The following is a 57,671-nucleotide window of genomic DNA, read 5'->3' on the forward strand; positions in this document are numbered from 1 at the left end:
TAGCCACTTGCAACCGACGCAGATAACTCACATGCGCACCGCAACCTAACAATTCACCCAAGTCATCAATGATGGTGCGAATATAAGTGCCTTTGGAACAGTGGATTTCCAGCTCAAGAAAGTTGCCTTCCCAGCGGATAAAGAGCAACTCGTACACTGTGATACTGCGGGCTTCACGCTCGACTTCAATCCCCTGGCGGGCATATTCATACAGCGGTTTACCTTGGTGCTTTAGCGCAGAATACATCGACGGAATTTGCTGGCTATCACCACGAAAACTCTCCAGAGCAGCATCCATCTGAGCCTGAGTCACCTTGACCTCCCGCTCGCTGATTAATGCGCCTTCAGCATCCGAAGTATCAGTACGTTGCCCTAAGCGAGCAACGACGCGGTAGCGTTTATCTGAATCCAGCAAAAATTGGGAAAACTTAGTCGCTTCTCCCAGGCATATAGGCAGCATACCGCTCGCCAGTGGATCAAGCGCCCCTGTATGCCCTGCGCGGTTAGCGCTAAAGAGGCGTTTTACTTTTTGTAAAACGTCATTAGAGGAGAGGCCCAGCGGCTTATCCAATAACAGAATGCCGTTAATGTCACGGCCGCGACGACGTGGACGACCCATTACTTCTCCTCGTCGCTACCTGGATTAACCTGACGTTCTACATCATTTTTGATGACGTTAGTCACCAGGTTAGACATCCGCATCCCTTCAATCAAAGAGTTATCATAAGCGAAAGTCAGTTCTGGCACGATACGCAGACGCATCGCTTTACCCAGCAAAGTGCGGATATAACCGGAGGCATCTTGTAGTGCTTTAATGCCATTTTTTACCGTATCCGGATCTGCGTTATCGGTTAATACGTTCAAAAAGGTCACAAAAACTTTAGCGTAAGCCAAATCACGGGACAGCTCGATGCCTGATACGGTAGCCATGCCAACACGCGGGTCTTTGATTTCACGCTGTAAGATGAGTGCGATCTCTTTCTGCATTTCCTGCGAAACACGCTGAGAACGGCTGAATTCTTTTGCCATTTGGATTCTCCAGACAAGTTGGGGGGCCAAGGCCCCCCAACTGGATATAAGCAGATCTGAGGCGATTAATCGATAGTACGTTTGATTTCGATAATTTCGAAGACTTCGATTACATCACCAGTACGGACGTCGTTGTAGTTCTTAACGCCGATACCACACTCCATGCCGTTACGGACTTCGTTAACGTCATCTTTGAAGCGGCGCAGAGATTCCAGCTCACCTTCATAGATAACCACGTTGTCACGCAGAACACGAATTGGATTATTACGCTTAATCACACCTTCAGTAACCATACAACCTGCAATGGCGCCAAATTTCGGTGATTTAAACACATCACGTACTTCAGCCAAGCCAATGATTTGCTGTTTGTACTCAGGCGCCAACATACCACTCATCGCCTGCTTAACTTCGTCGATCAAGCTATAGATTACTGAGTAGTAACGCAGATCCAGACCTTCGGTTTCTACCACACGACGCGCTGAAGCATCAGCACGAACGTTAAAGCCAAGGATGATCGCGCCAGAAGCAGCAGCCAGTGTTGCATCAGTTTCGGTGATACCACCAACGCCTGAACCCACAATGCGGACTTTCACTTCATCGGTAGACAGTTTTTCCAGTGAATCGCAGATAGCTTCACAAGAACCCTGAACGTCAGACTTGATGACAATGTTCAGTTCAGAAACTTCGCCTTCGGTCATGTTAGCAAACATGTTTTCCAGCTTGGATTTCTGCTGACGAGCCAGCTTAACTTCACGGAATTTGCCCTGACGATACAGTGCAACTTCACGGGCTTTTTTCTCGTCACGAACAACGGTAACTTCATCACCGGCAGCAGGAACACTGGACAGACCCAGAATTTCAACCGGAATAGATGGACCAGCAGACGTGATATCACGGCCTAACTCGTCACGCATCGCACGCACACGGCCATACTCAAAGCCACACAGTACGATATCACCTTTGTTCAAGGTTCCTTGCTGAACCAGCACGGTAGCGACAGGGCCACGGCCTTTATCCAAGAAGGATTCGATAACAACACCACTTGCCATGCCAGTACGAACTGCTTTCAGTTCCAGTACTTCAGCTTGCAGCAGGATGGCGTTCAGCAACTCATCAATACCGATACCGGCTTTCGCAGATACGTTGATGAACTGGGAATCACCGCCCCACTCTTCAGGCTGGATACCGTACTGAGACAGCTCGGTTTTAACGCGATCTGGATCAGCTTCTGGCTTATCGATTTTGTTCACTGCAACCACAACCGGCACGTTCGCCGCTTTGGCATGCTGAATAGCTTCGATAGTCTGTGGCATCACGCCATCATCAGCAGCAACAACCAGTACCACGATGTCTGTTGCCTGAGCACCACGGGCACGCATTGAAGTAAACGCGGCGTGTCCTGGGGTATCCAGGAAGGTGATCATGCCGTTTTCAGTTTCAACGTGATAAGCACCGATATGCTGAGTAATGCCGCCAGCTTCACCTGACGCCACTTTCGTGGAGCGGATGTAGTCCAGCAGAGAGGTTTTACCGTGGTCAACGTGACCCATAATGGTCACAACGGGTGCACGGTGCTCAGCAGCAGCTTCAGCGCCAGTATCACGGTCACTCATCAGCGCTTCTTCCAGTTCGTTTTCACGACGCAGGATGACTTTGTGGCCCATCTCTTCAGCAACCATCTGTGCTGTTTCTTGGTCGATAACCTGGTTAATGGTTGCCATTGCGCCCAGTTTCATCATTGCTTTGATGACCTGAGAGCCTTTAACCGCCATTTTGTTCGCCAATTCAGCGACAGTTACCGTCTCGCCAATGACTACATCGCGGTTAACCGCAACAACAGGCTTGTTGAAGCTCTGCTGCAATGTGCTTGGTTTACGTTTGCCTTTACGGCCAACAGCACGTGCTTCTTCGCGATCAGCTTTAGACTCAGAGAGTTTATTGCCTTTCTTCTGCTTGGTTGCCTTTCCACCACGAGTGCGGCTACGGCGATCACCTTCAACTTTGGCGTCGTTTTCATCTTCCGCGGCGCGTGCATGTTGTGAAGTGGTGACATGGTAGTCAGCAGATTCGGTTTGTTCTGCCACAGGTTCTGGCCATTTACCTTCGTTTTCGGCTGCCATCTTACGGGCTTCCTCAGCAACGCGTTTAGCGTCTTCCTCGACCTTACGGCGTGTCTCTTCTTCTACTGAGCGTTTCAGCTCGGCAGCTTCAGCTTCACGGCGTGCTTTATCAGTCTGAGCTGGCTTGGTTTTTTCGTCGGTTTGTTGATTCGTCACTTTTTCTTTTTCCGCTGCTTGGCGTTTAGCTTTTTCAGCGGCCTCACGTTTGGCTTGTTCTTCGGCCGCACGTTTAGCTTTTTCTTCAGCGATTTTCTGCGCTGCTGCTTCCGCTTCACGTTGTGCCTGCTCTTCCGCTTCACGCTGTGCCTGCTCTTCCGCTTTCGCTTGTTCAGCTTCCGGCGTATTTACATAAGTGCGTTTCTTGCGGACCTCGATTTGCACCGATTTACTTTTTCCGCCGGTGCTCGGAATATTCAAGGTGCTACGCGTTTTGCGTTGCAACGTGAGTTTATTAGGCGCGCTACCGTGTTCACGGTTTAAGTGCGCCAGCAATGTTTCTTTTTCTTGCTGGGTAACTGAGTCTACTTCAGATTTGTTGATCCCTGCATCAGCAAATTGCTGTACCAGGCGATCAACTGGTGTCTGAATCTCAGCGGCCAGTGATTTTACGGTTACATCTGTCATGCTGTTCCTTCCTGCTACAGTTTATTACGCGTTATCGCCAAACCAACAGATATTACGTGCGGCCATAATCAGCTCGCCGGCCTGCTCATCGCTAAGCCCTTCAATATCTGCCAGATCGTCGATACCCTGCTCGGCAAGATCTTCCAGCGTACACACACCGCGCGCAGCCAATTTGAATGCCATGCTACGTTCCAGACCCGCTAGGTTCAGCAGGTCATCAGCGGGTTTTTGGTCGCCAAGACTCTCTTCTTGTGCCAGGGCCAGCGTGGTCAATGCAGCTTTGGCGCGATCACGCAGCGCTTCAACCGTATCTTCGTCAAGACCATCGATTTCCAGAAGTTCTTTCATCGGCACGTAAGCCAACTCTTCCAGAGAAGAGAAACCTTCCTCTACCAATACAGTGGCAAAGTCCTCATCGATATCAAGATATTTGGTGAAGGTATCAATAGCGGCATGAGCCTCGGCCTGATGCTTCGCCTGAAGATCGTCCGCCGTCATTACGTTCAGTTCCCAGCCACTCAATTGTGCTGCTAAACGTACGTTCTGACCGTTACGGCCAATTGCCTGTGCCAGATTACTGGCTTCAACGGCAACATCCATCGTGTGTCTGTCTTCATCAACCACAATAGACGCAACATCAGCTGGCGCCATGGCGTTAATAACAAACTGGGCTGGATTATCATCCCACAATACAATATCAATGCGCTCGCCACCAAGTTCGCTGGAAACAGCCTGAACACGGGCACCACGCATCCCGACGCAAGCACCGACTGGGTCGATACGTTTGTCGTTGGTTTTGACCGCAATTTTAGCACGCGAACCCGGATCACGGGCAGCTGCTTTAATTTCGATCAATTCTTCGCCGATTTCCGGTACTTCAATACGGAACAGTTCAATCAGCATTTCAGGACGTGAACGGCTGACAAACAGCTGCGCACCGCGAGCTTCTGGGCGCACATCATACAGAACGCCACGGATACGGTCGCCTGGACGGAAGTTTTCACGCGGTAGCATGTCTTCACGACCAATAACAGCTTCAGCGTTGTTGCCCAGGTCCAGCGCAATACTGTCACGGTTAACTTTTTTCACTATACCAGTGACAATTTCGCCCAAATACTGGCGGAACTGCTCAACAACCATGGCCCGCTCAGCTTCACGCACTTTTTGTACGATAACTTGTTTGGCCGTTTGAGTCGTAATGCGGTCAAAAGTAACAGATTCAATCTGGTCTTCGACATAATCACCCAACTGGAGCGAAGGGTCTTCATATTGAGCGGCTTCTAACGTGATTTCACGTGTTGGCATCGTGACTTCATTAACAGCGACCCAACGGCGGAAAGTGTCAAAATCACCGGTTTTACGGTCGATACTGACGCGAACTTCAATTTCTTGTTCGTATTTTTTCTTGGTCGCTGTCGCTAGAGCTGTTTCCAACGCCTCAAAAATCTTCTCGCGCGGAAGGGATTTCTCATTGGAAACTGCTTCTACAACAGCCAGAATCTCTTTGTTCATCCTAGTTGCCTCATCCAAACTTTAAAAGTGGGGTACCAGATTCGCTTTCTGGATGTTGCTCAGTGCGAACACTTCATCTTTTCCATCCACAGTAACAGTGATCATTTCACCATCAACCGCTTTGATAATGCCCTGCCATTTACGGCGGTTCTGCATTGCCATACGCAAAACCAGAGTGACTTCTTCACCGAGGTAACGAGTATAGTGTTCAGCGGTGAACATGGGACGATCAAGGCCCGGAGAGGAAACTTCTAAGTTGTAAGCTACCGTAATTGGATCTTCTACGTCCAATACAGCGCTGACCTGGTGGCTGACATCAGCACAAGCATCAACAGTGATTCCGTCGTCACTATCAATATAGATTCGTAGCGTCGATTGGCGCCCCCGGATGAACTCGATGCCGACTAATTCGTAGCCTAAGGCCTCAACCGGTGCTGAAATTATCTCTGTTAACTTTTGTTCTAATGTGGACAAGCCCACCCCCAAGACATAAAAAAAGGGCCTAATAGCCCAGTGATTCTGCTGTCAAATAACAAAAAACCCCGAAATTCGGGGCTTTATGCAACTGGACCCTGTTTGCCGCAAAGCGGCTTCGGTACAACTTTCTGACAAGTATTTTTTTCAAATTGAAATCGAAAGTATCTGAGGTCTACCGAATACAACATTTGAAAAAAACACTTTAGGAAAGTGGTTGCGGGGGCCGGATTTGAACCGACGACCTTCGGGTTATGAGCCCGACGAGCTACCAGGCTGCTCCACCCCGCGTCCGAAAACGTGGCAAATATTACGTTGATCAAGACAAAAAAGCAAGTTATCTGACTTATTTGGTACCGAGGACGGGACTTGAACCCGTAAGCCCAATCGGGCACTACCACCTCAAGGTAGCGTGTCTACCAATTCCACCACCCCGGCACTGATTTAAATGGTTGTTTTTACTGTGTAAGTCGTTGCAACCATCTTAAAACTCTCTTTTTGTCTTTTACTACTGACTGCTTTTAAAACATTATTTCGGGATATCACTACTCGGCGTTACTGGCGCTGCCGGAGCTGTAGTCTGCTCAGTTTTTGCTGGCTGACCCAGGTTTTCCCACTCGCTGCCTTTATGGCCCTGGTTGGTGCTCATATTGCCCAAAATTAAGCTAATGACGAAGAACAGCGCCGCCAATACAGCCGTCATACGGGTCATAAAGTTACCGGAACCATTCGAACCGAACAGAGTTGCAGATGCACCTGCTCCGAATGAGGCTCCCATATCCGCGCCTTTACCTTGCTGCAACATGATCAGAGCAACTAGCCCAATCGAAATCAGCAAGAAAAATACCAGAAGAGCTTCGTACATAGTTGTACCTGTATCCTTGCGGGGTCACCGCATGCTAAATGCTTCTCACCCATCAGCGGGGACTTATTCACCCACTTAAGCGGGTGTGAATACTAACCAAAGCGTCTGATACACGCAAGGGCAATTTCATTACACCGTTCTATTTGCAGAAAAAAGCGCCAACTCATCCAACCTCGGCGCATTTTTCAGGGGAAGTGGCCCCTCCCTCACAAATTTGATTAACCTGCTGCCTTTACTGCATCAGCAATTCGGTTAGCCATTTCGGCAATCAGTGACTCTTCTGCATCACCTTCAACCATGACTCGGATTAGTGGCTCGGTCCCTGATTTGCGCAGCAGCACCCGGCCACGATCACCCAGTTCTTTTTCAACTTGGCGAGTAACTTCTTCAACGCTATCTGATTTTAGTGGATTATGCTCACCAGAGAAGCGCACATTCACCAAGATTTGCGGTAATAACTTCATGCCACTGCACAGATCATGCAGACTCATATGGTTGCGTACCATCGCGGTGAGCACTTGCAAACCTGCCACAATACCGTCACCCGTAGTCGTTTTATCCAATAAGATCACATGGCCTGAGTTTTCAGCACCAATGCGCCAGCCTTTTTCCTGCATCGCTTCCAATACATAGCGGTCACCCACTTTGGCACGAACAAAAGGAATACCTAGCTCTTTCAGCGCCAGTTGCAGGCCCATATTGCTCATCAGCGTGCCAACAGCACCACCTTTAAGCTGCCCTTGGCGTAAACCTTCACGGGCAATGATATAAAGAATTTGGTCGCCATCGACTTTGTTACCCAAGTGATCGACCATCATCAACCGGTCACCGTCACCGTCAAATGCCAGACCAACATGTGCGCCTTCGGCAAGTACCCGCTCTTGTAGCAAGCGGACATCCGTGGCACCACACTCTTCATTGATATTCATCCCATCCGGCTCACAGCCGATGGTGATCACTGTTGCGCCGAGTTCACGCAAGACACTTGGCGCGATATGGTAAGTTGCCCCATTAGCGCAATCGACCACAATTTTCAGCTCATTCAAACTGAGTTCACTCGGGAATGTTCCCTTACAAAACTCGATGTAACGGCCAGCAGCATCAACAATACGATTTGCTTTACCCAATTCAGCGGATTCTACGCAGGTTAATGGTTTTTCCATCTCTGCTTCAATCGCCTCTTCAACATCATCAGGCAGTTTGGTGCCATCAATTGAGAAGAATTTGATGCCATTGTCATAGAAGGGGTTGTGGGACGCTGAAATGACGATCCCCGCCTCAGCACGGAAGGTTCGGGTCAGATAAGCAACAGCCGGGGTTGGCATCGGGCCAGTGAATGATGCTGATAGCCCAGCGGCTGCCAGACCAGCTTCGAGCGCTGACTCCAGCATATAACCTGAAATACGCGTATCTTTACCGATAATAATCTTACGAGAACCATGTCGCGCCAGTACCTTACCGGCAGCCCAGCCGAGCTTTAATACAAAATCAGGCGTAATCGGACTCTCACCCACTTTGCCGCGAATGCCATCTGTACCAAAGTATTTACGGTCGCTCATAATTTATCTCTATCCCTTCGCTGAAAGTGTTGCCTCGACGATACGCATCGCCTCGACGGTTTCTTTGACATCATGCACTCTGACAATCTGCGCGCCTTGCATTGCTGCAATGACAGCGCAAGCGACACTGCCGATAACCCGCTGTTGTGGCGGAACATTTAGTAGCTGACCAACCATCGTTTTTCGCGACATCCCCACCAATAGTGGCAATTCAAAATGGTGAAGTTCGGCCAAACGTGCCAAGAGCTGGTAATTATGCGCCAGATTTTTACCGAAACCGAAGCCTGGGTCGAGTAACAATTTGTTTTTTGCGATACCGGCCGCAACACAACGTTCAATATGATGCTTAAAGAACTGGCTTATATCGGCCAGTAGGTCGTCGTAATGAGGTGATTGCTGCATACTTTGCGGTTGCCCTTGCATATGCATTAGGCATACTGGCAACTCACTCTGGGCGGCCGCTTCAAGTGCGCCAGGTTCTTGCAATGAACGAATATCATTGATCAAGTGGGCACCAGCACGAGCCGATTCTGCGATTACCGCCGCTTTCGATGTATCAACAGAGAGCCAAACATCAAAGCGGTTTGCCAGCGCTTCGACGACAGGTACCACCCGATCAAGCTCTTCTTGCTCGCTGACTTCCAAAGCACCAGGGCGCGTGGATTCACCACCAATATCAATCAGAGTAGCACCTGCGGATAACATCAGTTGAGCATGTTGCAATGCTTTATCGAGATTGTTGTGATGTCCACCATCCGAAAATGAATCTGGAGTGACATTCAAAATACCCATCACTTGTGGGTGAGAGAGATCCAAAACCCGGCCTCTGGCAGTTAAATGCATGTGTTCACGCCTTAAAAGTGGCAATTCACTTTGATGCTATATCAATAAAAAAAGAGAAATCGATAGAAGAAAAAGAAAAACCCCGAGCAAGCCCGAGGTTTATATTAATCACAACGCTTTTAGATGCCAACTGTTGACTTACTTATCACCCAACTGCTCTGGCATGCTATTTGTGTTGCCTGGCGTTGTGTTGCCTGGCGTTGTATTGCCCGAGCTTGGCGTACGTGGTTCTTCAACCGCCGTAGGTGCCTTTGGCGTACTGTCATTGTCAGATGATTTAGCTTTGCTCGCATCATCCCAACCGGCTGGCGGTCGAACTTCTTTGCGATTCATCAAGTCATCAATCTGCGGCGCATCAATCGTTTCATACTTCATCAGCGCATCTTTCATGGAGTGTAAAACATCCATGTTTTCTAACAGCAATTTACGTGCACGCTGATAGTTACGCTCGATGAGCAATTTAACTTCCTGATCGATAATACGCGCTGTTTCATCGGACATATGTTTGGCTTTTGCGACGGAACGACCGAGGAATACTTCCCCCTCTTCTTCAGCATACAGCAATGGCCCCAACTTCTCGGAGAAGCCCCACTGTGTCACCATGTTACGCGCGATAGACGTAGCAACCTTGATATCATTTGATGCACCGGTAGAGACTTTTTCCGGGCCATAAATGATCTCTTCAGCAAGACGACCACCATACAAGGTAGAGATCTGGCTTTCCAGTTTCTGACGGCTAGCACTGATCGCATCACCTTCTGGTAAGAAGAAGGTCACACCCAGCGCACGACCACGTGGAATGATCGTCACTTTATGTACTGGGTCATGCTCAGGCACCAGGCGACCAATGATCGCGTGCCCTGCTTCATGGTATGCCGTAGATTCTTTCTGTGCTTCTGTCATTACCATGGAGCGACGTTCCGCACCCATCATAATTTTGTCTTTCGCTTTCTCAAACTCAACCATTGAAACGACGCGTTTGTTACCGCGAGCGGCAAACAGTGCGGCTTCATTGACCAGGTTCGCCAGGTCAGCACCAGAGAAACCTGGTGTACCACGAGCTATCACGGAAGCATCAATATCAGTATCTAATGGCACACGGCGCATATGGACTTTCAGAATCTGTTCACGACCACGGACATCCGGTAAACCAACCACAACCTGACGGTCAAAACGACCTGGGCGCAGCAAAGCTGGGTCAAGAACGTCTGGACGGTTAGTTGCTGCAATGACAATGATGCCTTCGTTACCTTCAAAGCCATCCATCTCGACCAGCATTTGGTTCAGGGTTTGTTCACGTTCGTCATGACCACCACCCAATCCAGCGCCACGCTGACGGCCTACCGCATCAATTTCATCAATAAAGATGATACAAGGCGCGGCTTTCTTAGCCTGCTCAAACATGTCACGGACACGGGATGCACCCACACCAACAAACATTTCTACAAAGTCAGAACCGGAGATGGTGAAGAATGGCACTTTGGCTTCACCTGCAATGGCTTTCGCCAACAAGGTTTTACCTGTCCCTGGAGGACCGACCATTAACACGCCTTTCGGAATCTTACCGCCCAGCTTCTGGAAACGGCTTGGTTCGCGCAAATATTCAACCAATTCACTGACTTCTTCTTTTGCTTCGTCACAACCAGCAACATCAGCAAAAGAGGTTTTTATCTGATCTTCGGTCAGCATTCTGGCCTTGCTCTTGCCAAAGGACATTGCCCCTTTGCCGCCGCCGCCCTGCATTTGACGCATAAAGAAGATCCAGACCCCAATCAACAACAGCATTGGGAACCAAGAAATAAAGATAGATGCCAGCAAGCTCGGCTCTTCCGGCGGCTCACCAACAACTTTCACATTTTTAGTCAATAAGGTATCTAACAGCTTTGGATCGTTGACCGGAATGAAAGTCGTATATTTGCTGTTATCTTTTTTACTGACGTTGATTTCACGTCCATTGATACGTGCTTCACGAACCTGTTCTTGGGTTACGTCGGACATGAAAGTAGAGTAATCCACTCTACGGCCATTCGATTCGCTGGGTCCAAAGCTCTGGAATACAGACATCAGTACGACTGCAATAACTAACCAGAGAATTAGGTTTTTCGCCATGTCACTCAAGGGATTAACCTCATATTACAACTGTGTTAACAAACAGCGTTAGGGTACTACAGTTTCCGCCCTGTCGCTACAATGTACACTTCACGCGATCGCGCACGAGAAGCGTCTGGCTTACGAATCTTAACTTTCGTAAACAGGGAGCGAATTTCCCGTAGGTATTCATCAAAGCCATCTCCCTGAAACACCTTCACCAGGAAACTTCCGCCTGGTGCAAGTACATCTCGACACATTTCCAAAGCTAATTCAACCAGATACATTGATTTAGGTATATCGACTGCCGGAGTACCACTCATATTCGGGGCCATATCAGACATGACCACCTGAACTTTTTTATCCCCAACGCGCTCAAGTAAAGCTTTCAGAACCAGTTCATCACGAAAATCGCCCTGAAGGAAATCGACACCAACAATAGGATCCATTGGTAGAAGATCACATGCAATGATCCGCCCTTTACCCCCGATCTGGGTTACAACATATTGGGACCAGCCACCAGGTGCCGCGCCTAAATCGACAACGGTCATACCGGGCTTAAAAAGTTTATCGTTCTGTTGTATTTCATCAAGTTTAAACCAGGCGCGAGAGCGTAGCCCCTTTTTCTGCGCCTGAATGACGTATTTATCGCTAAAGTGTTCTTGCAACCAGCGACTGGAGCTACCCGAACGCTTTTTATTAGACATCTATTTTTCCAACTATCTTAATTAAGAGTCCGCGCATCTATTGCTTAGCTCGCGTAAACTCCCCATCGACGTAGACCGATTTGGTGATACACATGAGATGGCGGTAGAATGAACCGTTTTCAATCCCAACTTAAGCAAAAAAGACGATGAATCTGAATAACAAACAAAAACAGCACCTGAAAAGCTTGGCCCATCCGTTAAAACCAGTAGTGATGCTGGGCAATAACGGATTAACCGAAGGTGTGCTGGCTGAAATCGAACAAACGCTGGAACATCATGAACTTATTAAGGTGAAGATCACTGCTGAAGAGCGTGAAACCAAAGCCCTAATTGCTGATGCCATCGTGCGTGAAACCGGTGCCGTTAACGTCCAAATCATCGGTAATATTTTAGTGCTTTATCGCCCAGCGAAAGAGCGCAAAATTATTTTACCGCGTTAAGTGACGCTTGTTTTAGAGAAAAGGTGCCATGCACTTTGTTCTGATAAAAGGCCGCATGCGGCCTTTTACTTTTCTTTACAACTTCATTTTTGAGAAATAATGCGAAATATCTGCTCAGATGAACAAGTATTACACATAATCCACGCTAAGAATTTCATATTCTACTTCGCCGCCTGGAGTTCGAATAACAACGACGTCATCGACTTCTTTACCAATCAGGCCACGAGCGATAGGTGAGTTAACTGAAATAAGATTTTGCTTAAAATCAGCTTCATCATCACCCACAATCCGATACTGCTGCTCCTCTTCGATATCCACATTTAAGACACGAACCGTGGCACCAAAAATAACGCGCCCATTATTTGGCATTTTAGTGATATCAATCACCTGCGCATTGGAGAGCTTTGCTTCAATTTCTTGAATACGGCCTTCACAGAACCCTTGCTGTTCGCGGGCTGCGTGATATTCCGCATTTTCTTTCAAATCGCCATGCTCACGGGCAGTGGCAATATCAGAAATAATTTTAGGGCGACGAACGCCTTTTAAAAAATCCAGTTCTTCACGCAGTTTATCTGCGCCACGTACCGTCATCGGAATCTGTTTCATCTTTTAAATACCTCTAAATCTATCCTGTTCAAAAACCGTCATCCTAACGTCATCGAATGAAAATATGGTTAGCTTGATATCCTACTCATCTCCTGGTGATCAACAAAAATAATCACTCCTGGAGCAAAAAACCCAAGTCAGGATCAATTTTGCATTTTGATATGCATTTTAACGTAGAGTTCCTTTAGGGTCATCGTTTACTTTCGCCCTCGTTGCACCGTAGTATGGCAACACATTATCCAGCAGTTATACCGAAATTATGCATTTTTCACGAATTGTCAGTGGATTGGCCTGTGCTATTGCGCTCAATATCAGCATATCTAACGCCAATGCGGCTCAGGTCGAAAATTACACACAGTATCTGCCTGATGGGGCAAATCTTGCACTAATCGTACAAAAAATCGGGGCGACCAGCCCGGCAATAGACTATCACGCTCAGCAGATGGCGTTACCCGCCAGTACACAAAAAGTACTGACAGCCCTGGCTGCGTTATTACAGCTCGGCCCAGACTTTCGCTTCGTGACCACGTTAGAAAGCCATGGCACGATAACTGATGGTGTATTGCGGGGTAACTTAATTGCCCGTTTTGATGGTGACCCCACGTTAACACGCCAACAGTTGCGAAATATGGTTGCCACCTTAAGAAAAGCGGGTGTTAAGCAAGTTGCCGGTGACTTAATTATTGATACCTCCGTTTTTGCCAGCCATGACAAAGCACCTGGTTGGCCATGGAACGATATGACGCAATGCTTTAGTGCGCCTCCTGCTGCGGCCATCGTCGATCGTAACTGCTTTTCGGTCTCTCTTTACAGCGCGCCGAACCCAGGTGACATGGCGTTTATTCGGGTCGCCTCCTACTATCCGGTGCAGATGTTCAGTGAAGTCCGCACCTTAGCCAAAGGCTCGCCTGATGCACAATATTGTGAATTAGACGTCGTTCCTGGCGAGTTAAACCGCTTCACACTCACCGGTTGCCTAACTCAGCGCAGTGAACCGCTGCCACTGGCCTTCGCCGTGCAAAATGGGGCCAGCTATGCCGGGGCTATTTTGAAAGACGAGCTGAAAAAGGGTGATATCCAGGTTGATGGCAGCCTGCGCCGTCAGACAACACCGAGTCCGGCAGGAAATGTGTTGGCACAAACCCAATCAGCGCCGCTGCATGATTTACTAAAAATCATGCTAAAAAAATCGGACAATATGATTGCCGATACTGTTTTCAGAACAATTGGTCATCAGCGTTTTGGGGTGCCAGGCACGTGGCGTGCGGGTGCTGATGCAGTGCGGCAGGTTTTACGTCAGAAAGCGGGGGTGGATCTGGGCAACAGCATTGTTGTGGATGGATCTGGCTTATCACGCCATAATTTGATTTCACCAGCAACTATGATGCAGGCTTTGCAATATATTGCTCAGCATGATCAAGAGCTTAACTTTATTTCAATGCTGCCACTTTCCGGCTATGACGGCACGTTACGCTATCGTGGCGGGCTACATGAAGCGGGCGTTGACGGCAAAGTGTCGGCGAAAACGGGTGCACTGCAAGGCGTGTACAATTTAGCCGGATTTATCACCACGGCCAGTGGGCAACGCATGGCATTTGTACAATTTTTGTCCGGCTACGCGGTCCCACCAGAAGATCAAAAAAATCGTCGGGCGCCATTGGTCCGCTTCGAAAGCCGCCTGTATAAAGATATTTATCAGAATAACTGAGAACCATGAAACTACTGATTGTTGAGGATGATGAACTGCTGCAACGAGGCATCGCAATGGCACTGACCAGCGAGGGCTACGCCTGTGACTGTGCCGGTACGGCAGCAGAAGCGCAGGGTTTGTTACAAAGCAGTCAGTACAGCATGGTCATTCTCGATCTCGGCTTGCCGGATCAGGATGGTGCTGTATTGCTACGCCAATGGCGTCGTCAACATGTCACTCTGCCAGTGCTGATACTCACGGCCCGTGATGCGCTCGAAGACAGGGTTGACGGGCTGGATGCGGGTGCGGACGATTACCTAATCAAGCCATTCGCGCTCGCTGAGTTACTGGCCCGTGTTCGCGCGCTGATTCGCCGCTACCAAGGGCAGAGTGATAATTTGGTGCAACAAGATGACCTGAGCCTCAACTTATCCACCCAGCAAGTGTGGTTGCAGGATCAGCCGCTGGAGATCACCCCCAAAGAGTTTGCGATCCTCTCGCGCTTAATCATGCGAGCTGGCCAAACCGTCAATCGTGAATTGTTGCAGCAGGATCTCTACACCTGGAATGATGATCTCGGCTCCAACACACTAGAAGTGCATATCCATAATCTGCGCCGTAAATTAGGTAAAGATCGTATCCGCACCATCCGTGGTGTTGGCTATCGCCTGGAAACACCATCATGATCAGTATGCGCCGCCGCCTAATCTTAATGCTGGCGCTAATATTGCTGGTTACTCAGTTGATCAGTGCATTCTGGCTATGGCATGAAAGTCAGGAGCAAATAAGCTTTCTGGTTGATGAGACCCTGAGCGCCAAAGTGCGTAATGAGCGGGTTGACAAAGAGATAGCGGAAGCTGTTGCTTCACTGCTTGCCCCCTCGCTCATCATGATGACCATCACCTTATTGCTCTCTTTTTGGGCAATCAGTTGGATTATCCGCCCACTCGATCAGTTGCAGCAAAAATTGGCAGAGCGTTCGGCTGATAATCTCACACCTGTGGTTGTTAACAGTGATATGCAAGAAATTGTCTCTGTAACCTCGACACTGAACCAGTTGTTATCCCGCCTGGCGAATACCATTCAACAGGAGCGCCTGTTTACCGCAGATGCTGCACATGAGCTGCGCACACCCCTTGCCGGGATCCGCCTGCACCTTGAGTTGATGGAGCAACAGGGGATCACGGAAAGTAAGTCGCTCATTAACCGTATCGACTTGTTAATGCATACCATCGAACAATTACTGATGTTGTCCAGAGCGGGGCAGAATTTTGCCAGCGGCCTGTATCAAACACTGGATTGGGTTGAAAATGTGGTGAAACCGCTGCAAGAGGAGTTGGAGGAGATGTGTGCGCTTCGCCAACAAACCATCATGTGGGAACTTCCCCCTCGCGCCCAAACAGAGGGTGACGCCACTTTGCTGCGTTTGATGCTGCGTAATCTGGTTGAGAACGCACATCGCTATAGCCCGGTAGCTAGCCAAATTTGGGTCAAACTCTCCGCTGAAACTCAGGGCGCACTGTTACAAGTCATCGATGAGGGGCCAGGAATAAAGCAAGAACAAGCCGGTGAGCTGACCCAAGCTTTCCGTCGCATGGATCAGCGCTACGGAGGCAGTGGTTTAGGATTGAATATCGTGATCCGCACAGTTCAGTTACACCAAGGTAGGCTAACACTGGAAAACCGCACTGACCGTTCCGGGTTAAAAGCGCAATGCTGGATACCTGCAACCACCCATAGCAAGGTGTTGCCTAAATTTAGCTGATATCAGCTCAAGCAAAAGGGCCACCACAAAATGGCAGCCCTTGTTCGAATCATGCGGTATTACCGAGTCTTCATGGGGGGAAATTAGCGTTCGTAGATGAACTCTACGCCGTCGTCGTCTTCTTCATCCCAATCATCATCGTCTTCTTCTGCTTTCGCTTCTGCTTCCACTTCAGCCAGTTGTTCACGGTGATAATCATCCCACATGAATTCAACTTTTTCTGGCGCGCTTTCAGCAATAGCCATCTCTTTTGGCTGTGAATTAATGAAGTTCATTACATCCCAGCACAGCGCATTCACGTTTTCGCGATTCGCAGCAGAGATCATATAATACTTACCTTCCCATCCCAGAGCTTCTACAATAGCTTTAGCGCGGGTTTCAGCCTCTTCTGGGTCTACCAGGTCAATCTTATTGAAAACGAGCCAGCGTGGCTTCTCAGCGAGATTTTCACTGTATTGCTGCAACTCATTGATAATAATTTTGGCATTTTGGACCGGATCAGACTCATCAATCGGCGCCAAATCCACTAAATGCAACAGCACGCGGCAACGTTCCAAATGTTTCAGGAAGCGAATACCCAGGCCAGCACCTTCTGAAGCGCCTTCAATCAAACCAGGAATATCGGCAACCACAAAGCTCTGCTCGTAATCCATACGCACCACACCCAGGCTTGGGATCAGGGTAGTAAATGGATAGTCAGCAACTTTTGGCTTAGCGGCAGAAACTGCGCGGATAAAGGTAGATTTACCGGCATTAGGTAGCCCCAGCATCCCCACATCAGCCAATAGCAACAGCTCTAACGTCAGATCACGGGTCTCGCCTTCAGTACCCATGGTTTTCTGGCGCGGGGCACGGTTAACTGAGGATTTGAAACGGGCATTACCTAATCCGTGAAACCCCCCTTTTGCGACCATCAGGCGCTGACCATGGCGGGTCATATCACCCACAATCTCACCGGTTCCCTGATCCAGTATGCGTGTACCGACAGGGACTTTAATGGTGATATCTTTACCTCGTTTACCAGTACAGTCACGGCTCTGACCATTCTGCCCACGTTCAGCACGGAAAGATTTCACAAAATGGTAATCAATCAGTGTGTTGAGGTTTTCATCAGCCAACAGATAAATATCGCCACCGTCGCCACCGTCGCCACCATCAGGGCCACCATTCGGGATATATTTTTCACGGCGGAAGCTAACACAACCGTTACCACCGTCACCGGCTACAACCAAAATTGTAGCTTCATCTACAAACTTCATTTACTTTCTCCGTAAAAAACCAATAGATTTTATCTACTTGTTTTACATTAACTTTATCGGTTCTTTTCGGCGTATTTTCTAGCTCTCGTGATACACCAAGCGTATACAGCATATCGTAAAAACACGAACGCACCAGAACCGGCACGAACAAGGGCGCGTATTATACTCGCTTCTATAGGAAATTTCATCTGTATTAAAAATAGACAATCAACCCGAAAAAAGCACCCTCTTGGCTAAGATGGCAGCTGACAGTTTATCGATACCTCGACAAACAGAGCACACCGAACGGCTATTTTGGCGGTATCACCAGGCTTATTTCTGCCCGACGTGGCCACCAACGATGCCCAATGGCAGAGAACATAGCGCCAGCCACCACGACAAATGCCCCCACATATCCCACCAGGTTGAGGGATGGTGCGACGAAATTATCGGGCCAAATCAGCGCCAATAAAATTGAAAAAAACAAGGTAAACAACGGTGTTAATGTGACCAGCGCACTCACCTGCGCGGCCTGCCAGCGGGCCATGGCTTCAGCTAAAGCACCATAACCGACCAGAGTATTAACCCCACAAAACAGTAAACAGGCGAACTGCCACCCATTGAGCTGAAAAATAACGGCTGGTTTTGCCATTGGGAACAGTGCAAGTGCGCACAAAACGTAGAGCAATAATAATATCTGTTGCGATGCCATACGTCTTAATAACACTTTCTGGGCGACACCATAACTGACCCAGACCGCTGCTGCACAGACGCCCAATACTACGCCAAGCGTGTAATCAGTCAGGCGGGTAAATATTTCATGCAGACTGGTATTAAAAAATAGCAGCAGACCACAAATCAGCATACCCGCGCCAATGACCTGAGTGACGCGCATCCGCTCTTTTAAAATCAGCACACTGGCAATCATCATCCCTACCGGTGAGAGTTGCCCAATAACCTGAGATGTCGTCGGACTAAGGTATTGTAATGATGAGCTGAAGAAGATGAAGTTCCCCAGCAGGCCACAGGTCGCAACGATCAGTAATAGCAGCCAGCGAGGTTGGCGAAAAAGTTTAAGGGAAGGCAATTGACGACGCGAAGCCAGAATGATCCCCAAGCCGATAGCCGCCATGGTAAAGCGATACCAGACAATGGTAAAAGGCTCCATAACCTCAAGCACTTGCTTCATTGCAATCGGCAGCGCACCCCAGAATACGGCAGTGGTTAATGCCAGAAAAATACCTAAACCAGCCTGCTGTTTCGTATCCATTTTTTACCGGGTGGGAGAAACCAGAAATGTAAAAAGCCCCGCAACAAAATTGCAGGGCTTATATCTATTTACAAGACGCGAAAGACTTATTCAGCTTCGATGCTGATAAACTTACGGTTTTTCGGGCCTTTAATTTCGAACTTGACTTTACCGTCAGACAAAGCAAACAGAGTATGGTCTTTACCGCAACCTACGTTGGTGCCTGGGTGGAATTTAGTTCCACGCTGACGAACGATGATGCTGCCTGCCAATACTGCTTCGCCGCCAAAACGTTTTACGCCAAGACGTTTACTTTCGGAGTCACGACCGTTACGGGTCGAGCCACCAGCCTTTTTATGTGCCATTTGTCCGCTCTCCTAAATCTTAAGCGCTGATGCCGGTGATTTTAACATCAGTGAACCACTGACGATGACCTTGCTGCTTACGGTAGTGCTTACGACGACGGAATTTAACAATCTTAATCTTCTCGCCACGACCGTGAGCTACCACTTCAGCTTTGATCTTGCCACCATCGACTAAAGGAGCGCCGATATTGATTTCTTCACCGTTAGCAATCATCAGAACTTGGTCAAACTCAACAGTTTCACCAGTTGCGATGTCCAGCTTTTCCAGGCGAATGGTCTGACCTTCGCTTACCCGGTGTTGTTTACCACCACTTTGGAAAACCGCGTACATATAAAACTCCGCTTTCCGCACACTCCACTTTTGTAGTCCAGAGCGCACTATAAATATTCACAATAGGGCGCGAATTCTACGCAAAAACGTAGTGAATGACAAGTATATAATCAGCACAAGAGAAGAAAAAAAGCACAGTTTCTTACATCTCGTTTATTTGCTGGATTTTTCAAGTACAATCATGGTCTCAGGGAACGTCATGTAATAATGTGGGCGGTAATCTCATCGCAGTTAAAGAGAAAAACAGCTGAATATAACAATGAACCTAGAAAAGATTATCGAGTTAACCGCGCCAGATATGGCGGCAGTAAACACAACAATTCTCGAGCAATTGAACTCTGATGTTGTCCTTATCAATCAATTGGGCCATTACATCATCAGTGGCGGTGGAAAACGAATCCGCCCCATGATCGCCGTGCTGGTCGCTCGAGCTTTACACTATCAGGGCAGTAAGCATATCACTGTCGCAGCATTGATTGAATTTATCCACACGGCAACACTGCTACATGATGATGTGGTTGATGAGTCCGATATGCGCCGTGGCAAGGCCACAGCAAATGCGGCATTTGGTAATGCTGCCAGCGTATTGGTGGGCGACTATATCTATACTCGCTCATTCCAGATGATGACGAGCCTAGAGTCTCTGCGTGTTCTTACATTGATGTCAGAAGCGACGAATGTCATTGCTGAAGGTGAAGTGTTGCAGTTAATGAACTGTAATAACCCTGATATCACTGAAGAAAACTATATGCAGGTCATTTACAGCAAAACAGCCCGTTTGTTTGAAGCCGCCTCACAATCAGCGGCTGTATTAGCGGATGCCAGTGAAGAGCAGGAGTTGGCATTGCAGAATTATGGCCGCTATCTGGGGACCGCTTTCCAGTTGATTGATGATCTGCTCGATTACAGCTCTGATGGCACCACCTTGGGTAAAAATACCGGTGATGACCTGAACGAAGGTAAGCCGACACTCCCATTGCTACATGCGATGCGTAATGGCACTCCAGAGCAAGAAACAATGATTCGCCAAGCCATTGAACAGGGTAGTGGCCGCCATCTACTCGAGCCTGTGTTGGTCGCAATGCAGCAGTGTGGCTCACTGGACTACACTCGTCAGCGCGCCGAAGAAGAGGCAGATAAAGCCATTGCCGCATTACAGATCCTGCCAGAAAGTGAATATCGGCTAGCACTAGAAGGGCTGGCACATATTGCCGTACAGCGCGCATTTTAAGAAACTATATAGAAACTCGGGACGTTACTGCCCGAGTTTCTTTTTACTCCCGCACTGACACCTTTTTTTTCTCAAACCAAGCGTTTCATTAACGCCCCAATCCCTTCACGCAGCAAAAATGCGATGACCTGTGCACGTTCAGCTTCAGTGAGTTGATAATAGGCTTCTATCCATATGTTCACTGGGTCTTGCCGTACCGGCGTATATTGCGCTGGCTCCTCCCTGAGTTGTAATGAGTTCAGTATCGTACTGGGTAAACTTTCAATATGATATTCCACCGCCTTTCCCTGAACACCACGACGGCGACGCTGCTCCCATCCCTCACGTTTAGCCATGAGGTTTACTCCTTGTGGTGATGACGGTAACCCCTCAAGACCTGCCAATTCCTTAGCGGCAAACCACTCTTTTTTCATGGCGTTGCTTCCTAATATGCGTTGTGACACAAAAAAGGAATATTTAGAAAACATTTAAAATTTTTGGGAAAATAAATGATATGATCTTTCTAAATGGTCACTTTGTGTTCACGTTCCGATTAACAATGTACCGTTATTTATATCACTAACGCGTCAGCTGCTTAGAAAAAAAAAGGATTAAAGATGATTTTAAGGAAATCTGATTGGCACCCAGCCGACATCATTGCTGCACTACGTAAAGAAGGTACAACTCTGGCCGCACTTTCTCGCAAAGCGGGATTAAGTTCATCCACACTTGCCAATGCATTGACTCGCCCCTGGCCAAAGGGGGAGTGGTTGATTGCAGAATGTCTGAATATTCATCCTTCAGAAATCTGGCCAACACGCTATTTTGATTCTAAAACAGGAGCCCTTCTCGACCGAAAAGTGCGGATACGGCAAGTCATAAAAAAACCGCCGATGAGTTGCTTCGGCGGTTGATAATGTCATTTTAAGGGTAGAGCTACCCCTACTTTTACATATTGCTATCTATACCCAGAGTCAGTGGCGTTGCGATGAGGTGGTAAACAAACAAAACTCCAATCAGCTAGCTCAAATTAGTGAGTCGATGAACGGGGATTGTTTGCACCTCTAGCAACGCCATGTAAAAAGGTATATTAGTTATTGACGAACTTTTCGCCCAACTCGATATCTTGGTGCAATACATCAAGCATACTTTCCAGCGCCTGTTGCTCAAAAGCACTCAGTTTCCCGATGTCTTTACGTTCTGCAACGCCGTTTTTACCCAATAGGATTGGTTGCGCAAAGAAGCGAGCATACTTGCCATCACCTTCAACGTAAGAGCATTCAACCACATTGCTTTCGCCTTGCAGAGCACGAACCAGAGAAAGGCCAAATCGTGCCGCAGCCTGCCCCATAGAGAGTGTCGCTGACCCACCACCAGCTTTTGCTTCAACAACTTCAGTCCCCGCGTTCTGAATACGCTTAGTCAGAGAGGCAACTTCCTGCTCTGTAAAGCTAACGCCTGGAATTTGTGACAACAATGGCAGAATAGTAACCCCAGAGTGACCACCAATAACGGGCACTTCGATATCCTGAGGCTGCTTACCTTTTAATTCAGCAACGAAGGTGTTAGAGCGAATGGTATCCAGTGTCGTAATACCAAATAATTTGTTTTTGTCGTAAACACCGGCTTTTTTCAGTACTTCTGCGGCGATCGCAACCGTCGTGTTAACTGGGTTGGTAATGATGCCAATTAAAGCGTTAGGGCAAGTACGCGCAATTTGCTCAACCAGATTACGAACGATACCGGCATTAACATTGAACAGATCTGAACGATCCATGCCTGGTTTACGAGCAACACCAGCAGAAATCAGAACAATATCGGCCCCTTGCAGTGCTGGGGTAGCATCTTCGCCGCTGAAGCCTTTGATCTTAACAGCGGTCGGGATATGGCTCAGATCAACCGCAACACCAGGGGTTACTGGCGCGATATCATATAAAGAGAGATCTGAACCTGAAGGAAGCTGGGTCTTGAGAAGAAGAGCGAGGGCCTGGCCGATACCACCAGCGGCACCGAGAACTGCAACTTTCATCCTATACTCCTTATTATATTTAATTTAAATTTGCCGTGAATTCATCTAGTTACGCACCTTAATTTATTGTAATTTTAAACACAATCTATTAACAGTCAGATTGAGATATCACGCATCAAAAAGGCGCATAGAGCTTATGTATTTTAGATTAAATCGCTTATTCGTTAATGATATAGCGCACATTATTCTAAAATTTACTGGAGTATTCATGACAGGTTAATCCGCGGTTACATTACACCCTTCTGCAACATCAAAACAACATCATTTTAATAACATTTTGATTACTTAAACTAAATCTCAATAAGTGCTGATTTAGCATAATCGTAACAGTATGATGATGTTAAAATTTCGCCATTCCTTGATATCAATGCTTTTATCACCAAAACTCCAGAGTCATGTTGAATAAAAATTCATTTATATGCATAATAATCCTATTCACTGTTGACTACTCAGGGCATAACAAATGCGTAATCCCGCAAAACAAGAAGATCTTATCAAGGCGTTCAAAGCGTTATTGAAAGAAGAGAAATTCAGTTCTCAAGGTGAGATCGTTTTGGCCTTGCAGGAAGAAGGTTTTGAAAATATTAACCAATCCAAAGTTTCGCGCATGTTGACCAAGTTCGGCGCAGTCAGGACGCGTAATGCAAAAATGGAGATGGTTTACTGCTTACCCGCCGAGTTAGGCGTACCAACAACTAGCAGCCCGCTAAAAAATCTGGTGCTAGATGTTGATTATAATGATTCAGTGGTTGTGATTAATACCAGCCCAGGTGCAGCCCAGTTGATCGCCCGCCTGCTGGACTCATTAGGCAAGGCTGAAGGTATTCTGGGGAGTATTGCCGGTGATGATACTATCTTCACCACACCAGCCAGGGGTTTTACTGTTAAACAGCTGCATGAAGCCATCCTCGGGCTATTCGAGCAAGAGCTTTAATACCACTCTTTACTGTCTGATGTGTATAAATGCGGCCATAGGTGCCGCATTGTTGCTATTTAACGCCTACGGCCCCTAACTACCCATCCTAACTCCCCACAGCTAAATAGGGTATTTCACTGCTTAATCATTTTAAAACCACAAAATAGCACTGTTTTCTCTCTCTCTATGGTCAAACTCACCACATCCATTCGCACTTTTAGTCAAAAGCACTTATCCGTTTGAAAATATTAGCTTTTAACTAAACCCTGCTGTTTTTTAGCCATTTTTTATTCCTTTTCGTTCTTAAAAAGTAGTAACCACCGATAAAGTGACGTTAAATATTATTAGTGCGCTATTAATATTCTCAGTTACTAGATGTATACTCATTTTCGTGACGTAAATCACACTTCCTTCGAAGTGATAAAAGAATAAATAGAGGCAATAACATGAATATTAAAACTACTATCGCAACCATGAGCGTTCTATCTGCACTGTCATTTGGTGTATTTGCAGCTGATTCTATCAATGATTCTCAAGCCGCTAACATGCAACCAATTGGCACCATTACCGTCAGTGGCCTTAATGGCGCACCTTCTGATATCCGTCAGGCACTGTCTGATAAAGCAGATGCAATGGGCGCGAAAGCTTATAAAATCATCGAAGTGCGTGAAGAAAATAACTGGCACGCTACGGCTAAAGCTTACAAATAAAAGTATGTGCTAAGAATGAAAGTATATGCCCCGTTCGAGGGGCATACTTTCGAGTTTGATGGTTTATTCAATCGGTTGAAAATAGAGAGAAAATTAATTTTAAACCGACTGAATAGAGTATTAATTGAACCGGTTAGCCCACTGAGCACCGCAGCAGAATAATCCCTTGTCGTCTATCCGACGAACCCTTTACCCCCGCTATACGGGGGCTTTTTTATCCTGCCTAATCCTGAGACTCAGCTTCTAACTCTGCTTTTTTACTCAGTGAACTCAATAACTTGTCATGAATACCACCAAAGCCGCCGTTACTCATCACCAAGATGTGATCACCGGGTTGGGCTGTTTTCACAATCATATCAACTAATGTATCGATATCAGCACTCCAATGCGCCGGCTGAATACAGGCTTCCGCCACTTCCACCACTTGCCAAGGAATATGCTGCGGTTGGAACAGGAACACTTCATCCGCACGACCCAATGAAGGTGCCAACTCATTCTTGCATAACCCCAATTTCATGGTGTTAGAGCGCGGCTCTAAAACAGCCAAAATCCGTGCGGTGCCACCGACTTTACTGCGCAGTGCCGCCAAAGTAGCGAGTATGGCGGTTGGATGATGAGCAAAATCATCATAAACCATGACACCATGGGCTTCGCCGCGTAACTCCAAGCGGCGGCGGGCATTAATAAAATCACCCAGAACCCGACAAGCATCTGCTGGCAAGACCCCCACATGACGGGCGGCGGCGATGGCCATCAGGCCGTTATGCATATTGTGTTCACCCACCAGTGACCAACTGACCTCGCCCACTAACTCATTGTCGAGAAACACTTCATAAACACTGGCATCGGTCGAAACTTTACGTGCAAACCAACTGCCCGTTTCACCCACCAACTCTTGCTCACTCCAGCACCCCATCGCCATCACTTGCTTCAGATGATTATCATTATCTGGCACGATGATTTTGCCTTTACCGGGAACTAAACGCACCAGATGGTGGAATTGCTTCTGAATCGCCTTAAGATCGTCAAATATATCAGCATGATCAAACTCAAGATTATTCATCACCAGCGTTCTTGGGCTGTAGTGAACAAATTTAGAGCGCTTATCAAAGAAGGCGCAATCATATTCATCGGCTTCAATAACAAAGAATGGGCTGTTGCCTAAACGGGCTGAGACATCGAAATTGCCCGGTACGCCGCCAATCACAAAACCTGGCTCATAGCCACAGGCTTCCAGTATCCAGGTAACCATTCCCGCCGTGGTGGTTTTGCCATGAGTGCCGGCTATCGCCAATACCCAGCGCTCTGGCAACACATGGTCATGCAGCCATTGCGGCCCGGAAACATAAGGAATTCCTTGCTCTAACACGGCCTCAACACAAGGGTTACCACGGGTCATGGCATTACCGATGATCACCAAATCCGGTGCGGGATTCAGTTGAGCCGGAGAGTATCCCTGAATCAAGTCAATTCCTTGATTCTCCAGCAGTGTGCTCATCGGTGGATACACGTTAGCATCCGCTCCCGTCACTTCGTGACCTAATGAACGAGCAAGCATTGCCAGACCGCCCATAAAAGTGCCGCAGATACCTAATATGTGAATGCGCATAAATTTTCCGTATTAATAAGCTTCGAGTTTGCAGCTATTCTACCGCTCAGAATCAAAGAGAAGAAATGGAATTGCCTATGAATCATTCTTATCTTTGGGCTACACTGCTGCCATCAGGTGAGTTGTTCGTTAATAAATCGATATTTAACCGTAGATCCAGGGATTGAGTCATGAAAACGTTAGGCGAATTCATCGTTGAGAAACAGCTAGACTTCTCTCACGCCACCGGCGAATTAACTGCATTACTTTCAGCAATCAAACTCGGCGCAAAGATTATTCATCGTGATATCAACAAAGCAGGTTTAGTTGATATTTTAGGTGCCAGCGGTGTTTCCAATATTCAGGGCGAAGACCAGATGAAACTGGATCTGTTTGCCAATGAAAAATTGAAAGCGGCGCTAAAAGCACGCGGTGAAGTTGCCGGTATCGCCTCTGAAGAAGAAGATGACATTGTTATCTTTGACGGCGGGCGGGCAGAAAATGCCAAATATGTGGTTCTGATGGATCCGCTGGATGGATCATCAAATATTGACGTGAATGTATCCGTCGGTACTATTTTCTCTATCTATCGTCGCATCACCCCATTTGGCACACCCATTACTGAAGCTGACTTCTTGCAACCTGGCACCAAGCAGGTGGCGGCAGGTTATGTGGTCTACGGCTCTTCAACCATGTTGGTGTATACCACCGGTTATGGCGTTCATACTTTCACTTATGATCCGTCGCTAGGGGTTTTCTGTTTATCCGGCGAAAAAGTGCGTTATCCCGCAACCGGTTGCATGTACTCCATCAACGAAGGGAACTACATTAAATTCCCACTAGGTGTGAAGAAATACATCAAGTATTGCCAGGAGCAGGATGAGGCCACCCAGCGCCCATACACTTCACGCTATATTGGCTCACTGGTTGCCGATTTCCATCGTAACTTGTTGAAAGGCGGCATCTATATTTATCCAAGTACCGCCAGCCATCCACAAGGGAAACTGCGTTTGTTGTACGAATGCAACCCAATGGCGTTCCTGGCGGAACAAGCCGGTGGTAAAGCAACCGATGGGGTTAACCGCATTCTGGATATCGTGCCGGAGAAACTGCATCAGCGCGCGCCGTTCTTCGTGGGAACCAAATCCATGGTTGAAGATGCGGAAGGCTTTATTGCCAAATTCCCGGATGAAGAAGCCAAGTAATTAGCCGTTGGCGATAGAGAGCAGCGGCCCCTAAGCCGCTGTTTTTTTTATGCTTCAAGCGCCAGCTTATCCCCATGCAATTTAAATACCGCCATGCTGGCTGATAATGCATCTGCTTGCTCTTCTAATGAGCGCGTTGCGGCCGCAGCTTGTTCAACCAATGTCGCATTCTGCTGAGCAACCTGATCCATTTGCGCAATAGCCACATTTACTTGCTCAATCCCACTACTCTGCTCATAACTTGCAGCTGATATTTCACGCATCAATGCCGTCACCCGACTGACTTCACTGGCGATCTCATGCATGGTTTTACCCGCAGACTCCGCCATGTCCGCGCCTTCCCGCACTCTATTTTGTGACTCAACAATCAGATCTTTGATCTCTTTAGCTGATTGCGCACTGCGCTGGGCCAAATTACGGACTTCGCCGGCGACCACAGCAAAACCACGCCCCTGCTCACCTGCTCTGGCGGCTTCGACCGCAGCATTCAGCGCCAGAATATTGGTCTGAAATGCAATGCCGTCAATCACAGCAATGATGTCGGAAATACGTCTTGAACTGGAGGTAATCGCCTGCATCTTATCGACCACATGGCTGACGGCCTCACTGCCTTTATTGGCAATGTCCGATACACTCATCGCCAAACGATTCGCCTGATCAGAGTTTTCAGCATTCATTTTTACCGTCGAGGTCAACTGCTCCATGCTGGCCGCCGTTTGCTCCAGTGAAGATGCCGACTCTTCAGTGCGTTCCGCCAAATGTGTGTTACCCGCCGCCAACTCCCGCGAACCAATACCTATCTGTCCACCAACATCGCGAACATTGCTCACTGACTCCACCAGCGATTGCTGCATGACCTGTAGCGCTTTGGCTAGCCGCGCCAGTTCTGTATTGCCCTCACTGTTGATATTGTGGGTCAAATCACCAGAAGCTATAAATTCCAACTGATGAATTGATTGCTCCAGGGGCTGCAAAATAATGTATTTAAGTGCAAACCATGCCAGCACTGCGGAGATCAAAGTGATCACACCCGCGGCGACAATGATCGCCAACTTGATTTTGGCGGCACTGTTAGCTTGATCAATTTGCAGTTGGCCGGCATCCAGTGCATAGCGGCGAAAAGTCGCAACATCACTATTAAAAGCATTGCTGATATCAGTGATACTCTTTTCCAGCACCTCGTAATACTCGTCTGCATAACCCGCCTTGATGGCGGCCAGCATAGGTAATACGCCTTTATCAACATAATTTTTATAGCTTTTTTGAATGTTAGTCGCCAGCTCCTGTCCGTCTCCCCGCTCAGATACCGCGCTAACAAAACGTGCCATCTCTTTTTGCGATAATGCCAGTGAGCCTTCTGCCTGCTTTGCAGTTTGTAACGACTCATCAATCAAACCAATTTCTAGTTGATGGATCGCCAGTGCTGCTTCAGTTCTGGCGCTCAATGTGGCAGTGAAGCTATTCGACAAAGAGCCTAATTCCTCCCCCTGAATTTGATTGATGATTTGCAATGAGCGTGAGCTTTCCTGAATTGAATTAATTCCGATCACGCTGACAACTAATAGAATCAACGACATAAGGCATAACTGGGCAATCAGCCCACTCTTAATGGTAATCTTTTTTAACATCGGTTTTTTTCCGGTTGTGTGCAAATGGTTAAGATTACAAAGCGTTAGCAGTACAGCGGACTCTCTTATTGTTTGATTAAGTTATCGGCTATACGTGGAGCGGCTTGAACTATCACCGGAAAAACAGCTTAAAATAGATGCATTTAGCTAATGACGGGATTTTATCTCAGTGAAATGGCCCTGATTCAGGCAATCTCACCGTGGTATAGCAGTGAAAAGGGCGGGAATTCACATAAGACTTGGCTATAATAGCCAGCACTCCATTTCTGGTTTGATAAAAGGAAACCGACATGAGCTTGAACGACGTACCCGCAGGTAAAGACCTGCCAGAAGATATTTATGTGGTGATCGAAATCCCTGCTAACGCTGACCCGATCAAATATGAGATCGATAAAGAGAGTGGCTCTCTGTTCGTAGACCGTTTCATGTCTACCGCCATGTTCTACCCATGCAACTACGGCTACATCAACAACACCTTGTCATTAGATGGGGACCCGGTTGATGTGCTGGTGCCAACACCTTATCCGCTGCAGCCTGGTGCCGTTATTCGTTGCCGCCCAGTTGGCGTGTTGAAAATGACTGATGAAGCAGGTGAAGATGCCAAGTTGGTGGCTGTTCCGCACAGCAAACTGACCAAAGAGTACGATCACGTTAAAGACGTGCAAGACCTGCCAGAACTGCTGAAAGCGCAGATTAAGCACTTCTTTGAGCATTACAAAGATCTGGAAACTGGCAAGTGGGTAAAAGTTGACGGTTGGGAAGATGCCGCAGCTGCTAAAGCCGAGATCTTGTCTTCTTTCGAGCGTGCGAAGAAGTAACTCTTTGTTTAGCCGAAAAAAAACACCGCTCATCTGGGCGGTGCTTTTTTATGTCAAACCCGTATTGGCTACATCCCAAGGTTACGGCTTATCACTCTCTTCATGGCGTTTGAGCCAATCGCCACTGTAGATGCGTGGCACCCCTTCGATCGGTAAACGATAAAGATATATCCACGCACTGCCATATGGCGTCTGAATCAATTCGCGCCGATAATCTTTGGTATTACTTTTAAGCTCATCTAACTCATTCATAATCGACGAGTTAATGCGATAAACTTCACAATGCACAGTGCCGTCTCCGGGGATAACCGCCGGATAGTGACCTAAATTGTACATTTCATAGCCCTCGAGATCATGTTCGCCCAGCAACTGAGCGTCCGTCATCCAATGACTATTACCTTGTTTGCGTCGTAAACTACCGTAGACAATAATTCGCATTGTTAGAACTCAAACTGATAAAGCACATCTAATGCCTGATCAATACCAGACACCGCTTCCAGATACAACCTTGGCATCAACCGATAACGTAATGTTAACGTTGCCAGCGAGTCAAATATACCCACACCATATTTTATTTGCAGGTCCTTGGTGACATAGCCGCTCACAACCACTTGCGAGCTATCGCCGACCCCCTGAGTATCCAGTGCCAGGTTGCTGACACCAAATGCCTCGCCGATTTTACCCACAAGTTTACCACTTTGTGCAACCCCCATGCCGACCAGCATTGAGGTCATCAGGCCGCTGTCGGCCCCTGAATTACCCAGCCCCTGCCCGCGTAATAGGTAAGATAGCGCCTCTTGCTGTGACATCGCGGGATCTGAGAATATCTCCAGCCGTGGCGAGTCCGCCATCCCTGTCACCCGTACGCCAGCGGTGACACCGTTAGCGGTCGCATCAGGATTTCGTATGGCTTCAATATTAAGCAACGGCTGATCCGGCGGGCCGGAGAATAGCAATACCCCTTTATTGACAATCAAATCCTGCCCATAAGCCCGGAAGCTACCGGATGGGATATTAATTTGCCCGTTCAAACCTAACCCGCGCTGATCTTGAACCATTTTCAAATCGCCCTGCAAGCGGGCTTTCAGGCCAAAGGCATTCAGGCGAACATCATTACCGACCCGAATCACCAGATTGCTGTTGATAGGAATACTGGTCGAGCGGGGCGAAATTGGCTGCAGATCGTTATTGAGCATCACTTCATCTGATGAGACACCGACCGCCGTTTCAGGCACTTCCTGCACCGTGATACGCGCCCACGGGATATCCACCGAACCATTAAGAGTAAACAGCTGCGGCGTGGCTTCAAAAACAATATCTGGCGAGACATCTATCCGCACCATCGGTGGGATAGTGACACGCAACTTGTTGCCTTTTGCCGCGATTCGGGCGCGCCAGGCATTGATATCACGCCAATCGGCATCGCCGGAGAGATTGAGCTGCCCCTGAGAAGTGCGAATCAAGCCATCCAACGTTGAGGTCATGCCGTCGAAGTTCATCACCAGCCGCCCTTCGGTAATATCAAATGGCATCCAACTGCCATCGACATCCACATTATCCAGTGCTAACCGACCGAAAACTAATGGGTTTTTGGCACTTCCCCCCAGACGGAGATTGGCATTGAGTAGGCCAGCGGCTTTTTCACCATCACTGAGAATCGGATTAATCATTGCCAGCGAGATATTACTGATAGCAATGTTACCGGATAAATTACGCCGCCCTTCCGGGTCTGTGACCTGCACCTGCCCTGAGAACTGACCATTATTCACCAGCTTGATAAGCCAGTCGGCCCGCACCTGCCCATTGGCCAACCCGCCATTTAGATTCAGCGTTTCAAATGCGATGGGTAGCGGATTACCCTGCACCACTTGCTGCACTTTGACGCCGTTACCACTGAGTGATACCCGCACATCTGGCAGGCTGCCACCCGCTTTCCAACTGACATCAGCCCGCCCAGTGAACACCCCGCTCATGGTGGTATCCGGGCCGAGGAAAGGTTTTATCATGGCTAAATCAAAGCGATTAAGCACCACACTCGCCTGCCCGCTAGGGCCAGCTTCGATAGCCCTTGGGACACAAAGCTCCGCATTCGGATTAAGCCAGCAATGCGGCCCGATAGTGACCCGCTGTAGAGTATTTTGGTAATCCAGGGCGATGGCACGACTTAAACGCCATTCACCTACCGGTGTATCGAAGCGCGTATTGTTGAGGCTACCGCGCCAGCGCTCTTGTTGACGGTCAAAGCTGCCCTCCAAGGCCAGTTGACCGGACACCGGCTCACCCTGCATATTCAGCCGCAACTGATGCTGCTTTTCACTGCCACGGGCATCCAGCGTCAATAGGCTGACCACTAAATCGGCTTGCTTGAGCTGCTCAACCCTGATGGCGAGCTGACCCTGAATTTGATCTGTCGAGCGGACGTCCCCCTCAACCCTCACTCGATTGATGCTCAACTCTTGCCATTGCAGGCGGTTGGCGGTGAGATCCGCCAGCAGTTGCGGCGCTTTAAGGTTGCCGCGTAATCTCAACGTCCCTTTCACCACACCGGCCAATCCAGGCAGCGCCCCGTCCAGCTGTGGCGCATCAATATTGGCATCAAGCTGCCATTGATCGTTAAGATCACCTCTCACATCCAGCTTATTACGGCCCAATGCCAGATTGATGCCCGGAATATGCCACTGACCCGCCGCATTCCCCGTCAATGAACCACGAGCCGTCACCCGGTTTTGTTTCACATTACCGTCCAGCGTCAGCTCCGGCACCTGTAACTGCCAGCTACCGCCGTGGATACTGCCGCGCGTCACAATCTTGCCACTCAGTTTTGCTGGCCACTCCGGCCACTGTTTCGCGGTGTTAATGCCCGACAGGGTCAATACCGAGTTCCAACTCACCGCCTTGCTCCACTCCACCACACCGGTCAGGTCAGTGTTACCTTGCAGCGCCGCCAGACGTAAACGTGTCAGATTGAATTGCTCGATATTTCCTTTGCCATCGAACGTCAATACCGCAGGCGGTAAGTCGCTGCCTTTCAATTCAGCGCGAATCGAAAGTGCGTAATCCGTCGCCTGTCCGTTGAGGCGCATTCTGAGATTATCGATTTGATACTCAGATTCCCCCGCCAGCGGCCAGCGCAGTTGCTTGCTTTGCAGCGTTAGCGCCAATGGCAAACCCACCTGCGCCAGTGAGGCCTCGGCATCCAATTGCGCACTCACCGGGCCAGATAAATTCAGCGCCACCTTGAGTTGCTCGCGTAATGCGCCGCCGAGGGTCAGCTTCACTTTCTCGCCTTTCAGCGGCTCCACGTTCAATGTGCTGTTGACCACCATACTCAGCGGCCACTTATCCGCCAGCGTCGCCTCACCTTGGGCTGATAGCCCGCCCTGTGGCGACTTAATCTCCAGTGTATCCAGTGTGATGCGCTGATCCTGAGTGCTGGCTTGCAACAAAAGACTACTGATCAGCACATCGGTATCACCCGTCAGCCTAAGCTGCTGCCCGCTGATCGATTTAATCTGCAAATCCAGTGGCAACCGGAAGTCCGGCAGCTCTGATAATAACGGTTTGGCAAATAAGGCTTTTAAACTTTCACCGAGCGGGGTCTCCGGCGCGGTAGGGGCAGGGGGGGCCGCTTGCTGCTCAACCGCTTCTTTCACCGCAATGGCGGTTTCAACCGCCGGTTTGGCGGCATCAGGGACGATGGCGGGCACCGTTTTCGGCAATGCAATCAATAACCCACTGATTTTAGTTGGCATTAAGTTGAGCGCCCGCTGCTGCCAGTGCGCGCCAGTGCGGAATTCATCCAACGAAATCGCGGTGTCATCAATGGCGACTTTGACATTATTCAGCGACAACATGCGCAAAGTGATGGGATACGGGGTACTCAGCTCACCCATCGGCTCAGTGCTAGCCGGTGTTTCTGCCGCAGGAGGCAGGGCTTTGGTATCGACCACCACATCTACATTTTGCGCGGTCAGGGCATTGACGCATAGCTCGCTACGCTTGAGGCAAGATAGCTGCAATGAGAGATGAAATTGGCCCGCTTGCACGGTGACACCCGGCATTTGGTACTGAACACCTTTTAGGGTGAGATCACGCCAGCCGCCGCTGACACTGGCAATATCCAGGCCCGGCACCCAACGCGCAGCGCTGTTAATCAGCAAATGCAAACCACTGGTGGTGCCAAGCAGACCCGCCAGCGCCCCCACCAACAGCAGGATAATGAGCAAAAATGCGATGCTAAGTCTCTTTATCCACCTCATAGTTCAGGCCCCAAACCGATGTAAAATTGCACGCCATGTGCGGTGTTGTCACCAATAGGTTTGGCGATATCCAGCTTGATCGGGCCGACCGGAGAGGCCCAACGTACCCCCACCCCGGCACCGGTTTTGAAATCACTCTTGCGAATGTCATTAACGGCTTCACCTGAATCGACGAATACCGCGCCCCACCAGCGGCCCGTCACGTTATATTGATATTCGAGTGTACCGGTGGCCAATTTAGAGGCACCGGTCAGCTTGCCTTCACTGTCGCGTGGTGAGATATCTCGGAATTTATAGCCACGAATACTGCGGTCACCCCCAGCGAAGAAGCGCAGTGAAGGGGGCACACGGTCAAAATTATTGGTTTCGATCCAGCCCAAATTACCGCGCACCACAAAGCGGTTTTTCTCGCCCAGGGTACGAATCCAGACGTTTTGCGCCTGGAATATGCCGAAATCGACATCTGACCCCCATGTGGTATCAGACCAGTCAATGGAATAATTTTGGCTATCCCCCCAGACTGGCATCGCCCCGCCCCGCTGGCGGGTACGGCTAATACTCACCCCCGGATAGAGCAGCATGGTGGTGTCGGTGACACTACCTTGGGTAAAGTGATCCAGACTCCAACGCAGGTTAACCGAGCGCTTCCAACCACTGGAGAGATCCCAGAATCGAGCCACGTTCAGCGTGGTGGTATCAGAGTTGGTGTCATTGAGGTCAGTGCGCTTAAACCCGCCCTGTAGCAGGTAATACTGTTCCAGCGGACTCTTCATCAGCGGAATACGATAGCTGAAATCCAGTGTCTGCTCAGGGGCGGAGAGCGTGGTACTGGTGGTCAGACTGTGCCCGTAGGAGTTCATCCATGGTTTGCGCCAACTGCCGGTTAGGCGCGGCCCCACATCAGTCGCATAGCCGCCCCCCAGTTCGATCGTATTTTCTGTTCGCGGGGTGACAACCGCATCAAGTGGCAGGATTTTGGTTTTTCGCGCATCACGGAAATCAGGTGAGACCACCACAGAGTTAAACCAGTTAGTCGCCGCCAGACGGCGGTTTAGCTCGGCTAGCTCATCAGAGGTGTAGTATTCACCCTCATGAAAAGGCACTAAATTTTGCAGGAAATCCTCGCGAATCTGCGATCCCTGAAAGACAACTTTGCCAAAGCGGTAGCGCTCTCCGCTGTCGAAATCGATATCCCAGAATGCTTTGCGCAGCTCGGCTGCAACACCCAACTGGCTTTTGATCATATTGGCGTCGAAGTAACCACGGCGCAGTGCCAGACCGGTCAGCGAACTTTTGAAATTATCAAAATCACCATGATTGAGGACTGAGCCTATTTTTGGGGTATCGCGGCGCACCAGCGCCAAATAGTCGGGATCTGTTTTCGCCCCGCCTTGCAGGACGATATCAACACCAGCAATCAATACCGGTTCGCCGGGAACCACTTTGGCAATCAAAACAGAACGAGCAGGCGCTGGGCGCTCTTGCAAATCAAAGGTGATAGTGGGGTCGTAATAGCCTAAAGCGCGCAGCCCCTGACGAATAGCCTCATCCACCCGCGAGCGGAAACGGCCATCAGCGGTGACTTCATCAGTCCCAATTGTGGATAAACGTGCCCTGACGTTTCTCTCTAAATCCCCGCTAAGACCTTCAACCTGCAACCGCACATTGGCAGCATAGGCGAGAGGTGTGGCGAGCAATACGCACAAAAAACACAAGATTGGGTATCGTGGCACGCGCGCTCCTAATTAATTTTATTCCCTTTATGTTTCAGGTTATCGGTGGCCGGCGCCTTCCCGCATATTGAAACCTATTGGGTATACATTCCTGTAAAAAACCATCTCACGGACGTTTCGTCACTGACACAATCATCCCGCACTTAAAGTCCGATTTAAACGCGTTATGCCTAAAATTCCACTTTAAACCGCTACATTATCGCAGGATGGCTCTTATTGTGTGCAAACTCGTAGTCAGATACAACTGTCTATCGCCATTCACTGTAAACATCTTGTTAGTAATTTACTGTAAACTTAGGATTCACTGTACACACAGGAGGCTATTTTGGTGCAAAATTTTGATAAATCTGCCGTCATTGATGCGGCAAATGCTTTGCCGGGACGACTGACGCCAATGCCGGTCGCAACTCTCCATGTGGTGAATGGTCACTCAATGACCCATATCCCTGAGGGGATGGAAGTGGCCATCTTCGCCATGGGCTGCTTCTGGGGTGTCGAACGCCTGTTTTGGCAACAATCGGGCATCTATAGCACCGCAGCCGGTTACAGCGGTGGCTATACACCAAACCCGACCTACCATGAGGTTTGCAGCGGCCGTACCGCCCATGCCGAGGTGGTTCGTGTGGTCTTTGATCCTGCCATCGTCAGCTATAAACAGCTATTGCAGATCTTCTGGGAAAATCACGATCCGGCTCAGGGAATGCGCCAGGGGGGTGATATCGGCACACAATATCGTTCAGCGATTTACGTTTTGACTCCTGAGCAGGAAGCACAAGCTAACGAGAGCAAAACCCAGTTCCAGCAAGCGATGGCGCAAGCCGGTGACCATCGGGCGATTACCAGTGAGATTGCCGTTGCCCTACCGTTTTACTATGCCGAGGATGACCATCAGCAATATTTGTACAAGAATCCACATGGCTATTGTGGGCTGGGTGGCATTGGTGTTTGTATGCCGCCCAATTTGTAGGGCTAGCGGCGCTCTTATCGCTGCTGCTATACTCTTTTCGGGCTGTTCACTCAGCCCGAAAGCGGTTTTCTACCGCTATCTTGAATTCAGCATTGAACCAATTGAATTAACCCAATTAAACAGTATGGCCCTTCCTTACGATCGCCGGCGCATCGTCGGTACGACACGGATAGATTATGTTAAACAGTATTTTACTGATTCTTTTTTTAATTGCGGTGAGCGCCTTTTTCTCGTTATCAGAAATTTCATTGGCCGCTTCACGCAAAATTAAGTTAAAACTTCTGGCCGACGATGGCGATATCAACGCCGCGCGGGTTCTTAAATTGCAGGAGACGCCGGGGATTTTCTTCACCGTGGTGCAAATTGGCCTGAACGCCGTTGCCATCCTCGGGGGTATCGTCGGTGATGCGGCGTTCTCGCCCTCTTTCAGAGTGGTGTTTGAACGCTTTATGTCACCTGAGCTTGCCGACCAGGTCAGTTTTATTTGCTCATTCGTTCTGGTCACCAGCTTATTTATTCTGTTTGCCGACTTAACTCCGAAACGCATCGGGATGATTTCGCCTGAAGCGGTTGCCGTTCGGATCGTCAACCCGATGCGCTTCTGTTTGATGATTTGTCGCCCATTAGTCTGGTTCTTCAATGGGATGGCGAATCTGATCTTCCGTCTATTTAAGCTACCAATGGTTCGCAATGATGACATCACCTCGGATGATATCTATGCCGTGGTAGAGGCTGGTGCATTGGCCGGCGTGTTACGCAAACAAGAGCACGAGCTGATTGAAAACGTTTTCGAGTTAGAGTCTCGCACAGTACCCTCCTCCATGACCTCGCGCGAAAGTGTGATCTATTTTGATCTGCGGGAGAGCGAAGACAGCATAAAAGAGAAGATTTCCACCCATCCACACTCAAAATTCCTGGTCTGCGATGGGCATATCGATCAGGTAGTGGGCTATGTTGACTCCAAAGACTTGCTGAACCGAGTATTGGGTAACCAGAGTCTGGTACTGAGTAGTGGAGTGCAAATTCGCTCAGCACTGATTGTCCCAGACACCCTGACACTCTCTGAGGCGCTTGAGAGCTTTAAAACTGCCGGTGAAGATTTTGCCGTTATTCTCAACGAATATGCATTGGTGGTTGGGATAATTACCCTGAATGACGTGATGACCACGCTGATGGGCGATTTGGTAGGGCAAGGGCAGGAAGAACAGATTGTCGCCCGTGATGAAAGCTCATGGTTGATTGAGGGGGGCACCCCAATTGAAGATGTCATGCGCGTACTGCATATTGATGAGTTCCCCCAATCGGGTAATTATGAAACCATCGGCGGCTTTATGATGTATATGCTGCGCAAAATTCCAAAGCGCACTGATTTCGTCAAGTATGCTGGTTACAAATTTGAAGTGGTGGATATCGATAGCTACAAAATCGATCAGTTACTGGTGACCAAACTCAGTGACCTACCCGCACCTATACTACCAAAAGCCCCGCACGAAAGTAGTGATGCGTAAATCTATTGCTTGAGTGAGTTACCCGGTAAAACATTAGCGGCCCCAATATAGGGGCCGCAATTAATTTTGTTCAGAGTAGTGTCATACCCAAAGTCATTGGAGTTACAGCTAGACAGCACCTGTGCTGCTAACAACGCTGCCACTTCAATTAAGTGGGTGTCAGCCCATTTCAGACTGCAAACGCATCACTTGCCGATTCACTTCCGACATCACTTCAAAGTGGCGCTTATCCCTAACTTTCGGGATTAAAATCTTACCTTTATCGAACTCAAAAGCCCCCATATCCTTGATGTACAGACGGCCACGGAATAACGTTTTAACATACATCGCGACTTTTGCCGGATTGTAACGTGGGAAGATCCTCATTGTTTTACTTTCCTCCATAACACCAATACACACCCTCTGGCGCATTAGCGACCAAGATCACAGGTAGCGTAAGATAATTGCAGAGTAATAGACCTAGAGTATGGGCTTAAGTTCCCCCATATTCAGTCATTGATGCTGGGTTTACATAAAATTACAGTACCAGATGGATAAAATTAGACTTATTAACAGAATAACCATCTAGTTACTGGTGGAAATAATTTTTTTCAACTGACAGGACAGACCACTGATCAGCACCTATGATTGGAAAACTTACCTGTAGCCTGCATTCAGGGATAAGTCGAGTCTACCCATAAGATCCCCAAGGACATTACATGATAAAAAATAGCCTGCTGATACTGTCGCTACTATTCACACCGCTACTGGTCAGCGCCCATTCCATTCAAAACAACCAACGTGTACCACCGGTTGGTGTCAGCGATAAAGGTGAACTGAATTACGATAAAGCTACTGATCAGTTTAGCTATAAAAACTGGAATAGCTCGCAACTGCCCGGCAAAGTGCGAGTCATCCAGCATATTGCTGGGCGAACCTCAGCAAAAGAGCTGAATGCGCCCTTAGTGGAGGCCATCAAGCACGCTAATCTGCCACACGAACATTACCAAACGACGACGATCGTCAATACTGATGACGCCATTATTGGCACCGCCATGTTTGTGCGTAATAGCATTGAAAGCAATAAACGCGAATTCCCTTGGTCGCAGTTTGTGGTCGACAGCAACGGCAATGTCAAAAAGGCATGGGCCTTAGCGGATAAAGGCTCCACCATCGTGGTGCTGGATCAGCAAGGGAATGTGAATTTTGTCAAAGATGGCGCACTGACACCAGAAGAGGTGCAGCAGGTCATCGACCACCTGCACCAGTTGGTTAAGCAATAGATTAGAATAGCGACACTCTAAAGCCGGGGTTCAGGAATGATTCACGTGGGATATAAGAAAGCGGTTTACCCTGCCAATCGTGAACCTGTGCTCCGGCAGCAAGGGCAATGGCATGTCCCGCCGCGGTGTCCCACACATTCGTTGGCCCAAAGCGAGGATAGAGCTGGGCCCTCCCTTCTGCCACCAAACAAAACTTGAGTGACGAACCGACCGATACTGTCTGATGTTCGCCCAGTTGCGCCAGATAATCCTCCAGTTCAGCATCGCTGTGGGAGCGACTCACGACCACCAGCGGCGGCAGTGCATCACGCACCTGAATCTGCATACGCCGCCCACCCTCCTCTTTCCAGGCCTGACCATTTTCGGCACTGTACATCACCTCAGTCACCGGGGTGTACACCACGCCCAGTACCGGCTCACCCTTATCAATCAATGCGATATTGACGGTAAACTCGCCATTGCGATTCAGAAACTCTTTGGTGCCATCCAGCGGATCAACCAGCCAATAGCGCTGCCAATGCTGACGCACCTCCCAAGCCGGCGGGTCCTCTTCAGACAACAGCGGAATGTCAGGGGTCAATGTGGCTAATCCGGCTTTGATAATCTGGTGAGCCGCGAGATCAGCCGCAGTCACCGGTGAATCATCTTTTTTATGGGCCACATCAAGGGGCTTATCACCCTGATAGACCGCCATAATCGCCACGCCTGCTTCGCGGGCTAACTGGCAAATTTGCTCTAACATCATCCACCCCTTGGTATTGAATATTGATAGTCAGAATACACGTTATCGATAGTGGCTCCTGGAACTGTTCACTGGTCTTATATTCATTTTAGAACGTAAAGCATGAATCATCTCAAGACTTATCCCCCCCCCCTGCAGACTAATAATATTCCTGCTAAATAGCCATATTTGCCAGAAAACTGCTTATAAAATCAGTGGCATTAACCTGCTACAACTGTGAACTTCTGCGCGGTATCCGCTGCTACTTTCTGCCAAACTTCACACTTTGCTTTAGCAATTATTTAAAGTTACATGTTCTTTTGCGATACACGTCTAATAGTTCTTAATGGAGAAAGCCATGTTCAAGCGTCCCCTGACGTTATCCCTGCTTGCCAGCCTGATTGCTGTTGCCACATCCGTGTCGGTGACCAGCGCACAGGCCGCCACTGTTGACTTGCGCGTTCTGGAAACCACCGACCTGCACAGCAACATGATGGATTTCGATTACTACAAAGATAAACCTACCGAGAAGTTCGGCCTGGTGCGCACCGCAAGTCTGATTGAAGCGGCTCGCCAGCAGGCGACCAACAGTGTACTGGTGGATAATGGTGATCTTATTCAGGGCAGCCCACTTGGCGACTATATGGCTGCTAAGGGATTGAAGGCGGGTGAGATTCATCCCGTTTATAAGGCGATGAATACACTGGATTATGCGGTGGGTAACATCGGTAATCACGAGTTTAACTACGGTTTGGACTACCTGAAAAAATCACTGGCGGGTGCCAAATTCCCCTATGTGAATGCCAACGTGATTGATGTTAAGAGTGGTAAACCGCTATTCCAGCCCTATTTGATTGTCGACACGCCAGTGAAAGATCGCGAGGGAAAAACCCATAACCTGCGCATCGGCTATATTGGTTTTGTGCCTCCGCAAGTAATGATTTGGGACAAAGCGAACCTCAGCGGCAAAGTTACCGTCAACGATATCACCGAAACCGCTAAAAAATGGGTGCCGGAGATGCGCAAGCAAGGGGCGGATTTAGTGGTGGCGATCCCGCATTCTGGCCTCTCCAGTGACCCCTATAAAACCATGGCGGAAAACTCGGTTTATTACCTCAGCCAGGTGCCGGGCATTGACGCCATCATGTTCGGCCATGCCCACGCCATCTTCCCAAGCAAAGATTTTGCCGCCATTAAAGGTGCGGATATCGCGCAAGGCACATTAAACGGTATTCCGGCGGTGATGCCGGGCCAGTGGGGTGATCATCTAGGGGTCGTCGATTTTGTACTGAATAACGACCAAGGCCAGTGGCAGGTGACTCAGGCTAAAGCGGAAGCTCGCCCTATTTACGATAAAACCGCGCAAAAATCGCTGGCGGCAGAAAATGCGGATCTGGTGAAAGTGCTGGCGGCAGACCATCAGGGGACGCGGGATTTTGTTAGCCAGCCGATCGGCAAAGCATCAGACAATATGTACAGCTATCTGGCGCTGATTCAGGACGATCCAACAGTTCAAATCGTGAATAATGCCCAGCGTGCCTATACCGAACACTTTATCCAGGGCGACCCTGATTTGGCCGGACTGCCAGTGCTCTCTGCCGCTGCGCCGTTTAAAGCCGGTGGCCGCAAAAATGATCCCGCCAGTTTTGTCGAAGTGGAAAAAGGGGAGTTGACCTTCCGCAATGCCGCCGATCTCTACCTTTACCCAAATACGCTGGTGGTGGTGAAAGCCAGTGGTGCCGAGGTGAAACAGTGGCTGGAGTGCTCTGCGGCGCAATTTAATCAAATTGATGTGAACAGCCGTCAGCCGCAACCGCTGATCAATTGGGATGGTTTTCGCACCTATAATTTCGATGTCATTGATGGTGTTAAATATGAGATAGATGTTAGCCAGCCGGCACGCTATGACGGCGAATGCGTGCTGATTAATGATAAAGCCGAGCGTATTAAACAACTGACATTTAATGGTAAACCTATCGATCCAAAGGCCACATTCCTGATCGCCACCAATAATTACCGTGCTTACAGCGGTAAGTTTGCCGGAACAGGTGATAGCCATATTGCTTTCGCGTCACCGGATGAAAACCGGGCCGTGCTATCTGCCTATATCAGCGCTGAAACCAAAAAACATGGGCAGGTGACCCCACAAGCTGATAACAACTGGCGTCTGGCAACGCTGGAGAGCAAACAGCCACTGGATATCCGCTTTGAAACCTCACCAAGCACCAAAGCCGCTGAGTTTATTAAGCAAAAAGCGCAGTATCCGATGACAGCACAGGGCCATGATGAGATTGGTTTTGAAGTTTATCGACTCGATTTACAGCATAAATAATCTCTGACCACAGCGCTCTAGCGGGTGCTGTGGTTACCTGCATACCTCTTTATGGTTATATCGCAATCTATAACATGTATTTATTATACATCTTATAGATATTTAATTACTCAATGAGGTGTCATTATGGATTACCGCAATCAATCTCTGGGTGCGCTGGCTATCGCCATTCCACGGGCTACAAAGCTATTTCGTCATTATCAACTCGATTTCTGTTGTGGAGGTAAGCAAACACTATTACGCGCAGCGAATAAGTTAGAGTTGGATATTGATGAGCTGGAAGCACAGTTGAGTGCATTACAAGCTGAGCCGCAATCAGCTGAAGATTGGCAACAGCAGCCGCTGACAAACCTCATTGATTTCATTATCAGCCGCTACCATAACCGCCATCGCGAGCAGTTGCCGGAATTGATTCTGATGGCGGAGAAAGTTGAACGGGTACATGGCGAAAAGCCGGCATGTCCACGTGGGTTAGCAGCAGAACTCACCGCCATTTTAGAAGAGCTGACCCAGCATATGTACAAAGAGGAGCAGATCCTGTTCCCGATGATCCAGCGGGGTATGGGTTCTCAGGCGGGCGGCCCGATATTTGTGATGGAAGCTGAACACGATGCGGTTGGGCTACAGTTGGAAGTGGTAAAACAGCTGACGCAAAATGTGACCCCACCAGATGGCGCCTGCAATACCTGGCGTGCGCTCTACACAGGCATCAATGAATTTATGACTGATCTGATGGAACATATTCATCTGGAAAATAATTTGCTGTTCCCGCGTGCACTCAAGGGGGAATAATTTAGCGGGCATTGATTATCACAGCTAATAAACAGCCAAAGGGCGACATCACGTCGCCCTTTGTCATAACACTGCATCTGGAAAAGATAAGAATTACAGGATTTCCAGCAGCTCTACTTCAAACATCAATGCGCTAAATGGTGGGATAGTTGCACCCGCGCCACGCTCGCCATAGGCCAGATTGTGGGGGATGTATAACTTCCATTTAGCGCCAACAGGCATCATGGACAGCGCTTCGATCCAACCAGGGATAACGCCACTGACCGGAAACTCTGCTGGCTGACCGCGCTCAACCGAGCTATCAAATACCGTACCATCAACCAAACGGCCAGTGTAGTGCACACGAACACGGTCCTGACGAGATGGGATCGGGCCGTCGCCTGCCTGCAACACCGAGAACTGCAAGCCAGATTCAGTGGTGGTGACGTCATCACGCTTGGCATTCTCTTCCAAAAAGGTTTTCCCCTCTTCGACCAATGCTTGCTGGCGCTCAACACGTACTTTATCAGCCTTTTCATGTACTTCTTGTAATGCGCGATGTATCACATCAACAGGGACAGTCGGTGTATTCCCCTCCATCGCGTCACGCAAACCTGCCAGTAGTGCTTCTGGCAATAAACCTTCCAGCCCGGACTCTTGCAATTGCTGCCCGATTTGTAAACCAATCCCGTAGCTCGCTTGCGCTTCAACGCTATCAAAAGAAGGGGTTGTCATGGATTTTCCTTTAGTCGCTTATTCATGTCGAAGCCGCAAGCATAACAGCAGCAGGGGAGCGCGGTAAAATCTTGCGTTGTGAATGATGACTTTTGTCGAAGAAACAGAAACAATGGCAGCAGGCTAACGGGAAATACCCCTTTTAGGTATTATAATCTCCTGCCTTTTGCCATCAAGCAGTTAGCAACGCGGCAATTTCAGGTAGGAAGGGTATATACTTAGAAGACTATAGGATTCACCGCCATATTATTATTTATGTCGTTTTACGCCGTTGAAGAGAGGTCAGCATGGGCAGAATCGCGCCCAGGAGAAGGAAGAGTAATCGGATTTATCAGCCATTGCTGCACACCTGGTTGACGATCAGGCAGAAGATCCTACCGGATCCTAAAGTGGCCGATGACCAAAGTCTGATGTCCGAAGTGAGTGCATCCGAACAGACCGCCCCTGCTGAGGATATTGCCGCTACGGAAAATAGTGTCACCCCTGAAGCCGTGGCAACAGCCACCCCGGAAACCGGCATCAAAGGGCTACTGCTAAAAATCTGGCATTTGCCGGACAGTTTTCGGTGGATGGAGCCATTACCGCTCTTCCACCGTCGCTGGATAATCATCGTCACCGCTGTGTTGCTGCTGGCACTGCTGTGGCCGGTATCACGCGATAATACCGACCGCTCCTTCCCCATTAGCGCACCGTCCACTGACGTGCCACTACAGGCCCAATTACAGGATAATCTTGATGCTCCGCCACCCCCAACGGTGGCTCCTCCCGTGACGCCTAATACATTGCAAGGAGAGTGGCAGAGTTATCAGATTCAATCAGGGAAAACATTGGCGCAGCTATTCCGTGACAATAATCTGCCGGTCAATGAGGTCTTTGCGATGGCGCAGGTTGAGGGCAGTGATAAACCACTGAGCAACCTGAAAGCGGGGCAAGAGGTCAAAATCATGCTGGATGCACAAGGCGTGGTCGCCGCACTGGCCATTGAAACCACTGCGAATACCGAAGTGCTATTTACTCGGCAGAGTGATGGCAGCTATCGCCGTGACCGTTAACCACCGCCCTAACTTCTAGCTCACCCCCTATTTTCTTTGATATTGCCACTTTGTCTCTCCCGAATTAGGTTGTTTTCTGGATGGTTAACCCCATCCATGACCAGATAGCCATATTCATAAATAAAGGGAGTGATTATGATATGAAATATAATTTAGCTTTTGTATTACTACTTACGCCGTTTAGCCTATTCGCCACCCAGCATTGCCCAGCGATTGATACCATCACACAGGTAGGGGCAGCTTATACCGCTAAAACTGCGGAGGGTGGAGAATGGATTGGCCTCTTGCAAGGCACCCTTCCCGCGCAAAGTGCTATTAAAGATTTCAGCGAAGCGCTATTGATTCTCGATAGTGATAGAGATAAAGGTAGCCTCATTGATCAGGGGAATTTTCAAAAGTGTACCTATAACCTGGAGACCGAGGGTAAGCAGATAGACATGTACTACGATAACAAGACCTGGTTGGTATCCATCAGTGGAAAACCTCACTGGAAGTACCAACAATCCCCTCTCCTTGAAATCTACCTCTGTTCAGATGTGGCTGCTGAAGAGTGTAAATTTGATATTTTACCGCAGGAATCGACCTCCTGACACCTCAGCGAGAGCCTCATTAACAGTGAGTTTCCTATTGACCAAAAAGCAAAACGCCAGCACGAGGCTGGCGTTTTAGCAGGTTAACAGCAGCGAAACTTACGCTTCTGCAACCACGATCACGTTCAGTTTTGCGAACACGTCGCTGTGTACCTGGAAGTGAACTTCATGCTCACCAGTAGTACGCAGAACGCCATTCGGCAGACGAACTTCGCTCTTGGTCACGGCAACGCCAGCTGCAGTTACAGCATCAGCGATGTCACGAGTACCGATAGAGCCGAACAGTTTGCCTTCATCGCCAGATTTAGAAGCGATAGTGACACTGCCCAGTTCGTTAATTTTGGTTGCGCGAGCTTCAGCTGCAGCCAGAACGTCAGCCAATTTGGCTTCCAATTCTGCACGGCGTGCTTCAAAGAACTCGACGTTTTTCTTAGTTGCCGGAACAGCTTTACCTTGTGGAACCAGGAAGTTACGAGCGTAGCCCGCTTTAACGTTCACTTGGTCACCCAGGCTGCCCAGGTTTGCTACTTTATCAAGCAGAATAACTTGCATTACCTTATCCTCTCAAAGTCGTTAATGGACAGTGGCCGATTACTGATGACGATCAGTGTACGGCAACAAAGACAGGTAGCGAGCGCGCTTGATACAACGAGCGAGCTGACGCTGGAATTTTGCACGAGTACCGGTAATACGGCTCGGGACAATTTTACCACTTTCAGTGATATAGTTTTTCAGCGTAGCGATATCTTTATAATCAATCTCTACAACGCCTTCCGCGGTGAAACGGCAGAACTTGCGACGACGGAAATAACGTGCCATTAGGCTAGTCTCCAGAATCTATAAATTCAATCTGCTCGGCATGCAGAACCAGTTTGTTTAGCCCATTGCGGCCTTGATGGCAGCTAATGAAGCCTTCAACGGTTAACTGACTGCCGACCGTTATACTGTGAGTTAATGCTTGTGACGTTTGCCCGCTAACAACGATGGGCATTCTGCACCATGTTTGTCGGCTAAATCCGGCTTCCTGCTGTGTTGATCTATGCTCAAGCACAAATTGGCAGTGCGGGATACCAGAAGGACTTACTTTTCGAACCGGGGTCTTGCACACAGTGCCAGAGAGTACCAGACGATTAGTGGTCACCACGGCAATTACTCTTCAGAATCCCCAGCTTCGGAATCATCATTGGCTTCTGACGCGAAGTCGTGACGCTCACGGCGTTCGTCTTTCGCTTTAACCATTGGTGATGCTTCAGTTACCGCGTGTTTAACGCGCATAACCATGCTACGGATAACGGCGTCGTTGAAGCGGAAGTTTGTTTCCAGCTCATCGATCGCTTCCTGCGGGGCTTCAACGTTCAGCAGAACGTAGTGAGCTTTGTGCAGTTTATTGATCGGGTAAGCCAGTTGACGGCGGCCCCAGTCTTCCAGACGGTGGATCGTACCAGCAGCATTAGTGATAGTTGCACTATAGCGCTCGATCATGCCCGGAACCTGTTCGCTTTGGTCAGGATGGACCATAAAAACGATTTCGTAATGACGCATCGATTATTGCTCCTTACGGATTATTCAGCCTCCTGATAGGGTCAACCGCGGCCCATGGAGGCAAGGAACGTGTTTGTGTGCGGCTGAAAAATGACGCGTAACTATACTTGCGGGCCGCTGGAAACTCAAGGACTGACGGGGATTTATTCTTATTCTGACCATTACGCAGTAAAAATCGCACTTTTTGTTCATTAATTAACCAATGGTTATCGATCCATTAGTCTGCTAAATCTTTCAATAAAATCATTAGCTCAACATGATTATTGTTCACTTTTTTTGACCAAGTGAATCAATCTTGATGTATTTTTAAATTAACAAAAGCGACTAGAATTATTTACATCCACCGCATAACAAGCGGCGAAGCAAACTGAAAGTTATTCAAAGTAAGTAAATAAGATATTGGAGTCACCTATGAAACCTATCCTAGCCATCGCAGCCACACTGAGTTTACTACTCTCCGCCAACACCTTTGCCGCCACAGAGATCAGCCGTCAGGAAGCCATGCAGCAGCAACGTGTCAGCATTGGCGAAATTTCCCTTAACCACAATGTGGTTTCCCCGGATGATGCCGTGGCGCAAATCAGCAAAATGGCTGACGAACGCGGCGCAACCGCCTATCACATCACTCAGATGCATGAGCCAGGTAGCAACAGCTCCATTCGGGTAAATGCAGAGATTTATCGTTAGACCCAGCCGTAAAAATACAACACCAGAGAATACGACAACCAACAACCAACAACCAACAACCAACAACCAACAACCAACAACCAACAACCAACAACCAACAACCAAGAATAGCCCGTTATATGCCCTTCCCCCCGGTTAGCCGGGGGGCTTTTATCCCCTTGATTCTTGACCACTCATACCGTTTTATAAATTTTCTGCGAAGAATTTCACTCCGGCAGTGAGTGCTGTCGGGGTAATTTTATGGCCAATCCCCGCTTCTGTCAGATAGGTCAGATGCTGATCCCCCCCGCAGGCCCTCAGCGCCTGCACTAACCGCTCACTCTCCGCGGCGGGCACCACATCATCCGCTTCTCCATGCCAAACCAATAATGGCCGCCCGGCAATGACGTCCAACTGATGAGTGAGATCATAATCTGCCAGCGGTGCTAAACGGCGCTCAAATACCGCAGGGCTGACCCCTTGTCCCGCCTCCAGCGGAGGAAACAGGCTGTGCGCCAGTGAGTTGAAGTAGCCTGACCCCATAAAGTCTGCGGCGACACTCACCCACGGATAGCGGGCAAAAGCCCCCAATGTCGTCATTCCCCCCATTGATGCGCCCGCCACACCGATACGATCGCCATCAATCAATCCAGCCTGCTGATAATGCTGCTTAAGTGCTGGCAGCTCATCAATATTTGATTTTAGAATCTCCCAGAAGTGGGATAGGCGCTGGGTTTCATTGCCGTTAAAGCGCGCACCGTGCATATCTGCATCAGGTGCTATCGTGCGAAACCCAGCTTGCGCGAAGGCATAGGCGAAATAGGAGTAGACCTCTTTTGACGAGGTGTAGCCATGATAGAAGAAAATGGTCGGTAGCGGTTGCTGGCGCTGACCCGCAGGGGCAGAATGTATCACCTCAATACCATTAATGTTTTCCAGCGACATCTCAATCATGGCGGCAATCCTATATTTATCAGGCCGAGTATTTATCGGTGCAATGTAAGCTCGAAAAACAGGCTTATACTAGATAAATGCAGTGTGCCTAAATAAGGTTATAAAGTCTTAAATCAATTTCTTTCAAGATATTACCCTTTATACGCGGCGCGGTACTTAAATCAGTAGCGAAGAGGTAAAGATGACAATAAAACATGCGGTGGTGTTCTTACTGATCACTTTGGGGCTATCGGCTTGCAGTGCTTTGCATGTCACGCCAGCTCCTCCACCGGCGATTCAGCCTTACGCACAAGAAATCACCCGCGCCCAGAGCCTCAACTTGCAAAAAGTGGGGACTGTCTCAGCTCAGGTATTTGGCAGCCCAATGGATGTAGAGGCAGAAATTAAGCGTAGGGCTAACGCCAGCGGCGCGCCCTACTATTTGATTATCATGATGTCAGACAGTATTTACCCCGGCACTTGGTATGCTAACGCCCTGTTGTACAAATAAATGTTATATCGATAGCCCCGTTGCACGGCTCAATAGCGGCGCACAAATGGCCTCGGGTAACATATATTGGTCACGATGGTCGAGTGTCATGCGGCACCAGGCATCAGCCAGTGGTGGCGAGGCAAAACGCAGTAATTGTGCGGCGCAACACAGATCAAAGAGTTGCTGAGTGAGCGCTCGCCCCTGCTCCTCCTTGGGCGTTTTAAGCCGCTGCTGCAACTGTCGCCATGCGCGATCAAACAAGCGGTTCTGCCCGCGCACTGGGTAGAACTCTTGCTGTAGCATGTCGATTGCGGCGGGCAGTTTGCGCAATGTCCGCAGCACATCCAGGCACATAATGTTGCCGGAGCCTTCCCAAATGCTGTTGACCGGCATTTCACGATACAGCCGTGGCAGTTCACTCTGCTCGCAATAGCCGATCCCACCCAGCACCTCCATCGCCTCGGCGACAAAGGCGCTGCCCTGCCCACAAATGCGATATTTCGCCGCCGGGGTGAGCAGCCGACTGAATATCTGCTCATGAGCCTCATGGGGCTTTTCCCATGCCCGCGCTAAGCGCATCAGCAGTGCAGTATGCCCCTCAAGACGCAATGCCATGCGGCTCAGCACCTGCCGCATTAAGGGTTGCTCAACCAGTGCCTTACCGAAAGCTTGCCGCTGCCAGGCATGATACAGCGCGACCGAGAAGGCACGGCGCATCAGGCCATGACTACCCAGCGCACAATCAAAGCGGGTATACCCGCCCATTTTCAGAATTTGCCGAATGCCGTCACCCTCATCCCCCAAGAGCCAGGCGGTGGCATGATCAAATTCAACTTCACTACTGGCATTGGAGCGGTTGCCAAGCTTATCTTTCAGCCGCTCTAATCGAATGGCGTTATAGGTGCCGTCGGGCAATATTTTAGGCAGGAAGAAGCAGGATAATCCCCCCTCCGCCTGTGCCAACACCAGGTGCGCATCACTTTGCGGCACGGAGAAAAACCACTTGTGCCCGACCAGACGATAGGCCTCACCATGGCCGCGCGCTTCCAGCGGCTCGGCGCGAGTGGTATTGCTGAGCACATCAGACCCCCCCTGTTTTTCGGTCATGCCCATGCCAATCAATAAGCCCCGTTTCTGGCTACCGACGACCTGATGAGGGTCATAGCGATCTGAGAGCAGTGGCGGCAACCAGTTGTGAAATAAGGGTGGGAGAGATTGTTGTAACAGCGGAATGGCACCAAATGTCATGGTAATTGGGCATAGTGATCCTGCCTCCACCTGTGCATGCAGGATAAAACGTGCCGCACGCGCCACAAAGGAACCAATACGGGCATCCTCTTGCCAGGGCAGATTATGCACCCGGTGCTTGATCAGCTCCTGCATCAACACATACCACGCAGGGTGGAATCTCACCTGATCCAAGCGCTGGCCAGCGGCGTCGTAACGTAATAATTCAGGCGGATTACTGTTTGCCAGTCGCCCTAACTCCAGTGACTCCTGCGAGCCAAGTTGTAGCCCAATCAGAGAGAGATCCTCTCTATCCCAACCCGCGTGCTCCCGCATTACAGCTTCCCGCAATGCCATATCAGATAGAAATAAATTGCTGTTTGATAATGGTTCAGGCTGATTGAAAACCAAGTGAGTCTGCCACTCCATACCTTCCTCCATTTAGGTGCTATGCCCTTCGTATTTGGCGCAACAGGGGGATTAGCGACCTGTGATGCCAGTAACTTTAGGTATGAATGTATAATCGGCATTCATAAATCAGGGTTAAGTATGGTGTAGGCGGGGGTTTTTGCTGACAGACTCATCACAAACAGGGATCAAACACCGATATATCACTGATAATTTAGATGAATCTCCAGCTTAAAAAATAAAAAAGCCAACATCGGTGAATGTTGGCTGAGGGTATTGACAAAGTACCGGTTGCGGAGGGAATAGGTAGATCGTAAAGACGCCGTAAATCCTTCCCTGGAGGCTCGAGCCGCGCCATCCCTGGCGCGGACGCTTTACTCTTCTACCCACCCCTCCGTTCCAGATCGCGCCATCGGGGTTTGTCAGCAGTCTGAACCAACATCGGTGAATGTTGGCTTTTTGCCAAAACGTGAAGAGCGAAGAGTTAAGCTTTCAGCGCTCTCTGGCGCACGGCTTCAAATAAGCAGACTCCCGTGGCAACCGACACGTTTAGCGAAGAAACAGTCCCCGCCATCGGAATGCTGATCAGCTCATCACAGTGTTCACGAGTTAAACGGCGCATACCTTCGCCTTCAGCTCCCATCACCAGCGCCATCGGGCCAGTCATCTTGCTCTGATACAGAGTGTGGTCCGCTTCACCCGCCGTGCCGACAATCCATACATTGTGCTCTTGCAGCACTCGCAGGGTACGCGCCAGATTCGTCACTTTAATCAATGGCACATTTTCCGCCGCGCCGCTGGCCACTTTTTTGGCGATGGCATTGAGCTGTGCGGAGCGATCCCGTGGCACAATAACCGCATGGACACCGGCGGCATCCGCGCTACGTAAGCAAGCGCCCAAATTATGTGGATCAGTGACACCATCCAGCACCAGCAGAAAAGGCATCTCCACACTTTTTAGCAAGGCCGGTAGATCATTTTCCTGATACTGACGCCCTTCACGTACCCGCGCCACGATCCCCTGATGCACCCCGCCCTCAACCTGCGCGTCCAGCCATTGGCGGTTGGCAACCTGAATCACTAAACCGGCAGCTTCCAGCTCCGCGATCAATGGCTGTAGGCGACGATCGTCACGACCTTTCAGAATAAAAACTTCCAGGAAACGTTGTGGGTCGTTGTCTAGCAGGGCTTTGACGGCGTGAATGCCGTAAATAATTTCGCTCATGATGCTCTTTTACATGTGTTGGCAGACAAGATAATTTGCCTGCCAATGATTAAATTAATGCGGGTGACCGAAGCCACCCGGCAACAGTGGCCATTACTGATCGCTACTGGTTTTCTTCTTTGCGCGCTTAGCCTTGGTGGCGGCGGCAATTTTTTTCGTTTTAGCGGAGGCTCTTTTCGCTTTCGCTTTGGCTTTTTTCTCAGCGATCGCTTTGTCGTCCAAAGTTGCAGCGGCATCTACCGGACGGAAAGCACTATCTGGCTCGAAATTCACGGGCTTTTTAGCGCGACGAGGCCGTTTTTGCCCAGCCGCCGCCGGGGCGTGATCCCCCGTTGGTGCACGATCACGACGCGGCGCACCGGATGAACTGCCACGACCGCCACGATTTGAGGAGGTATCGCGCATACTACGTTGACCATCGGCTCTCTTCGCCTTATCACGGGCGGTTTTGCCCTCACCACGCGGCTTACGCGCACTGGAAACCAGAGCAAAATCAATTTTGCGCTCATCCATATGCACCGCTTCCACGCGAATTTCCACGGTATCACCCAAGCGGTAAACCATACCGGAGGATTCACCGATCAACCGTTGGCCGATATTGTCATAACGATAGTAGTCATTGTCGAGACTGGAAACATGCACCAAACCATCAATAAACAGATCGTCGAGGCGCACAAAGAAGCCAAAGCCGGTGACACTGGCGATAATACCGGTGAACTCTTTGCCCACCTGATCCTGCATGAAGTCGCACTTCAGCCAGTCTGCTACATTGCGGGTGGCTTCATCCGCGCGGCGTTCAGTCATTGAGCAGTGTTCGCCCAATTGCAGCATCTCTTCGTACTCACTGTGCCAGCCACCGGTCGGTGTCCAGCGCTCTTTCACATTGCCTTGCTCTTTGGCCAGTTGGTACTTGATAGCCCGATGCATCGCCAAATCAGGATAGCGACGAATTGGTGAGGTGAAGTGACCATAGGAGGCCAGCGCCAGGCCAAAGTGACCGCGGTTTTCCGGATCGTAAATCGCTTGTTTCATCGAGCGCAGCAACATGGTTTGCAGCATCTCATGATCCGGACGATCAGCGACTTCATCCATCAGCACCGCATAGTCTTTCGGCTCAGGTTTCAGGCCACCACCGAGTGTCAGACCCAGCTCATTGAGCACGCTACGCAGCGCTGAGATATGGTCGTCACTTGGGCGGTCATGCACACGGAACAGGGCCGGCTCGTTATGTTTTTCCACAAAACGCGCGGCGGCGATATTCGCCGAAATCATGCACTCTTCAATCAGTTTATGCGCGTCATTACGCACGGTCGACTCGATGCGTTCAATGCGTCGGTCGGCGTTGAAAATAAACTTGGCTTCTTCGGTTTCGAACGCAATACCGCCACGTTCGGCACGGGCCTGATCCATCGCCTTGTACATGGTATGCAGTTCTAACAGGTGCGGCACCAGCGGCTTATATTGCTCACGCAGTGACTCTTCACCATCAATAATGCGCCACACTTTGGTATAGGTCAGACGCGCATGGGAGCTCATTACCGCTTCGTAGAACTTATAAGACGAAAGCTTACCCTGTGAGGAGATGGTCATCTCGCACACCATACACAGGCGATCGACCTGCGGATTCAGAGAGCAAAGGCCGTTTGACAGCACTTCCGGCAGCATTGGAACCACTTGCGACGGGAAGTAGACTGAGTTACCACGGCTACGGGCTTCATCATCCAGTGCTGTGCGTGGGCGCACATAGTAGCTGACATCCGCAATAGCAACCCATAAACGCCAGCCGCCGCCACGTTTTTTCTCGCAATACACGGCGTCATCAAAGTCACGGGCATCTTCGCCATCAATGGTGACCAATGGCAGGTTGCGTAAATCCACCCGCCCTTTTTTCGCCTCTTCCGGCACTTGTTCTTTCAGGTCTGCGACCTGTTTTTCCACCTGAGGCGGCCAAGTGTGCGGGATCTCATGGGTGCGCAGCGCGATATCCACCGCCATGCTGGTGCCCATGTTCTCGCCAAGAACTTCAACAATCTTACCTACTGCTTTGGTACGACGAGTTGGGCGTTGGGTCAACTCGACCACCACCATATAGCCCATGCGTGCGCCGTTGATAGCCTCTGGCGGGATCAGAATATCGAAACTCAAACGACCATCATCAGGTACAACAAAGCCCGTGCCCGCATCGGTAAAGTAGCGACCAACGATTTGGCTGGTTTTCGGCACCAGTACCCGCACGATACGCGCTTCACGGCGGCCTTTGCGATCAGCGCCAACGGCTTGGGCCAATACCACATCGCCATGAATTGCGGTTTTCATCTGCTCCGCAGAGAGATAGAGATCGTCTTTGCTGCCTTCAACCCGTAAAAAACCGAAACCATCACGGTGACCAATAACAGTGCCGCGTAATAAATCCAGGCGCTCCGGCAAGGCGTAGCACTGGCGACGGGTGAAGATTAACTGCCCATCACGCTCCATCGCGCGCAGGCGGCGACGCAGAGCCTCTAAAGCCTCTTCGCCGCTGAGATTAAGTTCGTTGGCCAGCTCTTCACGGCTGGCAGGTGTTTCGCGCTTTGCGAGATGAGCCAAAATGAATTCCCGGCTAGGGATTGGTGACTCATATTTCTCTGCTTCTCGTTCCAAGAATGGATCTTGTGACATTGCGGCTCCTCCGTTGTCAGCAGCAGGTTGTATCCCCTTTAGACTTAAAGTTGCAGGGGGTTGGCTGCACCTTGCAAATTTATTGGGCATACACATGTTTTATTATAAAAACTATTCAACAAGTAATAGCTTATAGAGCGGGGTATTATCTTGGACCATGTCAGCCAAAGTATAGTTATCCAGCTCGTTAAGGAAACTCTGTACCGCCTGATTAAGCACTTGTTTCAGACGGCAAGCGGGTGTTATGTGGCAAAAATCGCTACTGCAATTTACCAAAGAGAGTGGCTCAAGCTGGCGCACAACATCACCAATTCGAATCTGTTCGGCAGGTTTTCCCAACCGTATTCCACCGTTTTTACCCCGCACCGCCGTTACCAACCCGACACGGCTCAACTGATTGATTATTTTAACCATATGATTGCGAGACACGCCATAGACCTCAGTTACCTGAGTAATGTTAGTCATTTGGCCTTCAGGTAGCGAGGCCATATAAGTAAGCGCCCGCAAACCATAATCAGTAAAACTTGTTAACTGCACGTATACCCCTGAGTATCAGTTTACCCGGCTTAAACCCATCTAAGATGACACATTGTTGATCGGTCATAAGTGTGATTCTAGGTGCTATTTAGAAAACTTATACTTTGGATGATAAACCAGCCATAAAGCTTGCGACTAATCATTTAGGTGACGGGTGGTTTTTTTGATGTAAAACGGCATATTGGAGGCAATTTCAGCATAGATTTTATACCCAAACTCATTGGTGTTGCCGGCAAGCAGCAAATGCAAGAGGGGGATAAACAATAAAGCCGGACGCAAGCCCGGCTATTACTTCAAACACGCACATCTGAATGCTGATTTTTGGCGATAAGCCAATTAATCATAAATTATGCATCAAATGGGTCGCGCAAGATCATGGTTTCGTCACGATCAGGCCCGGTAGAGATGATATCAACCGGAACGCCTGTCAGCGCTTCTACACGTGCGATGTAGTTTAGGGCTGCCTGTGGCAACTTGCTGTGTTCTTTCACACCAAAGGTGGTTTCTGACCAGCCTGGCATGGTTTCATAGATTGGCTCAATACCTTCCCAGCCTTCAGCTGCCAGCGGGGTCGTATCCACTTCGCGGCCATCTGGCATGCGGTAGCCAACACAGAGCTTCACTTCTTTCAGGCCATCCAGCACGTCCAGTTTGGTCATGCAGAAGCCAGACAAGGAGTTGATCTGCACAGCACGGCGCACAGCAACGATATCCAACCAGCCAGTACGACGACTACGACCCGTGGTCGCGCCATATTCGTTACCTTGCTTACGCAGGAATTCGCCTGTTTCGTCGTTCAGCTCAGTCGGGAATGGACCTGCACCGACACGAGTAGAGTAAGCTTTAACGATACCCAGCACATAATCAACATAACGTGGACCCAGGCCAGAACCTGTCGCTACGCCACCAGCAGTGGTGTTAGATGAGGTCACGTACGGATAAGTACCGTGGTCGATGTCCAGCAAGGTGCCTTGTGCGCCTTCGAACATCATGAAATCGCCACGCTTGCGGGCACTATCTAGCAATTCAGAGACGTCAACGACCATGGCGGTCAGAATATCGGCGATAGCCAATACATCATCCAGCACAGTTTGGTAGTCTACCGCGTCTACTTTGTAGTAATGCACCAACTGGAAGTTGTGGTAATCCACAATTTCTTTCAGCTTGATAGCGAAGGTCTCTTTGTTGAACAAATCACCTACACGCAGGCCGCGGCGGGCAACTTTATCTTCATAGGCGGGGCCGATACCACGACCGGTAGTACCGATAGCTTTTGCACCACGTGCTTTTTCACGCGCATTATCCAGAGCCACATGATAAGGCAGGATTAATGGGCATGCTTCGGAGAGTAACAGTCGCTCACGTACAGGCACACCGCGCGCTTCAAGTTCTGTCATCTCTTTCATTAAAGCGTCAGGCGCCAGTACTACACCGTTGCCGATGATGCTGGTTACGTTTTCACGCAGAATACCTGAGGGAATTAAATGAAGAACGGTTTTCTCACCGTTGATAACCAAAGTATGGCCAGCGTTGTGACCACCTTGATAGCGCACAACATATTTAGCCCGTTCAGTCAGCAGGTCAACGACCTTGCCCTTACCTTCGTCACCCCATTGGGTGCCCAGTACGACGACGTTCTTACCCATCTCAAAAATCACCAGGTTGCTTAAAAAAGGATTCTAACATCTCATACCGCGGCTTTCAGTACTTTTTAACACATAACTGAACAATTTTTGTGCTTACATTTAGCCACCCATGCGGCTACGCAACATGTAGTAGATAACAACGCCCGCAACCACTAATCCTCCACCAAAACGGCGTAAAGTGGCATCAGGTAATTGAGTCATCACCTGGATCATTTTGCGCCATGCTTTCGGATAAAGCATCGGGCCTAGTCCTTCCAGCACCAAAACCAGCGCCAATGCTAACAAAATGGTTGAATTCATCATCTGTCTCAAAAGATAAAAATGGCTCAAATAGAAAAGGCCCGCGTGAACGGGCCTTACTGTTTCGGTCAAAACGCGCTGTAACGACAGCCGTTATGGACGTTTACTGGAGTTATCCGGGGATCTCATGTAGCGGAAGAAATCACTGTCCGGGCTAAGCACCATCACATCATTGCCGCTGTTGAAGCTGTTTTCATACGCGCGCAAGCTACGGATGAAGGCATAGAAGTCTGGATCTTTGCTGAATGCATCAGCAAACAGACGAGCCGCTTCTGCATCACCGCCGCCGCGAGTAATACGCGCCTGACGTTCTGCTTCTGCCAGCGTACGGGTCACTTCATAGTCAGCTGTTGCACGCAACTTCTCGGCTTCTTCCTGACCTTGTGAACGGTGACGACGGGCTACCGCCTCACGTTCAGCACGCATACGCTGGAAGATTGCATCAGAGACTTCAGCCGGTAAGTTGATTTGCTTGATTCGCACGTCAACCACTTCGA

General features: G+C 49.2%; 56 protein-coding genes and 2 tRNA genes (2 of these 58 only partly in view). 19 read left to right on the plus strand and 39 right to left on the minus strand.

Annotation, left to right across the window (positions count from 1 at the left end; all coding sequences use genetic code 11):
* The 12 genes from truB to rlmE all read right to left on the minus strand — a co-directional run.
* Positions 1-619: the 5' portion of a tRNA pseudouridine(55) synthase TruB gene (gene truB, locus FFE93_RS18805; RefSeq protein ID WP_005272591.1), read on the minus strand. The gene continues 326 nt to the left of window position 1, outside the view; the window shows 619 of its 945 coding nt (coding positions 1-619); its start codon is at positions 617-619; the stop codon falls past the left edge of the window.
* A complete protein-coding gene (gene rbfA / locus FFE93_RS18810) occupies positions 619-1,029 on the minus strand; it encodes a 30S ribosome-binding factor RbfA (RefSeq protein WP_005175393.1) in 411 nt (136 codons plus the stop codon). The genes truB and rbfA overlap by 1 nt, the downstream gene beginning before the upstream one ends.
* Positions 1,030-1,094: 65 nt before the next feature.
* Positions 1,095-3,773 (minus strand): translation initiation factor IF-2, encoded by a 2,679-nt coding sequence (gene infB / locus FFE93_RS18815; RefSeq protein WP_005272593.1) that lies wholly within the window; start codon positions 3,771-3,773, stop codon positions 1,095-1,097.
* A gap of 24 nt (positions 3,774-3,797) precedes the next feature.
* Positions 3,798-5,285: a transcription termination factor NusA gene (nusA, locus tag FFE93_RS18820; RefSeq protein ID WP_004875413.1), complete on the minus strand. Its 1,488-nt coding sequence runs from the start codon at positions 5,283-5,285 to the stop codon at positions 3,798-3,800.
* 21 nt (positions 5,286-5,306) lie between these two features.
* Positions 5,307-5,759, minus strand: coding sequence for a ribosome maturation factor RimP (rimP, locus tag FFE93_RS18825; protein ID WP_002222054.1), 453 nt, complete (start codon positions 5,757-5,759; stop codon positions 5,307-5,309).
* A gap of 214 nt (positions 5,760-5,973) precedes the next feature.
* Positions 5,974-6,050, minus strand: a tRNA-Met gene (locus FFE93_RS18830).
* 60 nt (positions 6,051-6,110) lie between these two features.
* Positions 6,111-6,197: transfer RNA gene (locus FFE93_RS18835), tRNA-Leu, on the minus strand.
* Positions 6,198-6,288: 91 nt separating this feature from the next.
* Positions 6,289-6,624 carry a preprotein translocase subunit SecG gene (gene secG / locus FFE93_RS18840; RefSeq protein ID WP_032897119.1) on the minus strand — a complete coding sequence of 112 codons (336 nt, stop codon included), beginning with the start codon at positions 6,622-6,624 and terminating at the stop codon, positions 6,289-6,291.
* Between the two features lie 218 nt (positions 6,625-6,842).
* Positions 6,843-8,183 carry a phosphoglucosamine mutase gene (glmM, locus tag FFE93_RS18845; RefSeq protein ID WP_005272598.1) on the minus strand — a complete coding sequence of 447 codons (1,341 nt, stop codon included), beginning with the start codon at positions 8,181-8,183 and terminating at the stop codon, positions 6,843-6,845.
* 9 nt (positions 8,184-8,192) lie between these two features.
* Positions 8,193-9,026 (minus strand): dihydropteroate synthase, encoded by an 834-nt coding sequence (folP, locus tag FFE93_RS18850; RefSeq protein WP_057648901.1) that lies wholly within the window; start codon positions 9,024-9,026, stop codon positions 8,193-8,195.
* 138 nt (positions 9,027-9,164) lie between these two features.
* On the minus strand, positions 9,165-11,135 hold the full coding sequence (gene ftsH, locus FFE93_RS18855; RefSeq protein ID WP_032897121.1) for an ATP-dependent zinc metalloprotease FtsH: 1,971 nt from the start codon (positions 11,133-11,135) through the stop codon (positions 9,165-9,167).
* A 56-nt stretch (positions 11,136-11,191) separates the two neighbouring features.
* A complete protein-coding gene (gene rlmE, locus FFE93_RS18860; protein WP_005272605.1) occupies positions 11,192-11,821 on the minus strand; it encodes a 23S rRNA (uridine(2552)-2'-O)-methyltransferase RlmE in 630 nt (209 codons plus the stop codon).
* 146 nt (positions 11,822-11,967) lie between these two features.
* On the opposite strand from rlmE, the gene yhbY reads away from it, so the two are divergent.
* A complete protein-coding gene (gene yhbY, locus FFE93_RS18865; protein WP_004389225.1) occupies positions 11,968-12,261 on the plus strand; it encodes a ribosome assembly RNA-binding protein YhbY in 294 nt (97 codons plus the stop codon).
* Positions 12,262-12,390: 129 nt separating this feature from the next.
* Here the strand turns inward: yhbY and greA are convergent, their stop codons facing one another.
* Entirely contained in the window at positions 12,391-12,867 is a 477-nt protein-coding gene (greA, locus tag FFE93_RS18870) for a transcription elongation factor GreA (protein ID WP_004875420.1), read from the minus strand.
* Positions 12,868-13,126: 259 nt separating this feature from the next.
* On the opposite strand from greA, the gene dacB reads away from it, so the two are divergent.
* The 3 genes from dacB to pmrB are packed head-to-tail and all read left to right on the plus strand — an operon-like array spanning position 13,127 to position 16,322.
* Complete coding sequence (dacB, locus tag FFE93_RS18875) at positions 13,127-14,575, plus strand: serine-type D-Ala-D-Ala carboxypeptidase (protein WP_005272607.1); 1,449 nt, start codon at positions 13,127-13,129, stop codon at positions 14,573-14,575.
* Between the two features lie 5 nt (positions 14,576-14,580).
* Positions 14,581-15,243, plus strand: coding sequence for a two-component system response regulator PmrA (gene pmrA / locus FFE93_RS18880; protein WP_005272609.1), 663 nt, complete (start codon positions 14,581-14,583; stop codon positions 15,241-15,243).
* Complete coding sequence (gene pmrB, locus FFE93_RS18885) at positions 15,240-16,322, plus strand: two-component system sensor histidine kinase PmrB (RefSeq protein WP_049600036.1); 1,083 nt, start codon at positions 15,240-15,242, stop codon at positions 16,320-16,322. Before pmrA ends, pmrB begins: the two co-directional genes overlap by 4 nt.
* Positions 16,323-16,405: 83 nt before the next feature.
* Here pmrB and cgtA read toward each other — a convergent pair whose 3' ends face one another.
* The 4 genes from cgtA to rplU form a co-directional block, all read right to left on the minus strand.
* Positions 16,406-17,581 (minus strand): Obg family GTPase CgtA, encoded by a 1,176-nt coding sequence (cgtA, locus tag FFE93_RS18890; RefSeq protein WP_005272612.1) that lies wholly within the window; start codon positions 17,579-17,581, stop codon positions 16,406-16,408.
* Positions 17,582-17,870: 289 nt separating this feature from the next.
* Entirely contained in the window at positions 17,871-18,830 is a 960-nt protein-coding gene (locus tag FFE93_RS18895; protein ID WP_005272613.1) for a DMT family transporter, read from the minus strand.
* Between the two features lie 86 nt (positions 18,831-18,916).
* Entirely contained in the window at positions 18,917-19,174 is a 258-nt protein-coding gene (gene rpmA, locus FFE93_RS18900) for a 50S ribosomal protein L27 (protein WP_005272614.1), read from the minus strand.
* Between the two features lie 19 nt (positions 19,175-19,193).
* Positions 19,194-19,505, minus strand: a complete 312-nt coding sequence (gene rplU, locus FFE93_RS18905; RefSeq protein ID WP_004707048.1) for a 50S ribosomal protein L21 — start codon at positions 19,503-19,505, stop codon at positions 19,194-19,196.
* 259 nt (positions 19,506-19,764) lie between these two features.
* On the opposite strand from rplU, the gene ispB reads away from it, so the two are divergent.
* Complete coding sequence (ispB, locus tag FFE93_RS18910; protein WP_005272615.1) at positions 19,765-20,736, plus strand: octaprenyl diphosphate synthase; 972 nt, start codon at positions 19,765-19,767, stop codon at positions 20,734-20,736.
* Positions 20,737-20,807: 71 nt separating this feature from the next.
* Here the strand turns inward: ispB and FFE93_RS18915 are convergent, their stop codons facing one another.
* The gene (locus FFE93_RS18915; protein WP_032897128.1) at positions 20,808-21,149 is read right to left on the minus strand and encodes a DNA-binding protein; all 342 of its coding nucleotides are present in this window, start codon (positions 21,147-21,149) and stop codon (positions 20,808-20,810) included.
* Positions 21,150-21,332: 183 nt separating this feature from the next.
* Between FFE93_RS18915 and FFE93_RS18920 the strand changes: the two genes are divergently transcribed.
* Positions 21,333-21,629, plus strand: coding sequence for a helix-turn-helix domain-containing protein (locus FFE93_RS18920; RefSeq protein WP_032897131.1), 297 nt, complete (start codon positions 21,333-21,335; stop codon positions 21,627-21,629).
* A gap of 176 nt (positions 21,630-21,805) precedes the next feature.
* On the opposite strand, the gene mdh is transcribed toward FFE93_RS18920, so the two are convergent.
* Positions 21,806-22,744 carry a malate dehydrogenase gene (gene mdh / locus FFE93_RS18925; protein ID WP_054872525.1) on the minus strand — a complete coding sequence of 313 codons (939 nt, stop codon included), beginning with the start codon at positions 22,742-22,744 and terminating at the stop codon, positions 21,806-21,808.
* Between the two features lie 463 nt (positions 22,745-23,207).
* Between mdh and argR the strand changes: the two genes are divergently transcribed.
* A complete protein-coding gene (gene argR, locus FFE93_RS18930) occupies positions 23,208-23,678 on the plus strand; it encodes a transcriptional regulator ArgR (protein WP_004707043.1) in 471 nt (156 codons plus the stop codon).
* A 428-nt stretch (positions 23,679-24,106) separates the two neighbouring features.
* Positions 24,107-24,370 (plus strand): peroxide/acid stress response protein YhcN, encoded by a 264-nt coding sequence (gene yhcN, locus FFE93_RS18935; RefSeq protein ID WP_032897135.1) that lies wholly within the window; start codon positions 24,107-24,109, stop codon positions 24,368-24,370.
* 223 nt (positions 24,371-24,593) lie between these two features.
* Here the strand turns inward: yhcN and mpl are convergent, their stop codons facing one another.
* On the minus strand, positions 24,594-25,979 hold the full coding sequence (gene mpl, locus FFE93_RS18940) for a UDP-N-acetylmuramate:L-alanyl-gamma-D-glutamyl-meso-diaminopimelate ligase (RefSeq protein ID WP_005272622.1): 1,386 nt from the start codon (positions 25,977-25,979) through the stop codon (positions 24,594-24,596).
* 170 nt (positions 25,980-26,149) lie between these two features.
* On the opposite strand from mpl, the gene fbp reads away from it, so the two are divergent.
* A complete protein-coding gene (gene fbp, locus FFE93_RS18945) occupies positions 26,150-27,163 on the plus strand; it encodes a class 1 fructose-bisphosphatase (protein ID WP_004875434.1) in 1,014 nt (337 codons plus the stop codon).
* Between the two features lie 47 nt (positions 27,164-27,210).
* Here fbp and FFE93_RS18950 read toward each other — a convergent pair whose 3' ends face one another.
* Positions 27,211-28,791 (minus strand): methyl-accepting chemotaxis protein, encoded by a 1,581-nt coding sequence (locus tag FFE93_RS18950; RefSeq protein ID WP_005272624.1) that lies wholly within the window; start codon positions 28,789-28,791, stop codon positions 27,211-27,213.
* A 290-nt stretch (positions 28,792-29,081) separates the two neighbouring features.
* On the opposite strand from FFE93_RS18950, the gene ppa reads away from it, so the two are divergent.
* Positions 29,082-29,609 (plus strand): inorganic diphosphatase, encoded by a 528-nt coding sequence (gene ppa, locus FFE93_RS18955; RefSeq protein ID WP_005272626.1) that lies wholly within the window; start codon positions 29,082-29,084, stop codon positions 29,607-29,609.
* 81 nt (positions 29,610-29,690) lie between these two features.
* Here ppa and FFE93_RS18960 read toward each other — a convergent pair whose 3' ends face one another.
* Genes FFE93_RS18960 through FFE93_RS18970 form a run of 3 tightly spaced genes read right to left on the minus strand, consistent with a single transcriptional unit; the run spans position 29,691 to position 35,601 of the window.
* Positions 29,691-30,047, minus strand: a complete 357-nt coding sequence (locus tag FFE93_RS18960; RefSeq protein WP_032897138.1) for a gamma-glutamylcyclotransferase — start codon at positions 30,045-30,047, stop codon at positions 29,691-29,693.
* Between the two features lie 2 nt (positions 30,048-30,049).
* The gene (locus FFE93_RS18965) at positions 30,050-33,868 is read right to left on the minus strand and encodes a translocation/assembly module TamB domain-containing protein (protein ID WP_138775778.1); all 3,819 of its coding nucleotides are present in this window, start codon (positions 33,866-33,868) and stop codon (positions 30,050-30,052) included.
* Positions 33,865-35,601: an autotransporter assembly complex protein TamA gene (locus tag FFE93_RS18970; protein ID WP_032897144.1), complete on the minus strand. Its 1,737-nt coding sequence runs from the start codon at positions 35,599-35,601 to the stop codon at positions 33,865-33,867. The genes FFE93_RS18965 and FFE93_RS18970 overlap by 4 nt, the downstream gene beginning before the upstream one ends.
* A gap of 328 nt (positions 35,602-35,929) precedes the next feature.
* Between FFE93_RS18970 and msrA the strand changes: the two genes are divergently transcribed.
* Both msrA and FFE93_RS18980 read left to right on the plus strand, forming a co-directional pair.
* Positions 35,930-36,568: a peptide-methionine (S)-S-oxide reductase MsrA gene (msrA, locus tag FFE93_RS18975; RefSeq protein ID WP_005272635.1), complete on the plus strand. Its 639-nt coding sequence runs from the start codon at positions 35,930-35,932 to the stop codon at positions 36,566-36,568.
* 176 nt (positions 36,569-36,744) lie between these two features.
* Positions 36,745-38,076 carry a hemolysin family protein gene (locus FFE93_RS18980; protein ID WP_004875441.1) on the plus strand — a complete coding sequence of 444 codons (1,332 nt, stop codon included), beginning with the start codon at positions 36,745-36,747 and terminating at the stop codon, positions 38,074-38,076.
* 159 nt (positions 38,077-38,235) lie between these two features.
* On the opposite strand, the gene FFE93_RS18985 is transcribed toward FFE93_RS18980, so the two are convergent.
* Positions 38,236-38,442 (minus strand): DUF1107 domain-containing protein, encoded by a 207-nt coding sequence (locus tag FFE93_RS18985; protein WP_032897150.1) that lies wholly within the window; start codon positions 38,440-38,442, stop codon positions 38,236-38,238.
* Between the two features lie 332 nt (positions 38,443-38,774).
* Between FFE93_RS18985 and FFE93_RS18990 the strand changes: the two genes are divergently transcribed.
* Entirely contained in the window at positions 38,775-39,338 is a 564-nt protein-coding gene (locus FFE93_RS18990; RefSeq protein WP_005272640.1) for a YtfJ family protein, read from the plus strand.
* Between the two features lies 1 nt (position 39,339).
* Here FFE93_RS18990 and cysQ read toward each other — a convergent pair whose 3' ends face one another.
* Complete coding sequence (cysQ, locus tag FFE93_RS18995; RefSeq protein WP_032897153.1) at positions 39,340-40,080, minus strand: 3'(2'),5'-bisphosphate nucleotidase CysQ; 741 nt, start codon at positions 40,078-40,080, stop codon at positions 39,340-39,342.
* Between the two features lie 325 nt (positions 40,081-40,405).
* Between cysQ and FFE93_RS19000 the strand changes: the two genes are divergently transcribed.
* Both FFE93_RS19000 and ytfE read left to right on the plus strand, forming a co-directional pair.
* Positions 40,406-42,391 (plus strand): bifunctional 2',3'-cyclic-nucleotide 2'-phosphodiesterase/3'-nucleotidase, encoded by a 1,986-nt coding sequence (locus FFE93_RS19000; protein ID WP_054872523.1) that lies wholly within the window; start codon positions 40,406-40,408, stop codon positions 42,389-42,391.
* A 126-nt stretch (positions 42,392-42,517) separates the two neighbouring features.
* Positions 42,518-43,183, plus strand: coding sequence for an iron-sulfur cluster repair protein YtfE (gene ytfE, locus FFE93_RS19005; protein WP_005272643.1), 666 nt, complete (start codon positions 42,518-42,520; stop codon positions 43,181-43,183).
* A gap of 93 nt (positions 43,184-43,276) precedes the next feature.
* Here the strand turns inward: ytfE and FFE93_RS19010 are convergent, their stop codons facing one another.
* Positions 43,277-43,897 carry a peptidylprolyl isomerase gene (locus tag FFE93_RS19010; protein WP_005272644.1) on the minus strand — a complete coding sequence of 207 codons (621 nt, stop codon included), beginning with the start codon at positions 43,895-43,897 and terminating at the stop codon, positions 43,277-43,279.
* A 287-nt stretch (positions 43,898-44,184) separates the two neighbouring features.
* Between FFE93_RS19010 and FFE93_RS19015 the strand changes: the two genes are divergently transcribed.
* Both FFE93_RS19015 and FFE93_RS19020 read left to right on the plus strand, forming a co-directional pair.
* Positions 44,185-44,949, plus strand: a complete 765-nt coding sequence (locus FFE93_RS19015) for an OapA family protein (protein ID WP_138775780.1) — start codon at positions 44,185-44,187, stop codon at positions 44,947-44,949.
* Positions 44,950-45,089: 140 nt separating this feature from the next.
* Positions 45,090-45,539 carry a DUF3757 domain-containing protein gene (locus FFE93_RS19020; RefSeq protein WP_032897169.1) on the plus strand — a complete coding sequence of 150 codons (450 nt, stop codon included), beginning with the start codon at positions 45,090-45,092 and terminating at the stop codon, positions 45,537-45,539.
* Between the two features lie 99 nt (positions 45,540-45,638).
* Here the strand turns inward: FFE93_RS19020 and rplI are convergent, their stop codons facing one another.
* Genes rplI through rpsF form a run of 4 tightly spaced genes read right to left on the minus strand, consistent with a single transcriptional unit; the run spans position 45,639 to position 47,081 of the window.
* Entirely contained in the window at positions 45,639-46,091 is a 453-nt protein-coding gene (gene rplI / locus FFE93_RS19025) for a 50S ribosomal protein L9 (RefSeq protein WP_005272649.1), read from the minus strand.
* A gap of 39 nt (positions 46,092-46,130) precedes the next feature.
* Positions 46,131-46,358 (minus strand): 30S ribosomal protein S18, encoded by a 228-nt coding sequence (rpsR, locus tag FFE93_RS19030; RefSeq protein WP_005272652.1) that lies wholly within the window; start codon positions 46,356-46,358, stop codon positions 46,131-46,133.
* Positions 46,359-46,362: 4 nt separating this feature from the next.
* The gene (priB, locus tag FFE93_RS19035; protein WP_048619007.1) at positions 46,363-46,683 is read right to left on the minus strand and encodes a primosomal replication protein N; all 321 of its coding nucleotides are present in this window, start codon (positions 46,681-46,683) and stop codon (positions 46,363-46,365) included.
* A 5-nt stretch (positions 46,684-46,688) separates the two neighbouring features.
* A complete protein-coding gene (gene rpsF / locus FFE93_RS19040) occupies positions 46,689-47,081 on the minus strand; it encodes a 30S ribosomal protein S6 (protein WP_002210153.1) in 393 nt (130 codons plus the stop codon).
* Between the two features lie 411 nt (positions 47,082-47,492).
* Between rpsF and FFE93_RS19050 the strand changes: the two genes are divergently transcribed.
* Entirely contained in the window at positions 47,493-47,768 is a 276-nt protein-coding gene (locus tag FFE93_RS19050; protein WP_005272654.1) for a DUF1471 domain-containing protein, read from the plus strand.
* A gap of 183 nt (positions 47,769-47,951) precedes the next feature.
* Here the strand turns inward: FFE93_RS19050 and yjfP are convergent, their stop codons facing one another.
* Complete coding sequence (gene yjfP, locus FFE93_RS19055) at positions 47,952-48,701, minus strand: esterase (protein ID WP_138775782.1); 750 nt, start codon at positions 48,699-48,701, stop codon at positions 47,952-47,954.
* Positions 48,702-48,882: 181 nt separating this feature from the next.
* Here yjfP and bsmA point away from each other — a divergent pair, with 181 nt between their 5' ends.
* Positions 48,883-49,191, plus strand: coding sequence for a biofilm peroxide resistance protein BsmA (bsmA, locus tag FFE93_RS19060; RefSeq protein WP_049600064.1), 309 nt, complete (start codon positions 48,883-48,885; stop codon positions 49,189-49,191).
* Positions 49,192-49,194: 3 nt separating this feature from the next.
* On the opposite strand, the gene FFE93_RS19065 is transcribed toward bsmA, so the two are convergent.
* The 7 genes from FFE93_RS19065 to hflC form a co-directional block, all read right to left on the minus strand.
* Entirely contained in the window at positions 49,195-50,841 is a 1,647-nt protein-coding gene (locus FFE93_RS19065) for an isovaleryl-CoA dehydrogenase (protein ID WP_138775784.1), read from the minus strand.
* Between the two features lie 451 nt (positions 50,842-51,292).
* The gene (rlmB, locus tag FFE93_RS19070; protein ID WP_005279718.1) at positions 51,293-52,033 is read right to left on the minus strand and encodes a 23S rRNA (guanosine(2251)-2'-O)-methyltransferase RlmB; all 741 of its coding nucleotides are present in this window, start codon (positions 52,031-52,033) and stop codon (positions 51,293-51,295) included.
* 93 nt (positions 52,034-52,126) lie between these two features.
* Complete coding sequence (rnr, locus tag FFE93_RS19075) at positions 52,127-54,691, minus strand: ribonuclease R (RefSeq protein WP_138775786.1); 2,565 nt, start codon at positions 54,689-54,691, stop codon at positions 52,127-52,129.
* Between the two features lie 111 nt (positions 54,692-54,802).
* Positions 54,803-55,228 carry a nitric oxide-sensing transcriptional repressor NsrR gene (nsrR, locus tag FFE93_RS19080; RefSeq protein WP_005279724.1) on the minus strand — a complete coding sequence of 142 codons (426 nt, stop codon included), beginning with the start codon at positions 55,226-55,228 and terminating at the stop codon, positions 54,803-54,805.
* A 347-nt stretch (positions 55,229-55,575) separates the two neighbouring features.
* The gene (locus FFE93_RS19085) at positions 55,576-56,874 is read right to left on the minus strand and encodes an adenylosuccinate synthase (protein ID WP_032899128.1); all 1,299 of its coding nucleotides are present in this window, start codon (positions 56,872-56,874) and stop codon (positions 55,576-55,578) included.
* Positions 56,875-56,973: 99 nt separating this feature from the next.
* On the minus strand, positions 56,974-57,174 hold the full coding sequence (locus FFE93_RS19090; RefSeq protein WP_138776019.1) for a DUF2065 domain-containing protein: 201 nt from the start codon (positions 57,172-57,174) through the stop codon (positions 56,974-56,976).
* 93 nt (positions 57,175-57,267) lie between these two features.
* A protein-coding gene (hflC, locus tag FFE93_RS19095; RefSeq protein ID WP_005275747.1) for a protease modulator HflC crosses the window boundary here: on the minus strand, positions 57,268-57,671 show its 3' portion. The gene runs 601 nt beyond the window's last position; only the last 404 of its 1,005 coding nucleotides appear in the window; the start codon falls outside the window, past its right edge — the gene reads right to left on this strand; its stop codon occupies positions 57,268-57,270.

It is taken from the genome of Yersinia sp. KBS0713, assembly GCF_005937895.2.
GTDB classification, from domain to species: domain Bacteria; phylum Pseudomonadota; class Gammaproteobacteria; order Enterobacterales; family Enterobacteriaceae; genus Yersinia; species Yersinia bercovieri.

What these genes read in the sequence shown, in the direction of transcription:
- rbfA (WP_005175393.1), bottom strand. Translation starts at nt 1,029, where the DNA reads ATGGCAAAAGAATTCAGCCGTTCTCAGCGTGTTTCGCAGGAAATGCAG.
- infB (WP_005272593.1), bottom strand. Translation starts at nt 3,773, where the DNA reads ATGACAGATGTAACCGTAAAATCACTGGCCGCTGAGATTCAGACACCA.
- nusA (WP_004875413.1), bottom strand. Translation starts at nt 5,285, where the DNA reads ATGAACAAAGAGATTCTGGCTGTTGTAGAAGCAGTTTCCAATGAGAAA.
- secG (WP_032897119.1), bottom strand. Translation starts at nt 6,624, where the DNA reads ATGTACGAAGCTCTTCTGGTATTTTTCTTGCTGATTTCGATTGGGCTA.
- glmM (WP_005272598.1), bottom strand. Translation starts at nt 8,183, where the DNA reads ATGAGCGACCGTAAATACTTTGGTACAGATGGCATTCGCGGCAAAGTG.
- folP (WP_057648901.1), bottom strand. Translation starts at nt 9,026, where the DNA reads ATGCATTTAACTGCCAGAGGCCGGGTTTTGGATCTCTCTCACCCACAA.
- ftsH (WP_032897121.1), bottom strand. Translation starts at nt 11,135, where the DNA reads ATGGCGAAAAACCTAATTCTCTGGTTAGTTATTGCAGTCGTACTGATG.
- rlmE (WP_005272605.1), bottom strand. Translation starts at nt 11,821, where the DNA reads ATGTCTAATAAAAAGCGTTCGGGTAGCTCCAGTCGCTGGTTGCAAGAA.
- yhbY (WP_004389225.1), top strand. Translation starts at nt 11,968, where the DNA reads ATGAATCTGAATAACAAACAAAAACAGCACCTGAAAAGCTTGGCCCAT.
- greA (WP_004875420.1), bottom strand. Translation starts at nt 12,867, where the DNA reads ATGAAACAGATTCCGATGACGGTACGTGGCGCAGATAAACTGCGTGAA.
- dacB (WP_005272607.1), top strand. Translation starts at nt 13,127, where the DNA reads ATGCATTTTTCACGAATTGTCAGTGGATTGGCCTGTGCTATTGCGCTC.
- pmrA (WP_005272609.1), top strand. Translation starts at nt 14,581, where the DNA reads ATGAAACTACTGATTGTTGAGGATGATGAACTGCTGCAACGAGGCATC.
- pmrB (WP_049600036.1), top strand. Translation starts at nt 15,240, where the DNA reads ATGATCAGTATGCGCCGCCGCCTAATCTTAATGCTGGCGCTAATATTG.
- cgtA (WP_005272612.1), bottom strand. Translation starts at nt 17,581, where the DNA reads ATGAAGTTTGTAGATGAAGCTACAATTTTGGTTGTAGCCGGTGACGGT.
- FFE93_RS18895 (WP_005272613.1), bottom strand. Translation starts at nt 18,830, where the DNA reads ATGGATACGAAACAGCAGGCTGGTTTAGGTATTTTTCTGGCATTAACC.
- rpmA (WP_005272614.1), bottom strand. Translation starts at nt 19,174, where the DNA reads ATGGCACATAAAAAGGCTGGTGGCTCGACCCGTAACGGTCGTGACTCC.
- rplU (WP_004707048.1), bottom strand. Translation starts at nt 19,505, where the DNA reads ATGTACGCGGTTTTCCAAAGTGGTGGTAAACAACACCGGGTAAGCGAA.
- ispB (WP_005272615.1), top strand. Translation starts at nt 19,765, where the DNA reads ATGAACCTAGAAAAGATTATCGAGTTAACCGCGCCAGATATGGCGGCA.
- FFE93_RS18915 (WP_032897128.1), bottom strand. Translation starts at nt 21,149, where the DNA reads ATGAAAAAAGAGTGGTTTGCCGCTAAGGAATTGGCAGGTCTTGAGGGG.
- FFE93_RS18920 (WP_032897131.1), top strand. Translation starts at nt 21,333, where the DNA reads ATGATTTTAAGGAAATCTGATTGGCACCCAGCCGACATCATTGCTGCA.
- mdh (WP_054872525.1), bottom strand. Translation starts at nt 22,744, where the DNA reads ATGAAAGTTGCAGTTCTCGGTGCCGCTGGTGGTATCGGCCAGGCCCTC.
- argR (WP_004707043.1), top strand. Translation starts at nt 23,208, where the DNA reads ATGCGTAATCCCGCAAAACAAGAAGATCTTATCAAGGCGTTCAAAGCG.
- yhcN (WP_032897135.1), top strand. Translation starts at nt 24,107, where the DNA reads ATGAATATTAAAACTACTATCGCAACCATGAGCGTTCTATCTGCACTG.
- mpl (WP_005272622.1), bottom strand. Translation starts at nt 25,979, where the DNA reads ATGCGCATTCACATATTAGGTATCTGCGGCACTTTTATGGGCGGTCTG.
- fbp (WP_004875434.1), top strand. Translation starts at nt 26,150, where the DNA reads ATGAAAACGTTAGGCGAATTCATCGTTGAGAAACAGCTAGACTTCTCT.
- FFE93_RS18950 (WP_005272624.1), bottom strand. Translation starts at nt 28,791, where the DNA reads ATGTTAAAAAAGATTACCATTAAGAGTGGGCTGATTGCCCAGTTATGC.
- ppa (WP_005272626.1), top strand. Translation starts at nt 29,082, where the DNA reads ATGAGCTTGAACGACGTACCCGCAGGTAAAGACCTGCCAGAAGATATT.
- FFE93_RS18960 (WP_032897138.1), bottom strand. Translation starts at nt 30,047, where the DNA reads ATGCGAATTATTGTCTACGGTAGTTTACGACGCAAACAAGGTAATAGT.
- FFE93_RS18965 (WP_138775778.1), bottom strand. Translation starts at nt 33,868, where the DNA reads ATGAGGTGGATAAAGAGACTTAGCATCGCATTTTTGCTCATTATCCTG.
- FFE93_RS18980 (WP_004875441.1), top strand. Translation starts at nt 36,745, where the DNA reads ATGTTAAACAGTATTTTACTGATTCTTTTTTTAATTGCGGTGAGCGCC.
- FFE93_RS18985 (WP_032897150.1), bottom strand. Translation starts at nt 38,442, where the DNA reads ATGAGGATCTTCCCACGTTACAATCCGGCAAAAGTCGCGATGTATGTT.
- FFE93_RS18990 (WP_005272640.1), top strand. Translation starts at nt 38,775, where the DNA reads ATGATAAAAAATAGCCTGCTGATACTGTCGCTACTATTCACACCGCTA.
- cysQ (WP_032897153.1), bottom strand. Translation starts at nt 40,080, where the DNA reads ATGTTAGAGCAAATTTGCCAGTTAGCCCGCGAAGCAGGCGTGGCGATT.
- FFE93_RS19000 (WP_054872523.1), top strand. Translation starts at nt 40,406, where the DNA reads ATGGAGAAAGCCATGTTCAAGCGTCCCCTGACGTTATCCCTGCTTGCC.
- ytfE (WP_005272643.1), top strand. Translation starts at nt 42,518, where the DNA reads ATGGATTACCGCAATCAATCTCTGGGTGCGCTGGCTATCGCCATTCCA.
- FFE93_RS19010 (WP_005272644.1), bottom strand. Translation starts at nt 43,897, where the DNA reads ATGACAACCCCTTCTTTTGATAGCGTTGAAGCGCAAGCGAGCTACGGG.
- FFE93_RS19015 (WP_138775780.1), top strand. Translation starts at nt 44,185, where the DNA reads ATGGGCAGAATCGCGCCCAGGAGAAGGAAGAGTAATCGGATTTATCAG.
- FFE93_RS19020 (WP_032897169.1), top strand. Translation starts at nt 45,090, where the DNA reads ATGAAATATAATTTAGCTTTTGTATTACTACTTACGCCGTTTAGCCTA.
- rplI (WP_005272649.1), bottom strand. Translation starts at nt 46,091, where the DNA reads ATGCAAGTTATTCTGCTTGATAAAGTAGCAAACCTGGGCAGCCTGGGT.
- rpsR (WP_005272652.1), bottom strand. Translation starts at nt 46,358, where the DNA reads ATGGCACGTTATTTCCGTCGTCGCAAGTTCTGCCGTTTCACCGCGGAA.
- rpsF (WP_002210153.1), bottom strand. Translation starts at nt 47,081, where the DNA reads ATGCGTCATTACGAAATCGTTTTTATGGTCCATCCTGACCAAAGCGAA.
- FFE93_RS19050 (WP_005272654.1), top strand. Translation starts at nt 47,493, where the DNA reads ATGAAACCTATCCTAGCCATCGCAGCCACACTGAGTTTACTACTCTCC.
- yjfP (WP_138775782.1), bottom strand. Translation starts at nt 48,701, where the DNA reads ATGATTGAGATGTCGCTGGAAAACATTAATGGTATTGAGGTGATACAT.
- bsmA (WP_049600064.1), top strand. Translation starts at nt 48,883, where the DNA reads ATGACAATAAAACATGCGGTGGTGTTCTTACTGATCACTTTGGGGCTA.
- FFE93_RS19065 (WP_138775784.1), bottom strand. Translation starts at nt 50,841, where the DNA reads ATGGAGGAAGGTATGGAGTGGCAGACTCACTTGGTTTTCAATCAGCCT.
- rlmB (WP_005279718.1), bottom strand. Translation starts at nt 52,033, where the DNA reads ATGAGCGAAATTATTTACGGCATTCACGCCGTCAAAGCCCTGCTAGAC.
- rnr (WP_138775786.1), bottom strand. Translation starts at nt 54,691, where the DNA reads ATGTCACAAGATCCATTCTTGGAACGAGAAGCAGAGAAATATGAGTCA.
- FFE93_RS19085 (WP_032899128.1), bottom strand. Translation starts at nt 56,874, where the DNA reads ATGGGTAAGAACGTCGTCGTACTGGGCACCCAATGGGGTGACGAAGGT.
- FFE93_RS19090 (WP_138776019.1), bottom strand. Translation starts at nt 57,174, where the DNA reads ATGAATTCAACCATTTTGTTAGCATTGGCGCTGGTTTTGGTGCTGGAA.